Below are 56,260 nucleotides of genomic sequence, written 5' to 3'. Positions count from 1 at the left end.
GGCCGGTCGGGGCGCCGCTGGCGTTGTAGAGCGTCTCCGGGTTGCGGAAGAAGTCCGTCGCCGCCGCCGGGCTGTGCCCCAGCGCCTCCAGCACGCCCGTCATGGGGTTGAAGCCGGTGCCGTTGCCGAGGAAGTTGGTCTTCAGGACGCCGTTCGACATGGGCTGCGGTCCGGCCTGCAGCCACATCTCGGGGTTCTGCCGCGTCAGCTGGGTGACGTGCTCCGCGATCGGGTCCAGGAAGTGCGGGTCGTAGTTCCCCGTCTGCAGGATGCTGGCCAGGAACTGGTAACCGTAGGGCTGCAGGCTCAACGGCCCGGAGCTGACCACCTGGATCCGCTGGGCGCCCGCCGCGCGCAGCTGGGTCTCCCACTGGTCGGAGAGGTGCGGCTGGTTCCGGGTGTTGGTCGCGCTGGCCAGCGCGGTGCCCAGTTGGCCCTGCAGGTCCTTCAGGATGGCGAGGCGGGCCGGATCCGGCGGCTGGGCCCGGCTGGACAGCACGGAGAGCTGGCCCCAGAACTTCAGCGTCTCCTGCGGGCCGAGGTCGTTGTAGAAGGCGGTGGCGAACGACGGGTCGTTGCCGTGCGCCTTCAGCAGCGCGTTCAGCTGGGTGAGCTGGGTGTTGGAGAGGTTGTTGCCCTGGGCGGCGAGGGCTGCCGCCTGGGCCGCCTCCTGCTCCGAGATCCCGCCGACCGGCGTCGCGTTGAACGACTGCTGGTTGGTGCCGGTGTCGGCGGCCAGCGCGGCCGCCGCGGCCTGGTCGGCCTCGGTGGCCTGCTGCAGCACGGAGGTGAGCCGGGCGCTGATCGCTTTCGCCGCCTCATCCATGGACTGCTGGTACTCCTGGCGGATCCCGGCGTTGCGCGGGAGGTTCGCCGGGATGCTCCAGGTGACCTGGCTGCCGTCGGCGGAGATGGTCAGGCCCTGGGTCTGTGCGTCCGTCTGGATCTGGCGCAGCGTGTTCTGGAAGGAGACGAACTGGTCATGGGCGGAGCGCAGCGCCTTGGCGAGCGCGCTGGTCTCCTCGAACGCCGCGTCGATCTGGGTGCGCGCCTGGTTGAGCTGGCCCGCGGCGGCCTGTGAGGCGGGACCGGACCAACCGCTGGCGGCCAGTGGGGTGACCACCCCGCTCTGGAAGTCGGATTCGTACTCCCACCTGCGGACCAGTTGTTCGACGTCGGTGGCGACCGTGTCCAGCGCCGAGAGGTTGGTGTTGGCGAGTTCGTCGTACGTGACCATGGCGGTTTTCCGCTTCCCCGTTCCCCGTTGGTCTTTCGCGTGCTGAGGCCGTGCCGTGCCGTGCTGATGCCGTGCCGTGCTGGTGCCTTGCCGTGTCAGCTTCCCAGGGCCCGGAGGTGACCCCGGTTGGCGTTCTCGGTGCCGGTGTAGCCGTTGGCGTTGTCCTGCAGGCTCTGTCCGATGTTGATCAGGTTCCCGCCGAGGGTGAGGAACTGCAGCTCCCAGGTCTGGTGCGCCGTGGTGATCGCACCGCCGATCGCCCAGCCGGTCATCGCCGTCGCCGCGGCGAACATGGCGTTGCCGGCCGGGTTCTGGCAGTCGGCGGTCATCTTGCTGCCCAGCTGGGAGGCGTTCTGCCCGGCGGTCCGCAACGCGTCGGGGTGCACCACCAGTTGCTGCCCGCTCGCGCCGGCGGGCGCCGTCGCGCTCCCGCCGGTGGTGATCGGGGCCGGCGTGCCGGCGAGGTCCGGGAACTGCTTCAGCGCCTCGGGCGTGAGATTCCCGGAGCTGTCGTACATCCACGGATTCAGCTCGCGGTTGAGATCCCGGTCGGCCATGGTCTCGCTCTCCCCCTGCCCCTGTCGGACACCGGGGTCGTCCTGGGAGTACCTGTCACCGGTGCCCGTCCTGTGGACACGGGACGATACCCCGCCGAAGGGCACGTCCACAGCCCCTGGAAGGTAAGGGAATTCCGGAGGTTCGGGGTGCGACTCCCGACGCCGGCGGCGGTCGTGGTCAGCCGGCCCGTCACCGCCCGGCCGGCGGCAGGGATCCTGGCTCCTGCGCACCCGCCGGTACAGCGCAGGTCGGATGCCGTGGGGACAGACGTACGGGCCCCGCGTCCGATGAACGAGGCTGCGGGGCCCGGTACGGTCCACAGGACCAGGCGGGTCCGGCCGTGGTCAGCAGCCGGACCCGCCGCGGACGACCACAACAACACGCAGATGGTCCTGGAGGAGCGTGAGCGAGAGGTGCAGCGCCTGCAGGCAGGTGTTGCGGAGCGGGAACACCTGCCTGAACAGGCCAAACGCAAACTGCGTGACCCTTCGCCGGAGAGCGACCCAACGGTGAGCTCGTATGCGGCAGAGCCGGTCACGGTGGACAGACCGCAGTCACGATGGTGGCGCCGGAGGTAGAACGTCAGGGGCCCGGCCACCGCCGTTCCCCGGCGAGACGGTCCGCCAGGGCCGTCGGTCCGCCTCCACAGCGCCCGGCGTCTCACCGAAGGTCGACCGCCTCTCCGAAAGGCCGCAGCCTGGTTGACGCTGCCGGTCCGCGACGGCCTGGCGGTGCGGCGATGCTGGTGCGCCAGCGATCCGGGCCGCCGCCTCTGTGTGACCGTACGGTTACCCATCGCTATGATGGCGATCATGTTCATTCTTGAGCTGACCTACACCGCGCCGCTCGACCGCATCGAAGCGGCCCACCCCGAGCACGTTGCCTGGCTCGACTCGCACTACGAATCCGGCGTCTTCATCGCATCGGGCCCCAAGGACCCCCGCGATGGCGCGGTCATCGTGGCGGTCGGTGCCGACCGTGCGCAGATCGAGGACATCGCCAAGGGCGACCCGTACTCGGTGGCGGGGCTGGCCGAGTACACCATCACGAACTTCCGCGCGATGAGGACGTCGCCGGCGCTGGAGGAGTACAGGCACCAACGGCCGGCGTGACGGGACGCTCCGGGTCTCAGCGACTGCTGCTGCCAGGCACGAGCAGGCTGGTGACCTCGGCGATCGCCACGACCTGAACCGGTCACCGCTCCCGGCGGACGGCAAGCAGGGCCGCGTCGTCCGTCAACCCGGAGCCGACGTACGCCCGCACGTCCAGGAGCAGCTCGTCCAGCAGGGCGTCCGGCTCCCCGTGCGGCAGGGCGGCCAGGCGCTGGGCGAGCGGGTAGAACCGGTTCGCGGTGTCACGGGCCTCGGACACGCCATCCGTGTAGAGCAGCAGCAGATCGCGGCGTTCGAAGGCGATCGACCTGGCGTGGTAGTCCCCGCCGACCAGGCCGAGCAGCGCCAGCGGGGGCGCCTCGACGGGCGGCTCCACCGTGCTGACCTGACCGTCATGGCAGAGCAGTGGCGGCGGGTGCCCGCAGTTGACCACGACTGCCGGTCCCGGTGCGTCGGGGATGCTGACCAGAACCGCCGTGACGAACTCCTCGCTCGCCGGACGACGAACGAGCGCCGAGTCCAGCCGTCCGGCCACCTTCGCCAGATCCGGTTCGGCCCGCGCGGCCTCACGGAACACCCCCAGCACGTCGGCCGCGGTCTCCACCGCGGCCAGGCCCTTGCCGCACACGTCGCCGAGGAACAACCGCACCCCGTACGGGGTCGGCATCACCTCGTACAGGTCCCCGCCGATCCGTGCCTCGGCCTCCGCCGCCACATAGCGCACCGCGACCACCAGCGGCCCCATCCGCCGGGGCACCAGGCGCAGCAGGGCGCGCTGCGCGGCCTCGGCGACCGTGCGGACCCTGGCCAGCTCCCGCTCCTGGGCCGTCACCACCGCGACGTTGGCGCAGCTGAAGAAGGTGACCACGACCACTGTGGCCGCTGCGGTCGCCATCACGACCGCGGGCACGTCGGCGTCGTAGGCCGCCAGGCCGACGACGATCGCGCAGGCGACCGCCCCGGCCGCCAGCGGGACCGAGGCCCGGCGGACGCCCACACCGGCCAGTACGGGGAGGGCGGCGAGCATCGGGGCGAAGGTGACATCGGGCCCGCTGGCGAGATCCAGCGCCACCGCGACCGCGACCAGCACATAGCCACCGATCGTGACCCCGTGCGACCACCTGGCCAGGAACCGCGGCGAACGCCACGCCCTCGTTCTCGGGACATCGGCCACCGGACTGCCCTTCTGTCCTGCTCCTCCCCACAGCTGCGTCGGTTCCCCCATTCCACAGTTAAGCGCCTCTCCTCTCCTGGATCGACCGGTAGTGCCACATCGACACCCCGGGCCGCCCGATGCGGCCCGTGCGGAGCTGGACGAGTGCGACGTACGTGGCGCGTGGACGCGGTGCCGGCGCAAGGCCGCGGTCGTCAGCCCTCGGAGGGCAGTGCCTGCTCGGTCCAGATGGTCTTGCCGTCCTCGGTGTAGCGGGTGCCCCAGCGCTCGGTGAGCTGGGCGATGATGTACAGGCCGCGCCCGCCCTCGTCGTCCCGGGCGGCCTGGCGCAGGTGCGGCGAGGTGTGCCCGGTGTCGGAGACCTCGCAGATCAGGCTGCGGTCCCGGATCAGCCGGACCCGGACCGGCCCGGGGGCGTACCGGATCGTGTTGGTGACCAGCTCGCTGACGATCAGCTCGGTGGTGAACACGAGCTCCGCCAGGCCCCATTCGTTCAGCCGCCCGGTGACCAGGCGCCGCGCCTGGGCGACCGCCGCCGGGTCGGGCGCCAGCTCCCAGTCGGTGACCTGCCCCGCGTCGAGCCGGCGGGTGCGCACCAGCAGCAGGACGGCATCGTCGTCCACCGGCCCGGGCAGCAGGGTCGCCAGCGCCTCGTCGCACAGGCTCTCCAGCGGCCGGTGGAACCCGGCCAGCGTCTCGGCGAGCCCGCGCCGACCGTCGACGGCCTCCACCAGGCCGTCCGTGTACAGGGCGATCAGACTGCCGGCCGGCAGGTCCAGCGCGGCGCGCTGGAACGGCGGGCCACCCAGCCCCAGCGGCCGCCCGGCCGGCAGCTCCGCGTAGCGGACGCCGCCCGCCGGGTCGGCCACGACGGGCGGCGCGTGGCCCGCCCGGGCCAGGCTGCACCGGCCGTCGACCGGGTCGTACACCGCGTACAAGCAGGTCACGCCGCCGCGCGGGCTGTCCGGGCCGCCCTCCTCGCGCACCACGTCGTCCAGGCGGGCGAGCAGCTCCTCCGGATCCAGGTCCAGCCGGGCCAGCACCCGGACGCCGACCCGCAGCCGGCCCATCGCGGCGGCGGCCCGCAGGCCGTGGCCGAGCACCTCGCCGACCACCAGGCCGACCCGGCTACCGGACAGCGGGATGACGTCGTACCAGTCCCCGCCCACCCCGGAGCGGGTGTCGGCCGGCAGGTAGCGGCTGGCCGACTCGACCGCGCTCAGCGCCGGCAGCCGATGCGGCAGCAGGCTGCGTTGCAGCCGCAGCGCCGCGGTGTGCTCCCGGGTGACCACCGGCATCAGCGCCACGCCGACCAGCAGCGCGCCCAGCCCCAGTACGGTCACCCCGCCGACCCGGCCGAGCAGCGGCAGCCGCACGGAGGTCGCGCCGTAGTCGGGGGCGGCGTAGACGTTGAAGGCGGCGTAGCAGAACAGGAACAGCATGATCAGCCCGCCGATCCCGGGCAGCACGCCCTTGAACAGCAGGTCCCGGCGACTGCGGGTGAGCACCCGGCGGTAGTACCAGACGCAGGCGAAGCCGGTCAGGCCGTAGTAGAAGGCGATCGCCAGGCCCACCGAGCCGATGGAGTCGGCCAGCACGTTATGGCTGACCGAGGTGAGCACCACCAGGAAGGCGATCGACACCAGCCCCATGCCGACGGTCGACCAGGTCGGGGTCAGGAACCGGCGGTGCAGCCGGGCGAAGCCGGCCGGCACGGTCTTGTGCGCGGCCATCGAGAAGACGGTGCGGGCGGACGGCAGGATGGTGGTCTGGGTGGAGGCGACCGCCGAGATCAGCACCATCAGGATCAGCAGTTTGGTGAGCGCGTGGCCGAGCCCGCCGGTGCCGAACACCGCCCCGCCCAGGCCGGAGAGCACGTCTCCGGAGTTGTCCGGGTTGGCCAGCCCGATGCCCGTGGTACCGACCCCGGCGAAGGCCTGCGCCGAGGTGGCGACCAGACCGTAGATGACCAGCAGCAGCACGGTGGACAGCACGGCGGCCCGCCCGGGGGTGTGCCGGCTGTCCGCGGTCTCCTCGTTGACGGTGAGCGCGGTGTCCCACCCCCAGTAGATGAACACCGCGGCGAGCACCCCGCTGGTCAGCGCCTGAGGAGAGGGGATGTTCAGCGGATTGAACCAGGAGGCGGAGACGTGCGTCGCGGTCGGCGGGCCGCCGGTGTAGACCCTGACCAGGGCGGTGACGGCGAGCAGCAGCAGGACCGCGACCTCGAGGCAGAGCAGCCAGCGCTGCATGGCCGCCGACACCTCGATGCCCACGTAGCAGACCGCCGTCATCAGGGCGATCCAGACCATCCCGGCCACGGTGGTCCACACCCGGCTGGTCGCCAGCGACTCCAGCCCGACCAGCCGGAAGCCGTAGATGCCGGCGATCTCGGCCAGGTTCGCCATCACGATCACGTCGGCGGCGATCAGTCCCCAGCCGCCCATCCAGCCGGCCCGCGGGCCGAACGCGCGGGTGGCCCAGGTGAAGGTCGTCCCGCAGTCGGCGTCGACGGCGTTCAGCTCCCGGTAGGCGTACGCGATCAGCAGCATCGGCACGAACGCCAACATCGTGATGATGGGGGCCTGCAGTCCCACCCCGGCCACGATCACTCCGAGCGTGGCCGCCAGGCTGTACGCCGGCGCGGTCGAGGAGATCCCGATCGCCACCGACGAGAACAGCCCCAGGGCGCCCGACCTGAGCCCCTTCTCACCGGCGCCGGGCCCGGGTGCGAGCGGCGTGGCGAACTCGGTGGGGCTAGGGGAGCTCTTCACACCAGTTACAACTCCGCGTCTCGCGGCTGCAAGCCTTGCGATCACCATTCTCCCCGCCCGCCGGAAGGGCCGCCAGACGGGCCCGCCCCCAGCGACCGGGCGTGATCCGGAAGACCTGCCGGCCGATGAGGAGCAGGGGTGTATCAGCGCTGTTCCTCCGGGCGCCCCTCGACCTCCCAGCGGGTGTGGAAGGTCCCGTCCCGGTCGACCCGGCGGTAGGTGTGTGCGCCGAAGAAGTCCCGCTGTCCCTGCACCAGTGCGGCCGGAAGACGCTCCGCCCGCAGGCTGTCGTAGTAGGCGAGCGCGGTTGCGAAGCCGGGGGCGGGCACCCCCAGTTGGGCCGCCACCGAGACGACCCGTCGCCAAGCCGACTGCGCGGAGCCGAGCGCCTCCAGGAAGTGCGCGTCGGTCAGCAGCGTGGGACGCTCCCGCTCCGCCTCGTACGCAGCCCGGATCCGGTCCAGGAACCGAGCCCTGATGATGCAACCGCCGCGCCAGATCGCGGCCATCTCACCGGGGTCGATATGCCAGGAGTACTCCACGCTGCCCGCCTGGATCTGGTCGAAGCCCTGGGCGTAGGCCACCATCTTGGAGGCGTAGAGGGCCTGCTCGACGTCGTCCGCGAACCGGTCCGCCGCCGCACTGTCGAGCCACGTCTCGGTGGGGCCGGGCAGCCCCCGTCCGGCCTGCCGGAGCGGCACGCTGCCGGACAGCGCCCGGGCGAAGACCGCCTCGGCGATCCCGCTCACGGGCACGCCGAGCTCCAGCGCGCTCTGGACCGTCCAGCGGCCGGTGCCCTTCTGCTCGGCCTGGTCCAGCGCGACGTCGACGAAGGGCTTCCCGGTCGCCGCATCGGTGTGGGCGAGGATCTCGGCGGTGATCTCGATCAGGTAGGACTCCAGGCGCCCGGCGTTCCAGGTCCGGAAGACCTCGGCGATTGCGTCGGGCTGCAGTCCCGCTCCGTGCCGCAGCAGGTCGTACGCCTCGGCGATGAGCTGCATGTCTGCGTATTCGATCCCATTGTGGACCATCTTGACGAAGTGTCCGGCGCCGTCCGGTCCGACATGGGTGCAGCAGGGCTTGCCGTCGACCTTGGCCGCGATGTCCTCCAGCAACGGCCCCAGGAGCCGGTAGGCCTCCGGTGTGCCGCCGGGCATGATGCTCGGCCCCTCCAGCGCGCCCTGCTCGCCACCGGAGATCCCGCTGCCCACGAAGTGCAGTCCGCGTTCCCGCAGGGCCGCCTCCCGCCTCCTGGTGTCGAGGAAGTGCGCGTTCCCGCCGTCCACCAGCACGTCGCCCTCGTCGAGCAGCGGCACCAGCTCGTCGATGACCGCGTCGGTCGGCGCCCCGGCCTTGACCATGATCACGATCAGACGGGGGCGTTCCAGGGCCGCGACGAACTCCTCCGTGGTCCCCGCGGCCACGAACTCGCCCTCGTGCCCGAACTCCTCCAGCAGCGCCGTGGTCCGCGCCTGCGTGCGGTTGTGCACAGCCACGCGGTATCCGTGGCGGGCGAAGTTCCTGGCCAGGTTGCGGCCCATCACGGCTAGTCCGGTGACGCCGATCCGGGCAGGCGACTGCTCGGTCATGGCGGGCATCTCCAAAGGTCTCGGGGGCCTGGGGCTGTCGGGATCGAAGACGTCGGGTGCCGGGTACGCCCGTCGCCCTGTCCCTACTCCGCGGAGAGTGCGAGGACCTCGTCTTCGGGAAGCTCGACGTACGCCTGCCCCTCCACCTCGATATCCGATCCGGCGAAGCTGTTGAAGAGGATCTTCTCGCCGACCTTGACGTCCACCGGGTGCGGCTTGCCGCTCTCGAGCTGTCGGCCGGGCCCTACCGCCACCACCTCACCCTTCCGCCTCGCCGGGTCCTGCGGGGTCGAGCCCCCGATCGGCTTGACGATCAGGTGATCGTGCTTCGGGTGGAAGTCGGGCATGGCATGGTCCTCTCACGTAGGCACCCGCAGCGCAGCCGGGGTGGTCCCCCACACATCGATTCTGCTGAGGTTCGAGGTTTCCGCACCCGGACGGCAGCGGGGCACGGGGGAGCGGGACCCGTCCCGAGCGCGGGCCAGGAGCAGGGCCGGCGCTGCCGATCCGCGTCCGCATCACCGGTCGCTCGGAGTCCGTGCGGTGTGGCGGCCCTGTTGCCTCTCCGCCATCGCGGTCCCGTGCTCCTCGCCCGGCCGCTGCGGATGGCGGGGCGGGGGAGTCGCCGGGCGAGGTGTACTCCGTTCGGGTTTGGCTCGGCGATCCATACGGGCTCTGATCACGCCGACAGGGTGGGCGATTCACGTATCCGAGTGTGACGTGGGACTCAGGTCCAGGAAGATCGTCTGCACTCGGAGCAGCGGCGGCGATGCGGTCCGCGACCGACAAATCGGACAAACCTCGACATATGGAGTGAGCCCACTCACGCCGAAAAAGGTCCACGACGGGCGATAGTGGTCGCTCCCGGCGCCGCCCGCTACCCAGATCGCGACATTTGCCCAGCTCAGCATCGTGGCGACCGCGCAACCCGCCCGTGCGCGTCGAGGTCGGCCAATCCCCGAATACGACGGCGGATCGTAACAAGGGGGTCTTGTCGGCGGCCGATCCCACCTGGCAACAATTGCTGCATCGCCACACCGGCTCCTGTCCCGCCGGTGAACGGCTTACTGCCGAGTCACGCCCCGTGACCGTCATGGCCCCTGTCCGGCCACGGTCCAGGACGGGACGCGACTCGGCCCAACCCGATTGAGGTCTTGCTCTACATGCCCGCTTTCAAGCTCCGTATGCGTACCTCCGCCGCGATCCTGGCCGGCGCCGCCGGTGTGACCGCCCTGGGCGCCGCCGTGGTCCCCGCCGTCGCCTCGGCCGCGGACGCCTCCCCGCAGGCCGTCGCCGCCCGGATCGTCCCCGCGGACCAGCTGGCCTCCTTCAGCCAGGTCGTGTCGCACGAGTCGGGATGGAACGTGACGGCGACGAACCCGAGCTCGGGTTCGTACGGGCTGGGCCAGGCGCTGCCGGCCTCCAAGATGGCCTCGGCGGGCGCGGACTGGAAGACCAACCCCGCCACCCAGATCAAGTGGACGCTGGACTACATGAACACCCGCTACGGCAGCCCCAACGCCGCCTGGGCGTTCTGGCAGACCCACCACTGGTACTGAGCCACCCCTCGGCCGCCGGCACCGCGGCCGAGACCTTGACCACCCTCCCCCTCACCCCGGGGGCCGGACAGGGACCACTGGGATGACCCGAGAGGGCCCGCGCCCGCGCGATCCGCGTGGCACGGGCCCTCTCGTGGTCGTGTAGGCCCTTCGAGTGGATCCTGAGCGGTTGGGGTCGAGCCGGGCCTGGGCGATCTCGGCGACCGATCGGCTTCGATCGCTGGAAGGAAGATCTGCCACTGTAGTAATAGTCCAATGATCCGACTTTGAGGGGTGGGGCATGTCGACCGGCAGAAATAACGCCCGCGCCCCATGTCGTGCGCATACCATTCGACGGTGATCAAGGATACCGATCCTCTGGAGAATTCGCAGGCTGCTGATGTCGCCGAGAGTTCTCTGTCGAGTCGACGCGATCTGCTCAGAACCACGGTTGCGGCAGTCGGTGCCGTAGGTTTCGCCGGCGCACTTGCGGACGGGCATGCCTACGCCGTCAATTCTCCGTCCGGGCCGGGTGCTCTTCGAAACGGTCGGCGCCACCCGCATCCTTCACGGCCGCCGGGAGGCGCGCTCGATCCGTCATCCGTACCCAAGTACAGAACGCCACTCTTTCTTCTCGAGGCAATGCCCAGCGAGGGCCGGGACTCCTACCGCATCGCGATCCGTCAGTTCCGACAGCAAATGCTGCCGCTCGGGATGCCGGCCACCACGGTCTGGGGTTACGGGGCTGTGGGCCACCCGCAATCGTTTCATACGCCGGGCCCGACCATTGAAGCCCGTGTGGATCGGCCGATCTCCGTGACATGGGTCAACGACCTCGTCACCTCGCGCGGCTTCCACCTGCCCCATCTATGCGCTGTGGATCCCACATTGCATTGGGCGAATCCTCCTGGCGGAATGGCCGGACGTGATTCGCGGCCCACCTTCTCGACCACTCCGGGGCCGTACACCGGACCAGTCCCCATCGTGACCCATCTGCACGGTGGGTACAGCCGAGAAGAGAGTGACGGATACCCCGAAGCCTGGTACCTGCCGGCATCTCGTGATATTCCTCGTGACTATGCTCGCGTAGGTACCTATTACGATCGGTTCGCCGAGCAGTTCCGTGACCGTTACGGCGTCCGCTGGCGCCCCGGGTCGGCAACGTTCGCGTACGGCAATGATCAGCGTCCCGCAACTCTCTGGTACCACGATCACACCCTGGGCATGACTCGGGTGAATGTCTACGCGGGCCTTGCCGGTTTCTACCTGTTGCGAGGTGGACCTGCTGATCTCCCCCCGGGAGTGCTTCCTGGGTCGGCATCGGCTCGGGACGGGGCACACGGTGCCCACCCCTACGAAATCCCCCTGGTGGTTCAGGACAAGTCCTTCAACTCGGACGGGTCGGTGTTCTTCCCCAGCAGTCGCGGAGACTTCGGGGACACCCCGCCGGACGGTCCATGGATCCCCTACACCGATATTTCGCCCATCTGGAACCCGGAGTTCTTCGGGACCACGATGGTCGTCAACGGGAACACCTGGCCGGTCCTCAACGTGGAACCGCGGCGGTACCGCCTGCGCATCCTCAACGCGAGCAACGCCCGTACTCTCATCTTGAAGATCGTGGCTGACGCCACTGCCCCCCGCCCGGTCAGCCCTGAATTGCCCATCTGGCAGATCGGGAACGACCAGGGATTCCTGCCAGCCCCGATCCGGTTGGATCAACTCCTCTTGGCCCCCGCAGAGCGTGCCGACGTGGTGGTCGACTTCACCGGCACCCCAGTTGGCACCGGGCTCTACCTGATCAACGAAGGCCCGGACGAGGCGTACAGCGGCGGAACGCCGGTGACCGACTTCACGCCGGCGAATATCACGACCACAGGGCAGGTCATGAAATTCGCTGTCGTTTCCCTCGCCTCCACCGACACCAGTGTCCCGCCGTCGCAGATCGTGCTCCCTCCGGTGCCGGCGCTTCCCGAGAGCCGGACGGTCCGGAAGCTGTCACTCAACGAAGAGGACTCCGCGTACTTCACCGGCGCGCCCACGATGGACACACTCGGCACAGTCGCGCCAAGTGGCTCAGCCACCCCGCTCCTCTGGTCGGACCCGGTTACCGAGACGCCGGTGAAGGGCGACACCGAGATCTGGGAACTGTACAACTTCACCAGCGACGCCCACCCCATCCACATCCATCAGATCGGATTTCAGGTCCTCGGCCGCCGGGCAATCACGGGCGGCGAACTGTCACCCCCACAGCCGGGGGAAGCCGGATACAAGGACACCGTGATCGCATTGCCAAGCTATGTCACCCGAGTCAAGGTTCGGTTTGGCATTGCGGGACGGTACGTCTGGCACTGTCACATTGTGGACCATGAGGACAATGAAATGATGCGGCCGTTGCAAGTACTTGATCAGCGCAGCCCTTGAGGTCTTTTTAGCGGTGATCACTCGGCGGCGGCTCGGTCGCCCCCGCCCCCACTGCTTGGCGATTGCCGGCCGGCATCGACCCGGCCTCGCTCGGCGCCCTTCGCGCGGCCCAGGACGCCGCCCGCGCCTCCGCACGCGAGGCCGCCGTTGGCGGTGGGCTGGCGTCCGTAATCCGGTTACGTTGGTAGAGCACCTGGTCAAAGGGGGGTAACAAGCCGTAACCCACCGGGGACGCTGCATGACTGGCCTGACCGTCATCCTGCTGCTCGTGGTCCTGGCCACGGCAGTGGCGACCGGTGCCCGGCGCTGGCGCCTGCCCGCTCCCTCGCTCCTCGTCATCGCCGGTCTGGTCGCCGGGCTCATACCTTGGGTTCCCGAGGTCCGCCTGCCGCCTCACGTGATCAGCGTGTTGGTGCTGCCGCCACTGCTCTACGCCTCGGCCGGGGAAATCTCTGTCCGCGACCTGCGCAGCGTGTGGCGGCCCGTGACCGGCCTGGTCTTCGGTCTGGTCCTGGCCTCGGCCGTCGCCGTCGGGTACGTCGCCCGAGCGATCACCCCGCTCACCACCGCGACCGCGTTCATCCTCGGCGCCGTCCTGGCCAGCACCGACCCCGTGGCCGTTACCGCACTCGGCCGCCGCCTGTCCCTCCCACCGCGTGTGCAGGCCATGGTGCAGGCGGAAAGCCTGTTCAACGACGCCACGTCGCTGGTCCTGTACAAGGTCGCCGTGGCGACCGCGGTTTCCGGCAGCGCCATCACCGTGTCCGGGACCATCGAGCAGTTCCTGATCCTCGCGGGCGGAGGAGCCCTCATCGGCGCGGCGGTCGCCGCAGTGGTGACCCTCATCCGCAGACGGACCGAGGACCCCGTGCTGGAGACCGTCATCGCTCTGGTCACTCCGTACGCCTCGTACGTCATCGCGGAGGACTCGCACGCCTCCGGCGTGACCGCCGTCATCGTGGCCGGGGTCGTCCTCGGCAGCACCGGCCACAAGCTCAGCAACGCCCCCGTCCGTCTCCAGATCCACGCCGTCTACGACACCGTGACCTTCCTGCTGGAGAGCGTCGTCTTCGCCCTCATCGGTCTCGAGCTCCCCTCCGCCGTCCGTCACCTCACGCACGACGAGCACGGCTGGCCGCTGTGGGTGCCGGTGATCGCCTTCACCGTGCTGGCGATCCGCCTGCTGTGGATCTTCCCGCTGTCCGCCCTGATCCACTACCGGCACAAGGAGGGCGACAGCCGCCTCTCCTGGCGCGTTCCGGCCGTCCTGTCCTGGGCGGGCACCCGAGGCGTCATGCCGCTGGCCGCCGCGCTCTCCATCCCCCTGGTCACCAACACGGGGGCACCGCTGCCGCACCGGGCGCTCATCCTCACGCTCACCACCGGGACCGTCGCGCTCACCGTCATCGTCCAGGGCTTCACCCTCGCTCCTGTCGTCCGCCGCTCGGGCATCGCCCTGGAACCGGAGCACACCGCCCGCGAGGAGGCCCGGACCCGCCGACGCATCGCCCACACCGCTCTCGAAGAGCTCAAACAACTCGGCGATCTGGATGAGCTCGCCGAACTGGGCACCGCCGCCGAGACCGCCCTCAAACAGGCGCGTCGCGATCTGGAAGCGCGCATCCACCAAGCGGAAGACGCCCACTACAGCGACCCGGACGCCCGTCCCGCCGACGCCTACCGCGAGATACGCCGGACACTCATCGGCATCGAGGAGGCCGAGCTCCAGCGCCTCTACGAAGCGAACATGATCAGCAACACCACCCGGCGCCGGATCCAGCGCGAACTCGACCTCGAGGAAGCCAGCCTCCGTGCCCGCGACTGACGGGACTGTGCTGCACAGGCGGTGCCCGCATCCGGATCGGGCGGAGCTTCAACACGCGGCTCCACCCTTTGTGGAGGACGCCACGGATCGGTGGACCGGCGAGACTGGCGCCCAGCCCACGGTCGAGGACGCGCACCCCGCGGACTCGCTGGACCGCGCGCGGGCACCGACGCGGTGATCAACTGCGCAGGAGTAGGAGGGCGGTGTCGTCGCCCTGGTTGCCGGACGGGTGGGCTCGGTCGAGGAGCGCGTCGGCGATGCCGTCGAGGGTGTGGCCGGCGTGTGAGAGGGCCGTCACGAGTTCGGTGATGTTGGTGTCGTGGTCGGTGCCGGGGGTTTCGATGAGTCCGTCGGTGTACAAGGCGAGGACGGTGGCGGGGGGCAGGGCGACTTCGGTGGTGGGGTAGGACGCTGCGGGGTCCACGCCCAGCAGGGGCCCTGGCGGTACGTCGAGGATCTCGGTGTGCAGGTCGGGGCGGCGCAGCAGGGGCGGGTGGTGTCCGGCGGTGGCCAGCCGGGTGCTGTGGTGGGCGAGGTCGAGATGCGCGTACAGGCAGCTGGTGAGCAGGTCGGGGTCGAGGTCGGTCAGTAGTCGGTTGGTGCGGGCGAGGACCTCGCCGGGGGTGGCGCCTGCGATGGCGTAGGCGTGGACCGCGGTGCGGACCTGCCCCATCAGTCCGGCGGCGCTGACGTTGTGGCCTTGGACATCGCCGATGACCGCGGCGGCCTCGGTGGTCGTCAGGCGGATGAGGTCGTAGAAGTCGCCGCCGATGTCCACGCCGTGGCTGGCGGGCAGGTAGCGCGCGGCCACGTCGAGGCCGGGGATCTTCGGCAGGGTGTGGGGCAGCAGGCGCGCCTGGAGTCCGTGGGCGAGCTGGTGTTCGGCGTCGTACTGCCGTGCTCGGCCGAGGGCTTGCGCTATCAGGGCGCCGAGGGAGGTGAGGAGGGTGCGCTCGTCGGAGGTGAAGGGGTGCGGCTGCTGGTAGCCGAGCACGCAGGTCCCGATGGGGTGCCCGGAGACGATCAGCGGCAGGAACGCCCACGCGGCCATGCCGCCGTCGATGGCTGGGCTTGCTGGGTAGGCCGCGTGGAATTCGTCCCGGGTGGGGAAGAAGGACGGGACCCCGGCGGTCAGACCCAGCACGCTTGGGGTGTTCGCCGTCAAGGGCGTGTGGTTGAGGGAGTCCAGCAACTCGGGGGCGAAGCCGCAGTGGCCGACGACGTGGACCCGTCCGGCCTCGGGGACCAGCAGCAGGAAGCCCTGAGCGCGGAAGGGGACCATGAGGTGGTCCGCCACCAGGTCGACGATGTCGCGGACGGTCGCCGCTTCCGCCAGGGTGCCGGCCAGGCGTACCAGATGACGCATCGCGTCCAAACGGTCCGGCCCGGCGCCGCCATCAGTCGGTGCCGTCGCGGGGGGCGCGTTGTCGGTTGCGCTGATGCGCACGCTGAGGCCAGTGCGGTCAGGGTAGAGCTGGAACAGCAGGCGCCTGTCGGGTGGCCGTACCGCTGTGAACGAGGTCGGCAGTTGGCTGATGGCCGCGTCCTGAAGCCGATGCTCGTAGGCCGGATCATCCAGCCACGGCAGCGCCTCCCGCAGCCGGGTGCCGAGCAGGTGCGGGATGCTGGCGCCCAGCAGGTCGGCGGCGGTGGGGTCGACGAAGGTGATCCTCCCATTCGGGTCGAGGGAGCACGCGCCGTCAGGCAGGCGAGAGAGGAACGCGGCCGGGGGGTTGGCCGAGGCGGGGTTTGTCAAGGTGATGAACCGGGGCTCGGGTGCGGGGCGGAGGGGGTGTCCAGCGTCGGCGGCATCGTGCAGCACCTGCGCGATGCGGTCGCTGGCAGCGGTGAGCGTGCGGCGCTCGCAGGCGCTGAGCTCAGGCGACCGCTCAGGGGGCATCAGCACCGCAAGTGCGCCCCAGGCAGTGTGCCCGCTGGCGATCGGGACGATGGCGTGGGCCCGCGGGTACGGTAGGAACAGGGCGACGTGCGGATAGCGGCGTGCCAGGTCTTCGCTGGAGCTGATCCACACCAGGTGGCGTTCGCGCACCGCTTCAAGCACCGGATCCGGTGTCGCGGTGGCCAGCCGCATGTGCCGCAGCGGGCTGAAGAACTCCGGGGGAATCCCGGCCGTCACCTCAAGGCTCAGCACCTCGCCGCCGCGCTCCAGCAGCACGATCGCCCCTGAAGACGCGCCGAGGCTCCCCACCGCCCCGGTGAGCGTCTGGTCCAGTAGATCCTGGACGCCACCTTGTTCCAGGTCCTCGCCATCCGCCATGGCGGTATCCACTTCGCGAAGAAGACCGCGTGCATCTCCATGCTATGAGGAGGGCCGTGGCAGGTGCCCGCTCGGAATCATGACGGTGTAGCCGAGTGGCGCCGGTCTTGTTGTGCCAGTCGGTTCAACGCCGCTTGTCCGGTCTGGTGGATGCCCTCGCCGGGCGGCCTGATGCCCCCGCGATCGGGAAGGACTCAAACAGAGGCAGAGGCAAAGGGAGGTTGCTGCGATGTCCGGAGCGCCGGAACAGCACGAGTCCGTCCGGTATCTGCCGATCGCGGAGCACGGCCTGATCGGGGATCTGCGCACGGTGGCGTTGGTGGGCACCGACGGCACCATCGACTGGTACTGCTGCCCCTCTTTCGACTCCCCGAGTGTCTTCGCGGCCATCCTGGACGCGGATCGGGGCGGGGCGTTCGAGCTGGCTGCCGCCGTTCCGGCCAGTACCAAGCAGTTCTACTTCCCGGACACCAATGTGCTGATCACCCGGTTCTTCACCGAGGACGGGCTGGGGGAGATCCAGGACTTCATGCCCGTGGCGGACCCCGACGAGGCTGATCGCCCCAGGCTGGTCCGGCGGGTGGTGTGCGTGCGCGGAAAGATCCCGTTCCGGGCCCGGGTGGCCCCCCGGTTCGGCTATGGCGCCGACCCGCACACCGTGCGGATGCTGGACCAGGCCGCCGTGTTCGCCTCCGAGGCACTGTCGCTGACGCTGACCGCCACGGTGCCGCTGGAGTGCGACGAGAAGGACGTGTGGACGCAGTTCGAACTCTCCCAGGGCGATACCGCGGTCTTCGCCCTGGAGCAGGCCGGCGGTCAGGCGCTCCCGGGCCGCTGCCCGCACGCCGAGGCCGAGCGGGAGTTCACCGCCACGGTCGCCTTCTGGCGGCGCTGGCTGCACCAGTCCCGCTACCACGGCCGATGGCGGGAGATGGTGCACCGCTCCGCCCTCACCCTCAAGCTGCTCACCTACGCCCCCACCGGCGCGATCGTGGCAGCGCCCACCACCAGCCTGCCCGAGCAGATCGGCGGCGGCCGCAACTGGGACTACCGCTACGTGTGGGTGCGCGACGCCGCGTTCGCCGTCTACGCCCTGCTCAGGCTCGGCTTCGCCGAGGAGGCCGAGGCGTTCATGGGCTTCCTCACCCGGCACATCGAGCGGCGCGGCGGCGGACCCTCCGGGCCGCTGCAGGTCATGTACGGCATCGACGGACGCTCCGAGTTGCCCGAAGGCGAGCTGCCCCACCTGGAGGGCTACCGTGGCTCGGCGCCTGTGCGAGTCGGAAACGGCGCCGCCACGCAGCTGCAGCTCGACATCTACGGCGCCCTGCTCGACTCCGTCTACCTGTACGACAAATGGTGCCGGCCCATCTCCAGCGGCCATTGGCGTGGGGTGTGCGCCCTGGTGGACTGGGTCTGCGAGCACTGGGACCAGCCGGACGAGGGCGTGTGGGAGACCCGTGGCGGACGCAAGAAGTTCCTCTACTCCCACCTGATGTGCTGGGTGGCCATCGACCGGGCCATCCGCATCGCCCGGCGCCGCAGCTTTCCCGCCGAGCTCGGCCGCTGGGGCCCGGTCCGGGACGAGATCTACTGGCGGATCATGGACAAGGGCTGGTCGCCCACCCGGCAGGCGTTCGTCCAGCACGAGGACGGCGACGTACTGGACGCCGCGGTGCTGATGATGCCGCTGACCAAGTTCATCTCCCCCAACGACCCCGTATGGCTGTCCACCCTCGACACCCTCGGCGAGGAACTGGTGTCCGACTCCCTGGTCTGGCGCTACGACCCCAAGGCCAGCCCGGACGGCCTCGAAGGCGAGGAAGGCACCTTCTCGATCTGCTCCTTCTGGTACGTCGAGGCCCTCACCCGCGCCGGACGCCTGAACGATGCCCGCCTGGCCTTCGAGAAGATGCTCACCTACGCCAACCACCTCGGCCTGTACGCCGAAGAGATCAGCCACACCGGAGAGCAGCAAGGCAACTTCCCCCAGGCGTTCACCCACCTCGCCCTCATCAGCGCCGCCTTCAACCTCGACCGCACCCTGGGCTGACCGCCCCGCTCCGCTCCGCACCGAGGCGCCTTGGGCCGGCAGCGGGGGAAGGCTCTCCCAACTCCCTGTCGCCAGGCTCCTGGCCGACGCCAGACGCACCGAGGATGCTGTCGCCGTCCTCGACCGGCACGTGCCGGCCCACCGCCACGACCTGGCCGGCTACCCCATCGACCTGCCTGTTCCACCGGCCCGGTCCACCTGCCAGCGGCCAGCAGAGCCGACCTACCGACCCGAGGTGCCGTCCGCCCACAGGCCAAGATCAAGATTTGCGGTGGGGGTACTGGGTTCACCATGAGACCGGGTACAGGTTTCATGGCACCGTCCTCCTGCGGTGCCCTACCGTCGTGCCATGACGATTCCAGCTGGACTGAGACGCACGGTCCTCCGGGCACGGCGGGACACCGGTTTCCTTGCCGCTGGTGTGCCGCCGCACCTGGCGCTGGTGCCCGTGTGGGCCTGGGCGGCGACGACTACCGCCAGGACGGGGAACTGGCTCCTCACGGTTCCCACGTCGGCCGCCCTCGTCCTGCTCGGCACCCCGGTACTGACGGCCGTTCAGCGGGCCCGCTACCGGGTACTCATCGGTGTGGACGTCCCCCGGCTCACCCCCACCGCGCCGGAGAAACGGACGTGGGCCTCGACCGCCCGGTGGCTCGCGGCGACGCGGCCTTGGCGCAAGATCGGCTACCACCTCGTGCTGGGCCCGCTGCTCGCGATGCTGGAGCTGCTGGTGCTCGTGCTGACGGCGGCGGGCCTGGCAGGCGCCACCGTCTACGCCTGGGCATGGGCGCTGCCAACCGGAATCCGCCAGGACTGGTTCGGCAACCTGACCCAGCGGCCGGTTTACACAGCGGCCGGACTCCTCCTCCTGTGCGCCCTGCCCTGGACCGCGCGGGCAGTAGTCCGGGCAGAGGCGTGGCTGGCGTTGGGCCTGCTCGGGCCCAGCCGGGCGCAGCGGCTCCAGGAGCGGGTCGATCAGCTGGCCGTGAGCCGGACCGACCTGATCGAGGCCGTCGACGCGGAGCGCCGCCGGATCGAGCGCGACCTGCACGACGGAACCCAGCAGCGGTTGGTGTCTCTCGCGGTCAACCTGGGTCTGGCCATTGCCACCCGCCCGGACCTGCCTGACGCCCGCGAGGTGATCGCGAGAGCGCACCTGGAGGCGAAGGAGGCGATCGCCGAACTCAATGACCTGGTGCGGGGCCTGCACCCGGCCGTGCTCGAAGACCGAGGTCTGGACGCGGCGTTGTCCGGGCTGGCCGCCCGCACGCCCCTGCCGGTGCGGCTGCGGGTCGATCTGGAGGAGCGGGTGGCGCCCAGCGTGGAGTCGGTCGCGTACTTCGTGATCTCGGAGGCGCTGACCAATGCGACGAAGCACGCCAGCGCGATGCGTGCAGAGGTCATCGTCCGTCGGGTGGGCGGGGTGCTGCGCGTGCGCGTTACCGACGACGGGCTGGGCGGTGCCGACGCCGCCGGCGGCACGGGGCTGAGCTGGCTGGCCAAGCGGGTCGGCTCCCTCGACGGGGCCTTCCACGTCAGCAGCCCCGTTGGGGGACCCACCACCATCACCGCGGAGCTGCCGTGCGCGCGGTGATCGCCGAGGACTCGGTGCTGTTGCGGGTCGGCCTGACCAAGGTGCTGGAGATGGGCGGGTTCCAGGTCCCCGCCGAAGTCGGCGATGCGGAAGGACTGTTGGCGGCGGTGGCGGAGCACCGGCCCGAACTCGCCCTGATCGACGTCCGGATGCCGCCGGACTTCACCGACGAGGGGGTGCGAGCGGCGATGGAGATCCGCCGGCGCTGGCCGGGGACGGCGGTGGTGCTGCTCTCGCAGTACGTGGAGGAGCGTTACGCGGCTGACCTGCTGTCCGCGAACACCAGCGGTGTGGGCTACCTGCTCAAGCAGCGGGTCGCCGATGTCGCCGACTTCGTGGCGGCGGTGCGGCGGGTGGCGGACGGGGGCACGGCTCTGGACCCGCAGGTCGTCGCCCAGCTGCTGCTGCGCCGCGACAACGACCCGCTCGCACGGCTGACCCCCCGCGAACGGGAGGTGCTCGGCCTGATGGCCGAGGGGCGCTCCAATGCCGGCATCGCGCAGGCGCTGGTGGTCAGTGAGAGCGCCGTGGCCAAGCACATCAACAACATCTTCGCCAAGCTCGACCTGCCCGTGGTCGACGCGGACCACCGCCGTGTCCTGGCCGTGCTGCGGTTCCTCGGAGCGTCCCGGGCCTGACCGGCTGTTCCCGCCGGCCCGGGGCGATCGCCGGTGGTCGGTGCGTTCCGGTATCGAGGGCACCATCAACGAGTGCGTCCACGGACACGGCATGCGCCGCTGCCGCTACCGAGGTCCCCCGAAGGCCCACCTGGTGATCAGTCCGGACGGCCCCTGCGGAGCGCAATCGATCAGCATTCCAACTGGTTCTGGCGGGGGCAGGGTCGGATCTCCCCGCAGTGCCGCCGGATGCGGAAGGTGTACGTAGCACCACCATCAAGTCGGATAGGAGTGCTACTGCCTCGGGCGCGCGTGAACGACATGCTGATGTTGTGCCCGAGGGGCGTGCACGGGAGGGAGTCAGGTGTCATGGCGAGCACTCAGTTGACCGGCGTTCATTCGCTCCGTCCGGTCCGCGTGGACGCCGGTCCGGGCTCCGGCGTCCCGCTGATCCTTCCGAAGGCCGCGGCCGCTTCGACGCTCCCCCTGCTGCTTCGCCGGGCGGCCACGGTCCTCACCGTGCTCGGGATGGCGATGATTCCCTGGCTGGTCTTCCTGCACACCGGGCTGCCGGCCACCGCTCAGGCCTCGCACTGGGCCTGGACGTGGACGGGTCTGGACAGCTCTGAGGCGCTCGGCCTGCTCGCCACCGGACTGCTCCTCAGGCGCGGCGACTGCCGGGCCTGCCTGACCTCCGCCGCGACCTCGGCCCTGCTGCTGGTCGACGCCTGGTTCGACGCCATGACGGCTGCCCCGGGTTCGGACTTCGAGCTGGCGGTGCTGATGGCGGTCTTCGCCGAGTTGCCGCTGGCGATGGCCTGCGCGGTTCTCGCGACCCGGACCTTCCCTCGGCCGGGCCGCTGAGCGGATCGCGGTCCGGTCCGTTTCGGGAAGTCCCCGGTCTGCCGCAACGGCGGTCCACGGGCGGTTCCTTCGGCCCGCTCGGGCCGACTGCCGACGAAGTCGGCGCTGACGCAAGCGGATCGCACGCAAACACAACTGATCGTCCATCAGGAACGCTTCCGTGGCCAAATCCAACGTTAATGGAGGAATGATGATGAATTCGCGGGCATTGATGGGCGCGGGCGCTGCCGCCGCCGTCGCCACTTGGTGGTTCACCGACTCCGCGCCGTACCCGTACTCCCAGCGCTGGCTGCTCGACCTGCCGCTGCCGTTCCTGACTCTGAAGCGTCTGGACCACGTGCTGCAGGCCCGGGAGGGCGAGAGGATCCTGGAGATAGGCCCCGGAACCGGCCTGCAGTCGCTGCACGTCGCACCGCAGCTGGGACCGAACGGCCAGCTGGACATCGTGGACATCCAGCAGGAGATGCTCGACCACGTGGGCCGCCGGGCCAAGGAGCAGGGCGTCGACAACATCGTGCCGAGCTGCGCCGACGCACATGAACTTCTCTTTGCGGACAACTCGTTCGATGCGGCTTACCTGGTGACGGCGCTGGGCGAGATCCCGGATCCGGCGCGTACGCTGGCCGAACTGCGCCGGGTGCTGAAGCCGTTCGGGCGGCTGGTGGTCGGCGAGTTCTTCGACCGGCATCAGATCCGGCCGTCCTCGCTGATCAGCCTGGCGGAGGGGGCCGGGCTGCGGGTCGCCCGGCTGTACGGTCCGCCGTTCGCGTACTACGCGGTGCTGCGGCCGATCGACGCCTGACGCCGCTCGGGCGGTTCCCGCCCGAGCCGAACCGTAGACCGGACGGCCGTAGCCGTAGGCAGTGTCGTCAAAGGGTCAGGCCCGTGTGAGGAGTGAGGCGAGGGTGGCTGCGGCTCGGGAGGAGACGGCGGTTTTGGCGAAGTGGCCGTACCAAGCTCTCGGCGCCCCGAAGGTCAGGAGGGCTGGTGGGCCGGGGAGTCCGGGTGGGGCCGCATCAACAGCAGGTCCTCGCCCCAGGCGTCCAGCACCGCCGCGTGGCCGGCGGCCCGGGCAGCCGCCTCCACCTGGGTGAAGAGCCGCTGCTGCGACGCCACTTCGCCGGTCGCGGTGATCCGGGCGACGGTGTCCAGCAGGGCGGCGCTCTCCCAGCCGGGCAGCGGGAACCGGTCCAGCTCCCAGGCCAGGTACTTGTTGTAGGGGCGCGGGCGGCGCTCCAGGGCGAAGAGCAGGTCGAGCAGGAATCCGACGCTGGCGGCCGCGTCGAGGTGGCCGGCGAGCGGGTTGCCGTCGCGGTGGTTCTTGACCGAGCGGTAGAGCGCGTTGGCGTAGGCGTCCAGCAGGGCGGCGCCCGACTGGAAGGCCTCCTCGGCGCCGAGCCGTCCCATCGCGGCGACGATCCGGGTGACCTCCCCGTCGCGGCGGTCGACCAGCACCTGGGAGCGGGCGATGGCGTACTGCTCCCAGGCGGCGGGCCGGCGGAACCGTTCGAGGGTGGAGACGACCAGGTCGAGCCGCGCGGGTTGCTCTCCTCGACGCCGAGTTCGGCGCGGGTCAGGCCCCGGGCGCCGATCCGCTGCTCGGCGGAGCGGATCAGCAGCGTGCCGATCCCGCAGGACTGCAGGGCCGGATGGACGCCGAGTTGCCAGAGAGTGCCGGCACCGGGCCTGACCGTGTAGTCGATGCCGCCGACCGCCACCGGGAGCCCGACCGGCGTGCACACCGCCAGGTAGTCGATCTCGCCCGCCTCGGCGCGGCGGATCTGGTGGACGAGCTCGCGTACGTGCCTGGGTGAGCCGGCCCAGGTGCAGGCCGGCAGGTCCGCGTCGGTGAGACCGCGCACCGACAGGTGCAGCCTGATCTCGGTCATCGCCGCATCCCTTCGACCCAACAGCGGCCGTTTCCCATTTCAGCAGGCTGGTCCCGGTGCCGTCCAAGGGGTTTCGGACCGGTCCCGATGTCAGCCGGTGATGTCCGTGCGCGGGGCGCCAGCCCGGTTCGACCGTCGGCTCGGGTCAGGTAGGCCGGGGCGCGGAGTCGCTCGGGCGGCCCCCCGCCTCGCTCGGCACCCAGGCCGTCCGTGCCACGAGTCCCGGCATCCCCCCGTGCCGTCTCGGGGTCGGACGGCCTCGGGGCGGCTGGAGTCAGGGCAGAATCCCGGCCGCATCCCCCGATTCCCCTCTCGCGCGGCCCGCACCCGAGAAGGATGCCTTTCAGGGGGACTGTCCCCTGGACGGGGGCGTTTGCGCGGTGACCGTGCGGCGTCGGTGTCGTGGGGCCCGTAGCGTCGGCATCATGGCGATCGAGGACACGACGGCGGTGATGGTGGGGGTGCGGTTGGTGGACGAGGTGTTCGCCGCGTTGGACGCGGTGAGCGCGGCCCGCACCCCTTTCGAACGGGGGCTGCTGGGGGCCTACCGGTGGGCCGTGGGTGCCCAGGTGGGCGCGCCGGTCACCGCGAACGCCGCCGTCGGCGCGTACGGGCCGTGCAGGGCGCAGCTGCTCGCCGAGTGCCAGGCCGCGCAGGTGCACATTCGGCAGGGTACGGGCCCGGCAGGGGAGACGGAACGGGCACTGGGCGTCTACATGGCGCTGGCATGGTTGTGCGGTCATCACGACGACCTGCCCTGAACCGGCCCACCGTCGATCGCCCTGTCGATCTGGGCCGCCCTGCACGGGCTCGTGACGCTGGAACTGGCGGGGGCTCTCGACGCCGCCACGGCCGAGGCCGCGTTCCACTCGACGGTTCACTCCACGCTGCGCGGATGGACGACCCCGGCGGTGTTCCGCGTTCCTCGCGAAGCCGAACTCGCTTCCTGACGGGATCGGGCCCGTGTCCGGGGTCTCTCGTTACCGGACGGGACCCCGGGTGGCGCCGGACACGGTCGGCCTCGACCGACGCCTCCACCGGCCCGAGCGGTCCGTGCGCGGCCGGCGACTCCAGGGTGGTCGCGATGACCGGTGCGGCGTCGTCGTACTCGCGCCGGCCGTCGCCGCCGTTGTCGTGCAGCCGGACGGTCCACCAGCGCATGGTGCCGGTCCCCGGCCGGCGGGGTGGTTGTCACGTCATGGCCCGGGCGAGGCGGAGCAGGCCGGCGCGCATCCGCTGTTCGCCGAGTTCCGGCAGGAGGGCGGCGACGTGCTCGGCTCCCAGGGCGGCGAGCAGGGCGTGGGCGGTGTCGTCGGGGTCGGGTGTGCCGGCGAGCAGGATCGCCACGTGGCGGTGCCGCCGCCGCCTGACCTTCGTCCTCGTGACGGGTGGCGCGGCCCGCCCTGAGGCCCTCCCGGACGCCCGGGAGGGCCGTGGCCGGCTGCCGGGAGCGCGCCGCCCGCCGGCGTCGAAGCGTGGTCGCCGCCGAACGCGGTTTCTGGATATCGGTGAGGCCTCTCCGGAGTGTTGGAGAGGCCTCACCTGGTCATGCAGTCAGATCCGTGCCGGACTCCGTCCGCCGGGTTCGAGGCGGCCGGGGGCGCCGGTCGGAGGTCGGTCAGCGGCAGGCTTCCCGGCCCTGCTTTCCCGAAGCCATTTCGCCGTGTCGCCGTGTCGCCGGTTCTACGGTGCGTTCGCGTCGGTCATGGTGTCGTCGAGGCCGTACGGGACGCGTGGTGCCGCGTGCCGGTGACGATGAGCGAAACGTTCTGCCCACCGAAGCCGAAGGAGTTGCTGAGCACGGCCTCCTGGGGGACGTCTCGTCGCTCTGCGACGACATCGAGATCGATGTCGGGACCGACGCCGGCCTCGGTGAGGTTGCGGGTCGGTGGAATGACACCGTGCTCCACGCTGAGGACGGCGATGAGTGCTTCGATCGCGCCGGCTGCGCCGAAGAGATGACCGAGCGCGGCCTTGGGGGCTGTCACGGTAGCGTGGCCGAAGACCTCCCTGATCGCGCGTGCCTCGGCGGCGTCGCCGACCGGGGTTCCGGTGGCGTGGGCGTTGATGTGGCTGATCCGCTCGGGAGCCAGACCGGCTTGCGCGAGGGCCTTGCGCATGGCGGAGATCTGACCGGAGCCGTCGGGAGCGGGCGCCGTGATGTGGTGGGCGTCGGCGGCGATGCCGGCGCCCGCGAGCACCGCGTGGACGCGCGCGCCTCGGGCGCTGGCATGCTCGGCGCTTTCGAGCACCATGACAGCGGCGCCTTCGCTGAGGACGAATCCGCTGCGGTCCGCGGCGAACGGTCGTGACGCTGAGGCGGGTTCGGCGGTGTGCCTCGACAGTGCTTGTGCCTGGGCGAAGCTGGCGACGGTGATCGGGGTGGTTGCGGCCTCGGCCCCGCCCGCGATGACCACGTCCGCCTCGCCGGCACGGATGAGCCTGGCCCCCAGAGCGATCGCCTCGGCACCGGAGGAGCACGCCGAGACGGGCGTGTAGGCCCCGGCCCGTGCGCCGTATTCGATGCTGATCAGCGCTGCCGCCGCATTGGGCATGAGCATCGGGACCGTGCGTGGCGAGACGCGCCGCGTCCCGGCCGCTTCCAGTACGTCGTCCTCCTTCAGCAGCGTTCCTATCCCGCCGATGCCCGTGCCGATCGCCGAGGCGAGCCGGTCCGGGTCCACCTCTGGGGTGCCGGCGTCGGCCCAGGCTTCGGCCGCCGCGATGAAGGCCGCCTGCTGCGAGCGGTCGAGCCGCCTGGCCTGTACCGGCAGCAGCAACTCGGCGGGGTCGATCGCCATCGTCCCCGCGACGGTGTCGGGAAGACGGACGTCCTCGTGGCCGCGCAGGACGCCCCCGCGGATGCCCGACGCGCCGGCAAGCAGAGCCTCCCAGGTGGACGCCACGTCTGCCCCGAGTGGTGCGATCGCGCCGAGTCCGGTCACGACGACTTCAGTCCGGTGCATGCCCCTCAACCTTTCTTGTATGCGATACAAGCGAACGGCCCTGTTGTATCACATACAATTTCGCTGTGGAGAAGAAGCGAACCGAAGATCGATCAACGTCGGCTCGGTCGCGTGACCGAGGTCGCGCGACGAGGCGTCGCCTGATCGAGGCAACTGCACGGCTCTGCAAGGAACGGCCCGGCGCCGAAGTGAGCGTCGCGGAGATCGCGAACGCGGCAGGCGTCTTCCCCAACCAGGTCACCTACCACTTCGGCTCCAAGGACTCGCTCCTCGTGCACGCCGCCTTTCTCGGCTTGCTGCACGACGCCCGACGGATCGAACGCATCGGTCGCCAAGCCCCCGACGCGGCGGCATTTCGGCGCAACATCGCCCGCGCCGTACTGGCCATGCCCTCGCTCCCGTCGGTCACGCGAGCGCTCGCCGCCGGGATCTCCAGACCCGAACTCGCCTCCGTGGTCGACCAGCACCTCCAGTTGCTGTTCCGGCAATCCGAGCGTTTCGTGAGCCAGCTCATCGACAGTCGCGGCTGGAGGACCCGTCGACCGCTCAACGTGGAAGCCAGGACGTTCTGGAGCACCGCGCTCGGCGCAGTGCTGCTCGTCCGCGCCGGGGCACATGGCACCGCCGACGACCTCGACCTCGCCGGAGCACTGACCATCCACGACGAACCCGATCCCGGTGACGTAGCCGGTACCAGGCGCTCGATGTAGGAGTCCTTGCTCTCGCGGTGGAGCGGAGCGACGGTCCGGGGCAGCGGCCGCAGCCGCGACGGGGGCAGGGCCGCCGTCATGCCGCGTCGTCCTCGGAGCCGTCCACTCCCGGAGTGGGCGGCTCGAACCGGGTGTCGTGGTCGACGGGGATGCTGTCCAGACAAACCGAGGACTTCGCCCACCGCACCCGGCTTCCCGCATCCGCCGTCGAGACCCTCGCCGGCGCAGGCGCGTTCACGAGCCTGGGGTTGACCCGTCGCCAGGCCCCATGGGGCGCCGGGATGGTCTCCCGGACCGCGACGGACATGCTGCCAGGCACCGCCCCGGGCATCGACGCCCCCGACCTGCCCGACATGCCCCCCGTCGAGGAGACCCTTGCCGACCTTTGGGCGACCGGTACCTCGGTCTCGCCCACCCCGCCCAACACGTCCGCGAACAGCTCCGGCACGTCGGCGCCCGGTGTCGCTGCCGATCCACGTCCGCGTCACCGGCAGCCCGCAGCCGCGGATCGCGAACCGCCACCAGACCCAGGTCAGCCGAGTTCCGCCGACCCGGTGAGTCGGAGTTTGCGCTGGGCCCGTTGGTAGAAGGTGGTGTGGCCGAGTCGTACGACGCGTGCCGCGCCGGGCAGCATCGTCACCTCGACGACGTCGCCCGGCGAGACGTGGCCGACCAGGAGGCCGTCGGCCTCGACGGCGAGATCACCGCTCTGCGGCTGCACCTCCAGGGCGAGCACCTCCCCGCTGGAAAGGAAGACGGACCGGTTGAACGCGGCGTGCGGAGCTACGGGCGTGACCAGCAGCCCCTCGGCGTTCGGAGAGACGATCGGGCCGCCGGCGGAGAAGCTGTAGGCAGTGGAACCGGTCGGCGTGGCAACGACGACCGCGTCTGCGGTGTACGCCACGAAGGGCTGGTTCTGGACCATCACCGCGACGGCTGCGGACCTGTGCCCGGGGCTGCGAAGGAGCACCACGTCGTTGAGTGCCGTCTCCCCGGCATCGCCGAACCGGGCGTGGACGCCGGAGCGGGCTTCCACGGTGAACCGGCGGTCGTCGATGGCGTCGAGTGCGGCGGGAAGCTCCGGCATGTCGACCTCGGCGAGGAACCCCAGGCGTCCGACGTTCACCCCCAGCACGGGCGCGTGGCCACCGACCACGAGCCGCATCGCGCGCAGCATCGTGCCGTCTCCGCCGAGGCTGATCACCAGGTCTGCGCTCGCGGCCATCTCGTCGGCCTCGACCGGTACGGCCTCGCAGCCGATCCGTGCCACCTCCGCCGCCAGCCCCAGGACCTTCGCGCCCCGGGCCCGGCTCCACCGGACGACCGCGTCCACGATGGGCGCGCACGTGCGCTCAGGGTGGAGCACCAGCCCCACTGTGCCGATGAAACCCATCCGGAGCACCTCGATGTCGGTCGGCCCGCCGTCACCCTCTCCCAGTCACGCACAGCCGATCACCACCTTCAAGTCACCGCCACCCCCCGGTGAGCCGGCAGCTCGTCCGGACCCCGCCGGAAATCCTCCCGCTCCGGCTCCAACACCCGGGTGCGCACGAACGCCGCGATCACCGCCGGATCTCGCCGCGTGGAGAACTGCAGCGGCCGCGCCGATCGCCGCCGCCAGGGCGGCCGCGGCGGCCACCCGTCACAATCCTCCGCGCGCGACACCGTGACGCAGGTCACGTCAGGCGCAGAACCCGTGCGCAGCATCGGGCGTCTGGCTCATGTGAGATCACGCAGGAGAGCACTGGACGAGTTGGACGAGGAACGCCTCGTCCGGCTGGTGGCCAGAGGTGACCGCGGGGCGTTCGACGAGTTGTACCGGCGCACGTCGCCGTGGCTGGCGGTGCGGTTGCGCCGTCGCTGCGCGGACGAGCAGATCGTCGCCGAGGTCATGCAGGAGACCTATCTGGCGGTGTGGCGCGCGGCCGGCGCGTTCGCCGGGAGCGCGGTCGGCGGGACGGCCGTCGGGTGGCTGTGGACGATCGCGGCGCGCCGCCTGGTCGACGCGTTCCGGCGCCGTGCCCACCACGCCGAACCGCCGGTCGCCGCTGCCGAACGGGCGGTGGTGCCCGCGGCGGAGGACGAGGCGCTCGCCAAGGCCGTCGGCGGCGAGGTCGGCGACGCCCTGCGGCGACTGGCGCCGGAACTCCGAGCGGTACTGCAGGCCACGGTGCTCGACGGACTCTCCGTCCGGGAGACCGCCGTCCTGCTCAGATTGCCCGAAGGCACGGTCAAGACCCGCGCCCGCCGGGCCCGAATCGCGATGCGGGAGGCACTGAGATGAGCGGGGAACACGCGTCGAGGCGGTTGCTCGACGACTACGCACGTGGTGACGCGACGATGGCCGCGGACACGGTATGGGCGCTCGAGGCGCATCTGGAGACGTGCGCGCCGTGCCGGAGCCACCTGGCGGCCGGTGTGGCCACCGGGGCGCCCGGCATCGCCACGCTCCTCGACACCGTCCGGGACGCTCTCGAACCGCAGCTGGACGCGGCCGTCCCGGCGCCCTCGCGGCGACACCGCCCGAGGTGGGTGGCGGCCTGGCTGACGCCGGCCATGGCGCCGTGGCTGGCCATGACCGTCGTCGTCACCCTGATGGCACTGCTGCTGGACGCGGTCGCGCCGCCGACGTTCTCCGGCGACACCTCTCCGGTGTCGGCGATCGCACCCCTGCTACCGCTGTGCGGCGTCGCCGCATCGTGGTCGCGCGGCCTGGACCCGGCGCACGAACTGACGGCCTCGACCGCCCGAGCCGGCCTGCCCCTGCTCCTGCGGCGCACCACGGCGGTTCTCGTGGTGGTCCTGCCCGGGCTCCTGGTGGGGGGATGGCTGACCGGAACCATGACGGCCGCGCAGTGGCTGCTGCCCTCGCTGGCCTTCACCTCCACCGCACTGGCGCTGGGCAGCGTGGTCGGCGTGACCCGCGCCGCCACGGGGCTGGCGCTCGCGTGGGGCGTCGTCGTGGCACCCGCGTGGGTCACCGGCCACCTCCCCGTTGTCCTGCGGCTTGTCCTCCAGCCCGACCGACTGCCCGTGTGGGGGCTGCTCCTCGCGCTCGGCACCGGTGCCGTCATCGCCCGCAGAAACGCGTACTCAACGCTGTGAAACCATCGTCGACCCTCGAAAGGGACCACCGTATGACGCCCACCACGAGCGCGGCCGGCACCGCGCCGAAAACCTACGCCTGGGAGATCCACGCCAGCGGCCTGAGAGTACGCGTCGGACGCAGGAAGACGGCCGTCGACGGACTCGACCTCTCCCTGGGCATCGGCACCCACGGCCTCCTGGGACCCAACGGAGCGGGAAAAACCACCCTGATCCGGACTCTGGCCACCGTGCTGCGCCCCACCGAGGGCGAGCTGGAGATGCTCGGCACCCGCGTGGGCGCGATGGTCGACCACCGGTCTCTGCGACGTCAAATCGGCTACCTGCCACAGGAGTTCGGCTACTACAAGCGCTTCACGGTGCGCGAGTTCGTCGAGTACATGGCCTGGTTGAAGGAGGTCCCGAAGGCGGACGTCCCCGCGGCCGTCCAGCGGGCCGTGGAACGGGTGGGCCTGGCGGACCGTGCCGACCACCGGATGAAGACCCTGTCCGGGGGCATGGTGCGGCGGGCCGGCATCGCCCAGGCCATCGTCAACGATCCCGCGGTGCTGCTGCTGGACGAGCCGACAGTCGGCCTGGACCCGGCGCAGCGGCTGCGCTTTCGCGAGCTGTTGCAGGAACTGGGCCGCGACACCTGTGTGGTCGTTTCCACCCACCTGGTCGAGGACGTCGCGGCCGCCTGCTCCGACGTGGTGCTCCTCGCCGAGGGTCGCCTCGTCTTCCAGGGCACGCCGGACGACCTGGCGGCGGCGGGCGGCCCCGAGCATCCGGGCGACAGCCCCCTGGAGCGCGGCTACTCGGCTCTGCTCCAGGGCTGCGAGCAGCCGGGAGGCACCTGGTGAACGGACTGCGTGTCGAACTGAAGCGCTCCCTCGCCCCGTGGCCAGGCCTCGTCGTCCTGGGAGGCAGTCTGGCGGTCTTCTGCCTGATCGACGGGATCTGGTGGCAGGGCGACGCGGGATGGACGGCCCAGTGGACCTCCATGGCCCTGTGGACCCGGTCCCTGCTGGCCTTCTGGTGGCCGCTCGTGGTGGGCACGGGGGCGGTGTACGGGCTGCGCGACTCCCGCTCGCGGATGACCGAACTGCTGACGACCACGCCGCTGCCGCCCTGGCGCCGTGCGGCGCTGCCGGCCGGCGCGACGGCAATCGTGCTGGCGTCGGGCTTCGGTCTCCTCGTCCTCGTGGGCGCGGTCCAGGTGGCCCTCGGCGCCACCACCTACACGAGTCTCGGCTGGCTGCCGGTCTCGCTGGTGGCGGCGCTGTCCCTCGTCGCGGGGGCTGTGTTCGGCATGGGCGTCGCACGGGCCGTTCCCTCCGTGCTCACCCCGCCGGCCCTGACGGTGTTCCTCTTGCTGGCGACCCTTCTCCTGCGGCCCAGCAACGAGGGGCTACTTCCGTCGAGCAGCGCGCCGAACCGGCTCGCCCTGCTGTCCCCGGCGACCTCGGAGCCGCGGGAGGTGCTGCTGACCCTGTCCGGCTCCGTGCACCTCGGCCAGACGCTCTGGCTGCTCGGCCTGCTCGCCACCGGTTTCGCCCTGCTGTCGGCCGCGACCCGCCGGGCCCGACTCCTCGCGGTGGCCCCCGTCCTGGTCGGCGCGGCGCTCGCCCTGGTGATCCTCCCGGCCACGGCACGCGACACCTACGTGGTCGACAAGGCCGCCGCCACCTCGGTCTGCGACGGACCGGTGTGCGTGACTCAGGCCAACCGCTCACACCTGCCCGAACTCGCGCCGCGCGGCAGGGACGCGCTGCGCGTGCTGCACGACGCCCTGGGCGACCAGGCGCCCACCTCGGTGCGGGAGGACACCCGGCTGCACGCGCTCGGCGACGACCGCCAGCCTTCCGGCGACGCGGTGCTGGTCGACTTCGACGACCCGCTGATCGCCCGTGCGACGGGGGCGGAACTGACCCGACTCCTGGTCGCCCAGGGACTGGCACCGAACTGCGCACCGCGCACCACGTGGGAGGGCCGGGGGCAGCTCGACATCCCCGTCCAGAGCATCGTCGCGAGCTGGGCCCTCGGCGACCGCCGGTTCGAAGCGCTGCAGAGGCCGGACACCTACGCGTACTCGCCACGTACCTGGGCGGACGCCGACGCCGCCTGGAAGCGGCTGACGGCGATGTCACCGGCCGACCAGCGCTCGCGGATCGCCGAGGTGCACACTGCCGCTCTCTCCTGCACGGGGTACCACGAGCTTTCGATGCTGGCGGGGGAGACGCCGCGATGAGGTGGCTGACCTTGTACGCGCGTTCACGGCGGGTGCCCACCTCGGCCGCCGCGGTCACGCTCGTCGCGCTGGCAGCGTGGGCCCTCAACCACAACGGCGCTGGCCCGATGGGCCTCGGGATCGCGGTCCTGATCCTGACCGCGAACGTGACGGCCGCTTCCGTCGGGCTCGGTGGGCCGGACGTCGCACTGGAGCGCACGGCCGCGATCCGGTGGGCGCCCCGGCGGGCGGCGCACGCGCTGCTGGCCGGCGCGGTCGCAGGGGCGGCGCTGCTGGCGACCCAGGCGGCGGGAGCCGAGCTCGCCCCCGCCGCGCTCGTCGTCCGGGACAGTGCGGGCCTGATCGGCCTGGCCGCGCTCGGGGCGGTGCTGTTCGGGGCACACTTCGCATGGACCCTGCCGATCGGCTGGCTCGCCGTCACCCTCCTCGTCCCGGTTCCGCCCGGCATCGCGGGAGAGGTGGGCGGCTGGATGATCATTTCCCCCGCCACGACGGCGTCCGCCACGACCGCGTGGGCCCTGCTGGCGACCGGCACCGTGCTGTACGCCGCAGCAGGACCGAGACGGTAACGGACGTGCCCGGTACTCGGGGGTGGGATTCCCCCGGGCGATCCGGCCGAGAAGCCGGCGTCATGATTTCGCGAATGGACCGGTGGTGACAAAGCGGTGGAGTTGGTGGGCGAAGCTCTGCGCCTCCTCGGGCGGCCAGGAGGCGAGGGACGCTTCGATGATCGTGACGAGGCGCTGCCGGGTGATCTGCACCGCCTGCTGTCCGGTTTCGGTCAGGGCGAGCAGGATGGCGCGGCGGTCGTCGGGGTCGGGTTCGCGGCACAGCAGACCGGCTTCCTCCAGGCGGGTGGCGCGGCGGGTGACGCCGGAGCGGTCGAGGCCGATCTCGCCCGCGAGGTCGGCTGCGCTGCAAGGGCCCGTCCGGGCGAGCCCGCTGAGAACGGGGTAGGTGGTCTCGTCCACCGCCTCGCCCAAGTTGCCCGTCAGGCGCGCGTACAGCCGTGCTCGGGCGCCTCGTCTGAGCAGGGCTCCAAGAGCGTCGGCGATCTCGTGTCCCACATCGTCAGGCATGACCCGAAGAATAGCGTGCGCGACGCACGCAATCTGTAGTACGGTGCATATGCGTGCTCGAAGCACGCACTTCCTGTCGAATCACGAACCCCGAGGGACCGTCATGACCACCGCCAGCACCCGTACTGACGCCCGCTCCGCCCTGACCGACCTGCTCCTCACCCCGGGCCTCGACCTCGACGAGGCCGCCGACCGGCACTTCGCCCCCGACTACCGCCAGCGCACCGACGGGGAGTGGGCGGACCGCACCGAGTTCCTGGCCCACATCGCCCACCTGCGCACGGTCGTGGCCGGTGGCTCGGTCGAGGTGCACGACGAACTCTCGTCCGGTGACCGCTACGCCGACCGCCACACGATGGAGGTCATCAAGACCGACGGCTCCACCGTCCGCATGGAGGTCTACCTCTTCGCCGAGTTCGCCCCCGACGGCCGCTTCCGCCGCATCGAGGAGACCACCCTCATGCTCGAAGGCGCAGACGCCGACCGGAACCTCGGCAGCGCCCGCTGAGCCGCACTGCCCACCTGACGCCACGAGGCGCGCCGCCTGTCCCAGCACATCGGCGCGCCTCCGGCGCCGCGCATCGTCCCAGGAGTGAGAGGAAGTGCTTGTCATGCTCGACGTGCTCATCGCCGGGGCCGGCCCGGTGGGGCTCTGGCTCGCCGCGGAACTGCGCCTGCACGGGGTGGAGGTGACCGTCGTGGAGCGCCGGGCGGCACCGGACGGGCGGTCGCGCGCGGTCGGCATGCAGGCCGGCACGCTGGACACCTTCGCCACCCGCGGCCTCGCGGAGCGGTTCATCGAACGCGGTACGCCGGTGTCGACCGGTCACTTCGGCGCGGCGACCACCCGGCTGGACTTCTCCACGGTCGGGGCGGTGCACCCGTTCATGCTGGCGCTCGGCCAGTCCGTCACCGAACAGCTCCTGGAGGAGCACGCGGTCGCCGTGGGCGCCCGGGTGCTTCGCGGGGAGGAGGTCGTCTCGCTCACCCAGGGGCCGGACGCTGTCGAGGTGGTGATCCGGGCCGGCGGCACCCACCGGACCGTACGGGCCCGCTGGGTGGTGGGCTGCGACGGTACCCGCAGCGCGGTGCGCCAGGCGGCCGGCATCGACTTCCCCGGCCAGGACACCACCATGACCGGGTGGCTCGCCGACGTCGAACTCGACGATCCGCCCTCCGCGCCGCTCGCCGCCACCGGGCCGGCCGGTTCGTTCCTGGTGGCCCCGATCGGCGACGGCGTCCACCGGCTGGCGGGCCTGTCCACGGCCACCGTGCACCACGGCACCGGCGAACCGCTGACGCTGGAGGAGGTGCGCGAGCAGGCCCGCGCGCTACTGGGACGGGACCTGGGCATCCGCAACCCCCGGTGGCTGTCGCGCTACGGCAACGCCACCCGGCAGGCAGCGCGGTACCGGGCCGGACGGGTGCTGCTGGCCGGGGACGCGGCGCACATGTTCTTCCCGGCGGGCGGGCAGGGTATGAACCTCGGCATCCAGGACGCCACCAACCTGGGCTGGAAGCTGGCCGCCACCCTCCAGGGCCGGGCACCCGACGGACTGCTCGACAGCTACGACACGGAGCGCCGGCCGGCCGCCCGCGCCGTCATCGACAACACCCGCGCTCAACTCGCGCTGTTCGCCGCGGCGAGCCCGGAACAGATCGCGCTGCGCGAGGTATGGTCCGCCGCGCTGGCCGAACCGCAGACCAACCGCCAGTGGGCCCGCAGGATCGCCGGCTTCGACGACCCTGTCCCCGCCGACACCGCATCCGCCGCGCACCCGCTGGATGGCACGCGACTGGCCGGCCTCGTCCTGGACGCGGCCGGCGCACCCACCGCCCACCCGCTGATGCGCCACGGCCGACCGCTGCTGCTCGACCTCGACGGGACGCGGACGCCGTGTTCCGCGCCCGGCCTCGACCAACGGACGGTAGCCGTCAATGCCGAGGATTCACATCCGGTCTGGCGGGACGTCACCGCAGTCCTGATCCGACCGGACGCCCGGATCGCCTGGGCCGGCACCGACACCGACCCGCAGCGCCGCGCCTTGGACTGCCGCGCGGCCCTGCGCACCCTGTGCCGCTGAACGCCGCTCGGTGAGCCCACCCGCCGGCTCCGCCCGGCGTCCCCCGGGCACTGATCACGCCGGATCGGCGCCCGGCGCCTGGCCGCGCGGGGTGTCGTTCTGCATGAATGATCACGAGACAGACGCGGGGTGCCGGTTGCTGAGACACGCTCCTGGCCTGGCGGGTGCCACCCGCCACCGGCACTTTCGAGCCACGCTCACCGACGTCCACCCGACGGCCGCCGCCGTACGCGCACCCGTCGCCCGTCCTGGAGGCTTTCATTCACACGGCCCACTCCGAGTGCGGCAGGTACTGGCACTGACGACGATGACACTGGGTGGCAGCGTGCGATGCGTCCTCAGGGCCGGTAAGCGGTTCACGTGCTCGGTGGTTCCTGGTTGAAGAGCGCTTGCGGACGGTTCCCCGGCCCCGAGCCGCCGCAGTCGCCAGTTCTACGGACAGCGCCGGCGTCCCGGCCCCAGCTGTGGGCGGCCCGACGTGCCCAGCACCGCCCGCCGCCGTCCGAGAGACCCGAAGGCCCATGTGTCGACGAGTGCGACGGGGTGAAGGAGGGATTGTGGCAGCTCTGGCCCGGATGCTGTTGGAGGGCGGGGGTTGCGTCCTGATCGAGGCCCCGGCGGGGCTGGGAGGGCCGGTGAAGGCCGGTCGTGTCGGCGATGCCATCCATGAGCTGCCGGAGAGTCTGCAGGGGGCTCTGCAGCCGGTCACCGAGGCGGCGCGGGCCACCCTCGACGAGCTGCGCAAGGCCTGCCCCGACGAGATCACGGTGGCGTTCGGCGTCGACCTCGCGGTCGAGGCCGGGGCCGTGATCACCAAGGCCGGTGCCACCGGTCATCTGATGGTGACCATGACGTGGAACAGGAATGCGGCCGGCCACCCGGGCGCGGGCGAGAGTCCGGGGTGACCGGTGGACATCGCTGGCAACGGGTCGGAGGGCGACCGTGCGCCGGGGCTGCCTTCCGCCGTGGCCCAGGTTCTCGGAGCGGGCGGTGAGGTGGTCGGGGCGGGCTTTCTGGTGGCCGATGGCCTCCTGGTCACCTGCGCGCACGTGGTGGTCGCCGCCGGAAGTGGGCCCGGTGAGCCGGTGCGGCTCGTCTTCCCGCACGCGGACGGTGCGCCGCGGGTGGACGGCCGGGTCCTGGACGAGGCCTGGCGTGCCCCGGGAGGCGACGACGTCGCCGTCGTGCGCCTGAACGGGAGCACTGCGGGTACGGAGCCGTTGCCGTTGGGCTCTGCGGAGGGGTGCCGGAGCCACCGGGTGCGGTCGTTCGGGTTCCCCGCGCAGGCTCCGCCGGGCGGGCACTTCGGCTTCGGGATGGCCGGTGATCTGCTGCCGCCCGGTGCGGGCAGGGGCGCGCTGCTGCAGTTGACCGAGGCCAACGACCTGACCACCGGGTTCAGTGGCGGCCCGGTCCTGGACGAGGTGACCGGCCTGGTCATCGGCATGGTCACCGAGATCACCGCCCCCGACGCCTTCGAGCGGGGGCAGGGCATCGCCTATGCCACCCCGACCCGGACACTGCGGGAGATCCGGCCCGACCTGGCCGAGCGGGACGTGTGCCCCTACCGGGGACTGGAGCCGTTCACCGCGGAGCAGGCCCGGTGGTTCGAGGGCCGCAGGGACGCGGTGCGGCAGGTGCTGGCGAACCTGGCCCGGCACAGGCGGCTGACGCTGCTGCTCGGGCCCTCCGGATCGGGCAAGTCGTCCCTGATCCAGGCCGGCGTCCTACCCGCCCTCGCTGCGGGTGAACTACCGGGCAGCGAACGGTGGTTGTCCGTGCTCGTCAGACCCAGGCAGGATCTGACGGCCGAACTGGAACACGCCGGACTTGTCGGGGCCGCCACCGACGGGATCGCCGCCGCCGTCATCCGCAGACTCGCGGCCGACCCCGGCTGCCAACGCGTCATCCTGATCATCGACCAGTTCGAGGAGTTCCTCGCCCAGCCGACCGACGGCCGACGGCCGGACCACCGCCCGGCCATCGCGGACCAGCTCACCGCGGCGGTCGACTCGATCGCCCGGCTCCAGGTGATCCTGGTCATGCGCGATGACTTCTACCATCAACTCGCCGCCCTGGCACCGAAGTTGCTGCATGCCTCGATGCCCGGGCTCCTCAACGTGCCGGGCAGCCTGAGCCAGGACGACCTGCGCGACATCATCACCCTGCCCGCCCAGGACGTGGGCGCCCGCTTCCAGCCCGGACTGCCCGAGCAGATCGTCACCGACGTCCTGGCTACCACCCCCGACGGGACCGCCACCCGCCAGGCTCCCGTCACCGTCCTGCCCCTGCTGGAGCTGGCCCTCAGCCAGCTCTGGCAAGGCCGCCGGGACGGCTACCTCACCCACGACGCCTACCGGCGCATCGGCGCGGTCACCGGAAGCCTGACCACCTGGTGCGACACCGCCCTCGACCAGCTACCCCCCGGCCACCGGTCCATCGCACGGCGGATCCTGACCTCCCTGGTTCGCCCGGCCGACCCGAGCCACCAGATTCCGGCCATCCGGGCACAGGTGCCCCTGCGGGAGCTGCGCGAGCTGGCAGCCGACCCCGACGCCGTTCCCGGCAGCGAGCGAGCCATCGATGCCGTCCTCGCCGCCCTCACCGGCCACCGGATCATCACCACCTACACGCCTGCGGCCGTAGGATCCGACGCCCCGGCCGGGCAGCCGGTGGCCGAGCTCATCCATGACGCGCTCATCCGCGACTGGGGCACGCTACGCGAGTGGGTCAACCAGGACCACCGCTTCCAGGAGTGGCTCGAACACATCCGGGAACGGCGAGCCCGCTGGGCCCAGCAGAAGGACCCCGGTGACCTGCTCGGCGGGACGGCGCTCGCGGAAGGCCTCGAATGGTCCCGGCACCGCCGCCTACCGAGCGGGATCGCCGCTTTCCTCACCGCCAGCAGGCAGCGCCAGCAGGCCGCCATCCGGCGCAGCAGGCGCCTCAACGCGGTCCTGGCCGGGGTCCTCGTCCTCGCACTCGCCGCTGCGGGATACGCGGTCCGGCAGCAGCGGACGGCCGTCGCCGAACGGCAGACGGCCCTCTCCCGGCAGCTCGCCCTCCAGGCCGGCACCCTCATCAGCACCGACCCCGACCTCGCCTCGCTACTGGCCGTCCAGGCGTACCGCACCGGCCACACTCCCGAATCCGTCGAGAGCCTGGACAACGCCGCGTCCCTCCCACTGCGGCGACGCCTGTCCGGTCACACCGACTCGGTCTACTCGGTGGCGTTCAGCCCCGACGGCCACACCCTGGCAACCGGCAGCGGTGACAGGACCGTTCGGCTGTGGGACGCGGCCACTGGCACTGTCCGAGCCACCCTCACCGGCCACACCGGCGAGGTGCGCTCGGTGGCGTTCAGTCCGGACGGTCACACGCTCGCAACCGCCGGTACGGACAGGTCCGTTCGGCTGTGGGACGCGGCCACCGGCACTGTCCGAGCCACCCTCACCGGCCACACCGGCGAGGTGCGCTCGGTGGCGTTCAGTCCGGACGGTCACACGCTCGCAACCGCCGGCGCCGACGGGACAGTTCGGCTGTGGGACGCGGCCACCGGCGCTGTCCGCACCACCCTCACCGGCCACACCGGAGAGATCAATTCGGTGGTGTTCAGCCCGGACGGCCACACCCTGGCAACCGCCGGCGCCGACGGGACAGTTCGGCTGTGGGGCGCGGCCAGCGGCACTGTCCGAGCCACCCTCACCGGCCACGCCAACGAGGTCTACGCGGTGGCGTTCAGTCCCGACGGCCGCACCCTGGCGACCGGCAGCCGCGACTACACGGCACGGCTGTGGGACGTGGTCACCGGAACGACCCGCTTGACCCTGACCGGCCACAGTGACGCGGTGGTCTCGGCGGCGTTCAGTCCCGATGGCCGCACCCTGGCAACCGGCAGCGCCGACAACACCGTACTGATGTGGGACGTGGCCACCGGCGCCACCCGCACACCTCTGACCGGCCACACCGGAGAGGTGTACTCGGTGGCGTTCAGTCCCGACGGGAAGACCCTCGCGTCCGGCAGCGGCGACAGGACCGCGCGGCTGTGGGATGTGGGTACCCGCTCGATGCTGACGGGCCACACCGGACCGGTCTGGTCGGTGGCGTTCAGCCCCGATGGCCGCACCCTGGCAACCGGCAGCGGCGACAAGACCGCGAAGCTGTGGGACGTGGCCACCGGCAGGAGCCTCACCACCCTGACCGGCCACACTGGCGAGGTGTGGTCGGTGGCGTTCAGTCCTGACGGCCGCACCCTCGCGACCGGCAGCGGCGACCGGACCGTGAAGCTGTGGGACGTGGCCACCGGCAGGAGCCTCACCACCCTGACCGGCCACACCGACATGGTGATGTCGGTGGTGTTCAGCCCGGACGGGAAGACTCTCGCCACCGCCAGCCGCGACCACACCGTGAAGCTGTGGGACGTGGCCACCGGCGCGGCCCGTGCCACCCTGACCGGCCACACCAACACGGTGTTCTCGGTGGCGTTCGGTCCTGACGGCCACACCCTGGCAACCGGCAGCGCGGACCGGACCGTTCGGCTCTGGGAGGCGGCCACCGGCAGGAGCCTCAGGACGCTGACCGGCCACACCGGCGAGGTGTGGTCGGTGGCGTTCAGCCCCGACGGGAAAGCCCTCGCCACCGCCAGCGGCGACAACACCGCACGGCTGTGGGACGTGGCCACCGGCAGGAGCCTCACCACCCTGACCGGCCACACCAACACGGTGTTCTCGGCGGCGTTCAGTCCCGACGGGCAGACCCTCGTCACCGCCAGCCGCGACCACACCGTGAGACTGTGGGACGTGGCCACCGGCGCGGCCCGTGCCACCCTGACCGGCCACACCGACATGGTGTTGTCAGCGGTGTTCAGCCCCGATGGAAGAACCATCGCCACCGGTAGCTACGACGACACCGCTCGGCTGCGGACCATCGTCCTCCCCCGACCCGCCGCAGCGATCGATCGGATCTGCCGGGCCGTCAGCCGAGGTCTGACCCAGGAGGAGCGGGCGGCGTACCTGCCGGGCGAGTCAGCCGGTCCGGTATGTCCGCCCGGCTGAACCCGGGGGTCGGAGCGCGACCGCCGGTGGCCTCCGGGGCCGGCGGCGGGTGGCGGGCAGGGTGTGCAGGGGCCGCAGCCGGTGGAGGGCGTGGGCAGGGCGGACCGAACCGCCCCTGGCCCGAGGGGAAGTCCGTTACGCTCCGTACCTGGCATGGCGGTTCGTTGTCGCACTGTCCTGGGCGCCGGCGCGCGCGGTCCCTGCCGTATCCGCGCCCGTGCGGCGAGGAGGTGACGGACCGTATTCGTCCGCGACTCCTTCCGCCTACCCACGGTGGTCGGCTCCGCCGGTGCTGGTGTCACCGCGAGGCGGAGCGGGCGAACCCGAGGTTCGATGGAAGGGGCGTCCCGGGGTGCCACCGGCCCGCGTTCGGGCGAGCGGCATCCGCAGGGGAAGTCCCGTGCTCAGACAACCGGACGCCATGGGAGGAGCCAGGCCATGGAGAGCCACGAGGACGTCCTGAACGGCGGGCGATGCCTGTACCCGAGCTCGCGACGGCCGGGCCCACCCGCGGCCTCGTCGCCCGCAACGGCGCCGAGCGCCCGGACGCGCCCGGCGCCGGGCCGGCTGCCGAGGAGGAGACGCGGCAGGCTGGTAGCGACCCTCACCGCCGTCCTGACCGGCACTGTCATGGTGATCGGCACGCTTCCGTCGAGTGCCGTCACCACCGCTGTCCCGGCCTACCAGCAGCAGCTGGGCAACGACTGCGAGGCGACCTCCCTGCGCATGGTGCTGGCCGCACGGGGAGTGCAGGTGTCCGACCAGGACGTGCTCGGACACATCGGCATCGACCTGGCACATCCCAAGGCGGGGGTCTCGGGGCCGCTGTCCGGGGACCCGTTCCAGGCCTTCGTGGGGAGCCCCAACGGCTCGGAAGGGGCCGGTACCGGCTTCGGCGTGTACTACCCACCGGTCGCCCGGGCCGCGCAGTCCTACGGCATGTCCGTGGCGGCAGCCGGACAGGGCATCTCCCCCGCCCAGCTGGGCAGTGCGGTCGCCGCGGGGCACCTCGCCATCGTCTGGGTCGACTACAACTGGCGTGACGTCGCGGCGGGCTCGTACACCGCGTACGACGGCCGTGTGGTGCCCTACGCCGGCCCGTCCGAGCACACCGTCGTCGTGACCGCGGTCAGCAACGGGCAGTATCTGATCAACGACCCGGCCCGTGGGCAGCTGCAGATCAGCGCGGCGGCCTTCGCGGCCGGGTACGCCAGTTACGGCGACATGGCGGTCATCATCCAGTGACCGCTCCGCCCCCGCCCGGCTGCTCGAAGCGGGGCCTGATCGAAGCCGACACCACGCCGACGCCTTCTTCGCGTCCAAGAATTACAAGGAGCTGGTGAACCCGGACGAGAGTAAGTTCATCGATATGAATTCGGTGGCGGTAATGGTCACTGAAGAAAAGGTTGTGATGTAGCCCTTCGGGCTACGCGCTCCTGCCGCCGGTTATCACGTGAGTGCAGGTACGCGTGAGAAAGAGCGCGCACCCTGCCGACACCGGCTGGCCGCAGGTGCACTCCCGTCGCCACAGCTCCAGGCCGAGCGGGAGACGGCTGTCGGTGAGGACGGTCAGCAGGGTGTCGTGGCCGGGCCCCGCGTTCAGTTCCAGCGCCCACTGCCACCGGCGGCGTCCGCGCTCGGCGGTGACGGGGGCGAGGCTCAGGCGCGCACCGGAGGCCGCGGCACGACCATGCAGTGCCGCGGCCATCCGCAGCAGCCCGCTGGATCCGCGGCGGCTGGCCGCGATCGACGTCGACGCCCCCCGACGGTGACGTGCCGGCCCTGAGTCCGGTCTGACGAGCTCAGCCCGGCCTTGTGGCGCGTGCACCGCAGGGCGGAGCATCGGCGACCGGCGACACCTGACGCGCCACCCACCGCTGCCCCACAGCGAGCACCACACCGGCACAGGCGCTGCCCAGGAGGGCGCCCGCCAGGACGTCGCCCGGATAGTGGACGCCGGTGTGGACCCGGGAGTAGCCGACAGTACAGGCGAGCAGGGTGAGCGGGGTGGCGGCGGCGGGCAGGAGCGTGCCCACCGCGGTGGCCAGGGCGAAGGCCGAGGCGGTGTGGCCGGAGGGGAAGGAGGCCGAGACCGGCATCGGCACGTGCCGGTTGACCACCACCCGCGCCGCCTCGCGGTCGGGGCGGGGGCGGCGGACCAGGTGCTTGCCGAGGACGTTCGCGGTGAAGGAGGCGACGGCGACGGAGGCCGCGCCGGCCTGTCCGGCGCGGCGCCACCGGCCGGGGCCCAGGGTGAGGGCCGCCGCGATGGAGAAGTTGATCTTCGAGTGGTCGGCGGCCCGGGAGAGCGCCCGCAGGCCCGCGTCGAGGGTGGGCGTGTCGGTCGCCGCGACGGCGGCGTACACCGCGCCGTCGAGCGCGGCGAGGTCGTGCAGGACCGGGCCGGCGACGCGGCCGACGAGACGGCCGGTGACGCGGCCGGTGACGCGGCCGGTCATGAGTGGCCGCCCGTCCGGGACGGGCCCGTACGGCCCAGGGCGAGCCGGGTGACGTCCCGCCAGTCCAACCGGTGGGCACGGGCCTGCTGGGCCGGGTCCGCGCCGGGGCGGTCGCGGGGGACGCGCACCCGCAGGGCGCGGTGCCGCAGCGTGCAGACGACCGGGGTCGGCAGGGTGAGCGCCTCGCCGTCGACGGCGACGGGGATCTCGGGGGCGTCGGCGTGCACGGTGACCTGGCGCGCCGACAGCAGCTTCAGCCCGCCGGCCCGCTCGCCCAGCAGGGCGAGTTCGGCCGCCTGGGCGGCGGTGTCGACGCGGATGCCGAGGACGCCCAGTACGCCGCCGTCCAGGCGTGGGCGGCGGCCGAGGTCGACGGGGTCGGGCGCGGCGTACGGGTTGTTGCTGACCAGCAGGGCCTGCGGCGCCTCGATGCGGTGGCCGTCGGCCTGGGCGGTCAGCCGGGTGCCGCCGTCGCCCACCAGCAGGTCGGGAAGGGTGTCCATGACGGTGGCGGCCTTGGCGTCGCGGTACTGGGGGCTCTGCACGATCTGGGCGTAGGCGCCGAAGGAGACGGTGTTGACGAAGGTCCGGTCGCCCACCCGGCCCAGGTCGACGGCGAGTTCGACGCCGTCGCGCAGGGCGTCCAGGCAGGTGGCGGGGTCGGCACGGTCGAGGCCGAGGTCCATCGCGAAGTGGTTGCGGGTGCCGGCGGAGACGACCAGGAACGGCAGGTCGTGCTCGGCGGCGACGGCCGCGACCAGTGCCTGGGTGCCGTCGCCCCCGGCGACGCCGAGCAGGTCGGCGCCCTCGGCGACGGCCTCCCGGGCGAGCTCGGCGACGTCCTGCCGCAGCGAGGGGTCGGAGGTGTCGAGCAGCACCACCCGGGCGCCCAGTTCCTCGGCTCGGCGGACGAGGTCGAAGCGTTCGACCTTCCCGCCGCCGGACCGCGGGTTCATGATCAGCACCGGTCGGCGCGGCGGCGGGGCCTCCCGCACCGGCATCGGCCGGGCCGGCCGGCCCGCCCGCAGCGCGGCACGGGCACAGCCGAGCCCGACCAGCCACAGGGCCAGGCCGATCACCGCGAGCAGCAGCACCTCGGCGCCGTAGGCCAGCACGACGACACCGATTGGCGCCGCGACGGCCAGCGCCGCGCCGGCGATCCGTGGCAGGGCCCGGCGGGTGATCGCCCACCAGGCTCCGACGGCCATCAGCACCAGCCCGACGAATTCGGCGAGCAGCACCAGCAGCCCGTGCGGGCCGGTGAGGATGAGCACCAGCACCGCCGCCAGTGCGCACAGCAGTGCGAGCCGCGCGAGCAGTCGCGGCCGGCGCCGGTCCACCACTTTGCTCATCAGCGCACCCTCGTCCGCTCATTCCCTCCGGTCAACCCCTCCGGACGACCGGCTGACCCCTCCGGTTCACCCACCGTAACCGGAGGGGCTGTCCGGGGCGCGCCGAACGGGGCGCAGTGGTCAACGGGCGGCTCGGCACGGCCGGTTCGGGAAGTGTGGCGGGGCCGCCCGGTCGGCCAGAATGTCCAAAAACACTTCCGGGGCGAGTGCGCCCCACGGTTCGATCAACGAATCCGGGGCCTCCCCCCAGAAGCCGTAGACATGCACGAAGAATCTGCGTCCCCAATGGTCAGCAGCGCATCGCGTACGACAGCGCCGGGGAGATCGGTGATCCACTGCCGACCACTGGTTGATCACGACATCACACAGGCCCTAGCTCGGTACGCGCGCCATCGATGTGATGGTCAGCGGTCCCAGCGGGGTCCCGCCGAGCGTGGTGAAGTCGAAGTGGCGGTACAGGGGGACGTTCGCCGGGTCCGCCGTGGTCAGGTGGACTGCTCCCGGCGTCGTCAGGACGTGGTCCAGGAGGGTGCGGCCCGCTCCACGGCCGGTGAGGTCCGGGCGGACTCCGATGAACTCCAGGGTCCAGGCCCCCGCGGGGGCCCCGCCCTCGGTGGCGTCCAGATAACGCAGGGTCCGGCCGAGGGCGCGCGGCCCGCTGCTCAGCAGGGTCCGGGCCGCCCAGAGCGCGCGGGCGCCGGCGGACGGGGTCCCGCCCGGCGGGGTCAGGACGGCTGCCGCCAGGAGCCGTCCGTCGGTGTCCACCAGAGCCGTACGGCGGGCCCCGGCGAGGCCGGCGTGGGTGTGCAGGGTGGCGCGGAACCAGCGAGAGCGGGCGGAGTGCGCGCCGCCGCAGATCCAGGAGACGGCCGGCTCCCGGGCGAACGCGGCGGCCAGCAGATCGGCGCAGTCGGCCGGGTCGGGGTCGGTGTCGATCCGGCGGGAGGCCGCGGCAGCGAGGTCCTCAGACATCCCGACCCCGCTCCAGGGGCGCCTCGGGCACGAGGTGGCAGACGAGCAGTTTGAGAAAGAACAGTGGTGCGAACCAGGCAAGCGTGGCCGGCACCGGCAGCCAGAACAGGTTGACCAGGACGGCTGCCATCAACACCGCCATCGCCACGGGCCGTTTGAGGTGGACGGGCGCGAACTCCACCGCCACCGCCCCGCCGAGGAGCAGCGCGGCATTCGCCGAGGTCCAGGCGAGGTCGCCGGAGAGGACGTACAGCCCCATCGCGGCGAGGTGGATCAGGTGCGCCGAGACGAACAGCAGCCGGGCGCGCCGCGCCGCGGGGTCGGCCCGGTGGTACCAACGCTTCGCGGCGTTGGTGGCGTTGGTCAGGACCCCGCCGATCAGGTCGAGCCCGGCCAGGGCGACCACGACGAGTTGCCCTGTCGACCAGTCGCGTGCGGCTCCCGAGCGCCACAGTCCGGCGGCCAGCAGCAGGGCACAGCCGAGGAGGCCAATGGTCTCCACCGCGGACTCGGAGCGGGACTTGCCCGGACCCATGAACCGTTCCAGGCGGCCGGCGAGGCCGGACGGGGTGGCCGGTATCTCCCAGGAGATCCTCAGGTCAGTGCGCATCGTTCGGCTCCTGTCCGGGGGCCGGGGTCGCCGCTGCACCCCACAGGCCGCGCAGGAGGCGCCACAGCTGGTCCGGGGGGGCACCCTCCGGGAGGCCTTCGAGGGATCCGCTCGTCATCAGGGCCACGGCCCAGGCGTCCGCGGCCCGGACCACGGCGGCGGTCACCGACACCATCAGAGCGTGGTCCACATCGGTACGGATCATCCCGAGCCGACGGCCGTCCGTGACCAGGGCGCCGAACCAGTCGAGCCACAGGCTTCCGTCGCTGCGCCCAATGGCAGCGTCGGCGAGGGCCAGGTCCTCGGGGTGGTCCCTCAGGTGGGCGGCGAGGGCGGCGCATCCAGCGGTGAACCGGGCGCCGAAGTCCTCCTCGTCGCGAGCAGGGTCCCAGGGTCCGAGGGCGTCCAGCAGCCGGTCGAGGACTCCGTCGAGGACCGCGGTGAGCAGGTCCTCCCGGCCGTCGAAGTAGTGGTACGCGGCGGTCTTGGAGACTTCTGCCGCCTCGATGATCTTGTTGTAGGAGGCGCCTTCGGCGCCGTGCTCGGCGAAGTGCCGACGCGCGACTCCCAGGATGTGCTCCCGGCGTTCGGCGGGCAGGCGGTCGAAACGGGGAAGAGGCATGAACGCATGATACGCTCCAGCAGGGTGTACCGCCAGTGCACCCCACTGGTTTATGGAGGCGGCCGCAGTTCCGCGCGCTCTCCCTGCCTGGTCATGGCCGGGGTGGGGCGCCGCTTGGAGCCGGCGTAGCGGGGGTGGTGCGGGGGAGTCGTGTGGCGTTGGCGAGGCCGATGAGGGCGGCAAGGGCGAGAGTGGCCATGGCCGCGGCGTAGGCGTGTTGGGTGAGGTTGGCGACCAGGATCGTGCCGGCAACGGCGGTGCCGAACGAAGAGCCGAGGTTGGAGATGCTCCGGGACAGGCCCGAGATCTCGCCCTGCTGGTCCTCGGGGAAGGCGGACTGCACGACGTTCACGGACGGGGTGAGCATGACGCCGAGGCCCAACCCGATCAGGAGCAGGCCGGGGGCGAACGCCCAGGCGGTGGGGTTTCCGCGACCAGGCCGATCAGCACACCGATGCCGGCGATGGCAAGGACGAACCCGGTGATGATCAGGTGCGCTGCGGGAGGCGTTTGGCGGGGCGTTCGGCGGCGAGCGAGGAGGCGAGTATGCCGAGGGTGGCGGCGGTGAAGATGACGCCGGTCTGGATGGCGTCGTAGCCGCGCACGACCTGCAGGTAGGTGGCGACGGTGAACGAGGTGCCCATGAGGAGCAGCCATTGGGCGTTCTGGGTGACCAGGCCGAGGTTGGACGTGCGGGTGCGGAAGACGGTGGTGGACAGCAGGGGTTCGGTGCCGGCGCGCTCTTCTCGGCGGATCCAGTGCAGGAACCAGGCGAGGACGAGGGCGCCGGCGGCGATCAGGCCGAGGGTGAGCCACAGGTTGTTGTCGGCGGCGAGGATGCCCATGACGATCAGGATCAGTCCGCCGGCGCCGGTCCAGGCGCCTTTGGATACGGCGGGTGTTGTACCAGCCGTCGATGTAGGCGAACAGTGCGAGGTCGGCGTCTACTGTTGTACGTCGCCGACCGGATCGCGAAGGGTCGGCCGGCGCTCCTACGAGTGGCTGTGTCGGGTCAGGCGCACTGCCGGATCCGGCACTGGGTGCAGGTCCAGCATCATGTCAAGGGACAGAGAGCCGTCCGCCTCAGTGAAGAAGCCAACCGGTTGGAAGCCGTTCTTCTCGTAGTAGCGGATGGCACGAGGATTGTCGGCGCGGACGCCGCCCCACAGGATGATCCTCGTCCTGCCGAGCAGTCGTGCAACTTCCGTGATGAGCGGGGAGACGAGCGTCCCGACGCCTCGGCCCTGGTAGTCGTCAGCCAGAGTGGGGCCGAAGCGGCAGTCGGTCGTCCTGGCGAGGTGGATGCCCGCGTCCTGGTAGCGCGCGATGTCCTCGGGAGTCAGATCGAGGCTGAATTCGAGCAGGCCGACGATCCTGCTGGACGGTGCTTCCTCGAGCACCAGCCTGAGCTTGTCGTAGCGTGCGATCGCGTCACACAGCTCCTGGGCGGTCGCGACGTCATACCCGTCGAACGTGCTGAACCGCCTCGATTCGGAGGACAGGGCCTCGAGGAACCCGGCCAAGCGCCCTGTGTCGGCGTGTGCCAGGGGCCGGAAGATGATATCCGGACCGCCATGAGCCTTCAGACGGCGCGTCAGGCATTGGGGATTCTCAGCAATCTCCGTCAGCGTAAGCACCCCAGCAGCCTCTCTCCGTACCAGCTCCGGTGAGACGAACCTACCGGCTGCCGAGGGTCAGGAGGAACGGTTAATGCTTGCTGGGAAGGCACCGTGATCCACAACTCTTGACAATTACTCGTCCTGGTCGGCCGCCGGGCCGTCCCGCGGCGCCCGGCTCGGCGGCCCTAACCGTCGTGCCGCGGTCGCCCTTGCTCCCAGCCGCCCGCCCGCGCCCTCCCGGGCGGGCACGCTACCGGCCGCTACCCGTCCCACTCCCGCCGCTGCGCCCTGTTCGCCGTCCCGGTCGGTCTTCAGACCGGCCCCGCAGCGCCCTGGCCGGCTGTCCTCCCGCCGGGGTGGTTCGGGTGGCGGGCCGATATGACCGGAGCGGGGCCCGAGGAGTCGACCGTCCTGTCACGGCCCACACCTGCCATGATCGCCGTCATGACGATACGCATCGCACCGGCCGCGGTGGCCGATTTCCATCAGGTCCTGACCGATCACGCCCGCTACTGGGGCGAACGCGACCTTCGGTCGCTGCATCTCCTGGCGCTGGTGCAGGAGTTCGGCTCCACCTGCTTGGTCGCCCGCGCCGAGGACGGAATCCGCGGGTACGTCTTCGGGTTCGTCACCCCGGAGGGCACCGGCTACGTGCATCTGATCGCCACCCGGGACGATGCCCGTGGTACGGGTCTGGGGCGTCGTCTGTACGTGGCTTTCGCCGAAGCAGCGGAACGTCGCGGTGCACGGAAGTTGAAGGCGATCACGTCGGTCGGGAACACCGGCTCGGTCGCCTTCCACCGCAGTCTCGGCTTCGATGCGGAGATCATCGACGACTACGACGGCCTCGGCCGGGCCATGGTCGTCTTCCACCGGGATCTGCCGCTCGACACCTCGCGGCCCTGACCGACCGGCCGTGACCGGTCATCGCCGCGGCGGGGCCGCGTCTCAGAGCGGCCCGAGTGGCCGGTCGGCCTCGGGGATGCCGCCTGGCGGCAGGTGCGGGTGGCACGGAGGCGTCAGGCCGGTCGGGCGCTCCGGTCGGGGCGCCCGGTCGAGGAGATGCCGGACCTGGTCCGCGACGATCCCCGGTTGTTCGGCCTGGATGAAGTGACCCGAGTCGACCGTTTCGAACCAGCTGTCCGGCAGCGCCTCGGCCCAACGCCGCTGGTGCTCGACGAGGGCGGCGTGGTGCTGTTCCCGGTCCCTGACGGGGCGGGATGCCGAGAGCGGGACGGTCCGGCACGCCGGCAGCCCGCGCAGCCGTGGCCCCAGCCGCTCGACGGCGCGGCGCGCGACCAAGCCGCCCATGCTGTGCGCGACGAGCACGACCTGGCCGGGGACGACGCCTCGACCAGCGCGACCAGGTCCGCGGCCATGTCGTCGACGCTCGGGTGCACCGTTGTCCGCCCGCTGCGGCCGAAGCCGGCGCGTTCGTAGGCCACCAGTCGCCTTCGTGTGCCCCCTCGAGGGGCCTTGTCAGGTGCGCGGTGTACGGAGGGCGAGGATCGCTATGTCGTCGTGGCCGTTGCTGGGGTGATGGTCGGCCAGGGCGTCGACGAAGTCGTGAAGGGGCAGAGCGGCGTGTTCGGTGACGAGGGCGGCGAGGCGCTCCAGTCCCGTCTCGACTGGGTGTTTCGGGTGTTCGATGAGCCCGTCGGTGTAGAAGATCACCGTGGCGCCCGCCGGCATGGTGTGGGTGTGGTCGTTGCGGGGCTGGGTGACGTCGACGCCGAGGGGGAGGTCGGGGTCGGCGTGCAGGTAGCGGGCTTGATGGTCGGGGGTGAGCAGCAGGGGTGGGGGGTGGCCTGCGGTGCTCCAGCGCAGTGTCCAGGTGCCTTGCTGGGCGGGTTCGATGCGGGCCAGGCAGGCGGTGGTGACGTGCTGGTCGGTGATCGCTTCGAGGGCCTGGTCGAGGTGGGCGAGGACGGTGCTGGGTGGGGTGCGCTGGTCGTAGAGCAGGGCGCGCTGCATGTTGCGGATCTGGGCTGGCGGCGGCGGCTTGGAGGTCGTGGCCGACGACGTCGCCGATGACGGTTCACGGTCTCGACCACGGGCCGCAGTGCGTCCCGGTCGGCCAGATGCTGAGGGTCGTGGCACTGCTCGGCCGTGCCTTCAGCGCGGTGGAGATGATGGCCGTCCTCCAGCGCCCAGCCACCGAGCTGCTGACGCCGGTGGCAGAGGCGATCGCGGCGGGCGTGTTGGAGGAGCGCGGTGATCTGCTGGCGTTCCGGCACGACCTGATCCGCCGAGTCGTGGTGCAGAGCTACTCACAGGCCGTCCGCACCGCTCTGTACCGGCAGATCGGCGTCGCACTGGCTGCGATGAACGCTCCCGTCGAGCGTGTCGCCGAGCATCTGCTGGAGGCTGCGCAACTCGGTGAGAGCGATCAGCTGCCCCCACGGAGGCCCTGCATGACGACAACCGATCACTCTCACGCTCTGCACCACAACTTCGTGGTCGCGCTGCTCAACGACCTGTTCGGCATCCAGGCCCGCGGCGGCTGCTCGTGCGCAGGTCCGTACGGGCACCGTCTGCTGGGGATCGGCGAAGAGCATTCGGGGGCACTGCGCGACGAGGTCGTCATGCGCGGCCGCGAAGGCATCAAGCCCGGCTGGACGCGAGTCAGTTTCCCGTACTTCATGTCCGACACCGTCCGGGACTTCATCATCGAGGCAGTCGATCTCATAGCCACGGAGGGCCACCGCCTGCTCCCCGACTACCGCTTCACCCCCGGCTCCGGCCTCTGGCGCCACCGACTCGCCCGACGGAACTCTCGTTGAGCCTGGCCGACCTCCACTTCGACGCCCCGGACGGCCCCTGCTGGAAGCGCGCCAACTCACAGATCCACCATGGCGAGGAGTCTCTGGCGGGCTACCTCGCCCACGCACGTCGCCTCGTCGCCGAACGTCCCGAACGCATTGCCGAAGGCCGTATCGACCTGCCCGAGGACTTCGAGGCCCTCCGCCACTTCACCATTGCCGAGGCCTGCTTGCGGGCACACCCCGGCGGCACCGATTCGTGAACCGGCGCCCGGCTGAGGCGTCGCCGGCCGCTCATCCGGGCCGGTGGACGGCACGTCAGGCCACGCACCGCTCGATGCCCCAGAGCGCCCCAGAGCGCGCCCAGCCGGCACCGCCCATCTGCGCGCCCTCCTCACCAGCGTGAGCTCCGACGAGCACGAGCTGTGGTGGAGCCCCCTGTGGGGCCGCCGCAAGCGGTTCGCCTGGGTGGACATCACGAACGTGGAGGTGGTGAAGAAGAACGAGCGCGCCAACGCCCCGGACATCGTACGGATCACGCGCCGGGTCCACGGCGTGTGCGTCCTGCCGGTGCTGATCGGCCTTCCGGGCAGTCGGCGGGACCCCGATGTCGAGGCCAAGGCCGCCGACCTGGCCACCGCCTGGCGCACCGCCACGGAAGCGGCCACGAAGTAGGAGCGCACTCCCGGACGCGAGCGGGCGCCGGCCACCACCGCGTGGCCGGCGCCCGCCGATCGACGTGGTGCCGGCCGACCGCCTTGTCCGGACCGCCGCGCGGAGTTCAGGCGACGGTGCCGCGCCGGCGGCGGCGGAAGGCGAAGGCGCCGCCCGCGAGCGCCAGGGCTGCGCCCGAACCGGCGACGAGCACGGGTGTCGAGGAGGGGGCGTTCTCCGTCTTCTTCGCGGCGCCGTAGCCGCTGGACATGCCCGTGGTGTCGTACGCCGAGCCGGGCAGCTTGTCGGCGTAGCGGGCCTCGAGCAGCTTCTGGTAGGCGCTCAGCGAGACCGACGACTGGCCGTTCAGGCCTTGCCGCGCCTGGTCGTTGAGCGGTTCGACCGTGGTGAGTCTCAGCTGGTACCAGCCGCGGATCTGCGGCTCGGCGAACACCAGGGTCCCGACCGTGGCCCTGCCCGCGTACGTGGCGTCGCTGTCGCCCTCGCGCACGGCCGCCAGGTGCCATCCGCCGCCCTGGGTGGGGGCGAGCATGACGGTGGCGTTCCGGCCGTTGACCGGGGCGCTCAGCGCGGAGACCAGATGAGTCAGCCTGACCGCCTCGGTGGGGATCGGCGGGGACGTCCCCGCGGCGAAGCCGGGGGTGATCTCGTTCAGCGCCAACGGGTCCTTGACGGTGAACGCCGGCATGCCCTCGCAGGGGTCGGCCTTGTCGGGGATCGGCTGCGGTGTCCCGACCCCGTCGCCCTGGGGCACCGGAACGCTGAGGAAGCGGCAGACGGTGTTGTGGACGTCGGCCGACCTCACCAGGTCGAGGGCGGCCTGGTAGTCCGGAATGTCAGCCGGGAGCGGGTCCATGGGCGCGGCCGCGTGGGCGGGGCCGTTGGCGGACAGCAGCGCGGATGCGCTCAGCACCAGGGCGGTGGTCAGGCGGGAGAGGCGGGAGGCCGCCCGCTTGCTGGACGTTCTTTCGTGCATGCCGCCTGCCTTAACGGGAGATGCCGATCCGGGAGTGGGTCCACTTGAACGAGCTGTTGCTGACGTAGTCGCTGTAGTTCCACCACGTGTAGGTGGCGGTGTCCGGCCACGGGTCGGCGACGGCGATGGTGTTGTTCGACGTGTCGAAGCCGTAGACGACGTTCATGTGGCCCCCGCCGGACGTCCACCCGATGCGGGCGGCGACCGGCCGGGCCGCCTTGACTTCGGTGTAGACCTGGTTGAACGTGGCCGCGCTGTTCAGGCCCGAGCCGGGGTGGGTCATGCCGAGGCTGCTCCAGCCCCTGGCCATGTCGTCGAGCGTGGCGGGCTGGTTGTTGCAGCCGTAGTAGGGGTTGGCCCGGGCGCAGAAGTCCGTCTGCGTGCTGCCGTAGCCCTGGAACTTGGCGATCGTCAGCCCGGAGGCCACCCAGCACCACTGGGTCTTCTCCTGCTTGTACATGCCGATGGTGTCCTGCCCCGCCTCGGCGTGGGCCGGGCTCCCTGCGGCGGCGAACAACCCCGAAACCGTCAGCGCGACGGCCATCGTCGTGGCCGCGAACGTGGATCTGCCCATCTTTTTCCTGCCTTCCCGCGCGAGTGCGATGCGTGCCGGGGATTTGGCAGAGCTATGACAGCACGAATTGGCAGTGTCACACATGGTGTGTATGGAAACTGCACCTACACGGGTGAATCGTCCATCGTCATATTTACAGGGGTCGGCGCCGTCATGGACCTCGTCGAGGAGAACAGGCGCGCTGCCGGAGCTGATGGGCCGCAAGAAGGTGGGACAGGCCGAGATCGACACCGGGCTGCTGTCCGGCTCGTGGAGGCGGCTGGTGCTCTCCGCGCCGCACCTGGAGCCGGGCGAGGTGGACTGGAAGGCGTACACGTTCTGCGTGCTGGAGCAGGCCCACCGGCTGTTGCGGCGCAAGGAGGTGTTCGCCAAGAACTCCTCGAAGTGGGGCGACCCGCGGGCCAGCTGCTGGCCGGCCAGGCGTGGGAGGCGGCGAAGCCGACCGTGCTGGCCTTGCTCGGCCTGCCCGAGGATGCGGGCTGAGCTGCCCCGAGTTTCGTGGGGTCCGCGATCGTGTGATCAAGCGGTCTGCGGGACTTCCTCCAGGCTCGCCCAGTACGCCTGCTCGTATTCGTCGGGCGGCGTGTAGTCCAGGGCGGAGTGAAGTCGTTCACCGTTGTACCACGTGACCCACTGGAATACGGCTCGCTCGACCTCGTCGAAGTCCCGCCACGTCACCTGACGTTCGATCAGTTCAGCGTTGAACGTGCCGTTCAGGGACCAGGCCCAGGCCCGCATCGCCCCGGCCCCGAGGCCGGCCGACATCGACGGTCAGACCGACCAGGTCGGGGAACAGCGCCTGGCGCACTGCGACCGGCACGTGCGGACCGTGCGGCCTGTGCGTGCCGCTGCTGGACCAGCCCGCCCTGCCCGAGGCCCCCAAGCGATCGAGGCCTGGATGATCGTGGACCACTCCGAGGGCACCCGAGCTCGCTGAACGCCGAGCTCACCACGACAGGCTGCACCGCCCGCACCCCAACGACCGGGTCCGGCCCCGCCGTGGGTGAAGAATGCGACGGCGGAGCCGCTGCTCCCGGACATCGCGCCGTGCAGTCCTGCTGGCGGCCACCACGAACTCGTCCTGTTTACGGGTGGTACTTCTCGGCGACGGTCTGGGCGAGGCCCAACGAGGAGTCCAAGGTGACGCGGACGGTGACGGCGCCGGTCTTCGCGGCCGTCTCCAGCTGGTCGGTGGTGCAGTTCGTGGTGCCGTAGCCCTGGCTGTCCATGGTCACGGTGCTGCCGTCGCGGGAGCAGATCGCGGCCGCGCCGAGGACCTTGGTGGCGTTGCTGAGCATGAACGCCTGATCGACGCCGCCGTTGTCGGGCTTGACCATCAGCTTGCCGGGCGCGAGGTAGCTCAACTTGCCCACGAGCGTCCGCTGGTGGCCCGTGTCGGACCCGCCGCTCCCACCAGAGGTCGAGGAGGAACCCTGACCGTTCGCCGCGGACGCGGTGGCGGTGGGCCGGCCGCCGGAGTGCGCGGAACTCGTGGCAACCGGCACGCTGGAGGCGGAGGCGGAGGGGGTGTCGGAGGAGGTCGCGTCTTCGGGTCCGCACGCTGTCAGCGCCAACCCCGCGACGACGAGCACCGCAGCCGACAGTCCCCAACGAGCGTTCTTGATAAGCATGTTGTCCCTCTTTCACTCTCGACGCTGACCCACCGGAACGGTGGCGGTGCGGGTGGCCCCGCCCCTTCCCGAGGCGGCCTCCCCGCTGACACGGCGATCCTCACACGGGCCGTCCACACACGTCAGCGCCTGTTACAGGCCCGTGGCGCAACCCGCACGCGTCACAACAATCGCCACAAGAGCATCGCCGCTGAGCCGACCCACACCGCCCGGCAGCCCCAGGGCAGTCTCGTGCATCGCCACGGCACGTTGGCTTCCACCTTCGCCGGCACGGCTGACCGTCGTCCGCGCCGGCGGCTTGCCTGTGGCCAAGGCGGTGTGCAGCTCACGGTGGCCCGTCGACCCCGACCGCATCGCCGGCCGGCCGCCGGTGCGGGTCGTCAGAGGCTCTTCGCGCTGGAGTCGTTCAGTACGACATGCGGTTGGTCGTCGCCGGCGCGCTGGGTGGCGTCACCGGTGACGCCACCCAGCGCCGTTCGACATGCCGCGGCTGGGCGTGGTCGGGCGTGGCGCTGGCCGCGGCTCAGGCGGTTCGCTGAGGGCGTTGGTCGATGGCGATGCGCAGCCGGGGCCGGTCGGGTTCCGGGGCTTCGGCGGTGGCGGTGACCAGCTGGGTCTTGCGGACCTGGTGGGCGATGGCCGTGTAGTGGGCCAGGGCCAAGGCCCGGCCTTGGTCCTGAAGCCGCCCCGTGACCGGCCCAGCCCCGTGGTCCGCAGGCTCGTCACCGACGCCGCCCGGCGGCTCCTTCTGGGCGGCCCCGTCACGCCGCGCTCCCGCGGAGTGCTGGTGGGGCCGGCAGATGGTGGAGTCGACGTTCACCTCCCCAGACGATCATTCCCGCCGCATCCGCCCGCGCCTGCAGACCGGCCAGGCCTGCTGCCAGACACCTTGCCGTTGCCAGCGGCGGAACAGCCCGTAGATCGTCTGCCAGGGGCCGCACTCCGGCGGAACGTCCCGCCACGGGGCGCCCGTCCGCACCCGCCACCGAATGCCGTCGATCAGCCTGCGGCGAGACCTTGCCGGCCGCCCCACACCACCGGCCGGCAACAACGGCTCCAGCCCGGCCCACTGCTCATCAGCGGGATCCCCAAGCCCCACAGCGAAGATCATCGAGGCTGTGAGGCCCGAGGACCATCAGTTCCAGAACACGGCCTAGCCGGCCGGCTTCCAGAGGGTGAGAAGGAAGCCGTACGCCGGAGGGTCGAACGGCTGACCGGTCGGCTTCACGTCGGTGATCTTGAGCATCGCGAGAT

At 71.3% G+C, this 56,260-nt stretch carries 55 protein-coding genes and 3 pseudogenes (2 of these 58 running past the window's edge); 27 read left to right on the top strand and 31 right to left on the bottom strand.

All coding sequences use genetic code 11. From position 1 onward, the window contains the following. On the bottom strand, window positions 1-1,237 hold the 5' portion of the coding sequence (locus HS99_RS27745) for a hypothetical protein (protein WP_030557765.1). The gene continues 998 nt to the left of window position 1, outside the view; the window shows 1,237 of its 2,235 coding nt (coding positions 1-1,237); the start codon lies at window positions 1,235-1,237; the stop codon falls past the left edge of the window. 95 nt (window positions 1,238-1,332) lie between these two features. Then, on the bottom strand, window positions 1,333-1,794 hold the full coding sequence (locus HS99_RS27740) for a hypothetical protein (protein WP_030557767.1): 462 nt from the start codon (window positions 1,792-1,794) through the stop codon (window positions 1,333-1,335). A gap of 813 nt (window positions 1,795-2,607) precedes the next feature. Between HS99_RS27740 and HS99_RS27735 the strand changes: the two genes are divergently transcribed. Continuing rightward, the gene (locus tag HS99_RS27735; protein WP_030557768.1) at window positions 2,608-2,907 is read left to right on the top strand and encodes a YciI family protein; all 300 of its coding nucleotides are present in this window, start codon (window positions 2,608-2,610) and stop codon (window positions 2,905-2,907) included. 82 nt (window positions 2,908-2,989) lie between these two features. Here the strand turns inward: HS99_RS27735 and HS99_RS27730 are convergent, their stop codons facing one another. The 4 genes from HS99_RS27730 to HS99_RS27715 form a co-directional block, all read right to left on the bottom strand. Next, window positions 2,990-3,997 carry a PP2C family protein-serine/threonine phosphatase gene (locus HS99_RS27730; RefSeq protein ID WP_043388957.1) on the bottom strand — a complete coding sequence of 336 codons (1,008 nt, stop codon included), beginning with the start codon at window positions 3,995-3,997 and terminating at the stop codon, window positions 2,990-2,992. A gap of 278 nt (window positions 3,998-4,275) precedes the next feature. Beyond that, entirely contained in the window at window positions 4,276-6,855 is a 2,580-nt protein-coding gene (locus HS99_RS27725) for a SpoIIE family protein phosphatase (protein ID WP_063737941.1), read from the bottom strand. 143 nt (window positions 6,856-6,998) lie between these two features. After that, on the bottom strand, window positions 6,999-8,444 hold the full coding sequence (gene gnd, locus HS99_RS27720) for an NADP-dependent phosphogluconate dehydrogenase (protein ID WP_030557771.1): 1,446 nt from the start codon (window positions 8,442-8,444) through the stop codon (window positions 6,999-7,001). Between the two features lie 83 nt (window positions 8,445-8,527). Next, a complete protein-coding gene (locus HS99_RS27715; protein ID WP_030557773.1) occupies window positions 8,528-8,791 on the bottom strand; it encodes a co-chaperone GroES in 264 nt (87 codons plus the stop codon). 837 nt (window positions 8,792-9,628) lie between these two features. Between HS99_RS27715 and HS99_RS27710 the strand changes: the two genes are divergently transcribed. The 3 genes from HS99_RS27710 to HS99_RS27700 all read left to right on the top strand — a co-directional run bounded on the left by HS99_RS27710 (window position 9,629) and on the right by HS99_RS27700 (window position 14,231). Then, the gene (locus HS99_RS27710) at window positions 9,629-10,003 is read left to right on the top strand and encodes an aggregation-promoting factor C-terminal-like domain-containing protein (protein ID WP_050366318.1); all 375 of its coding nucleotides are present in this window, start codon (window positions 9,629-9,631) and stop codon (window positions 10,001-10,003) included. A gap of 336 nt (window positions 10,004-10,339) precedes the next feature. Further along, the gene (locus HS99_RS27705; protein ID WP_198429384.1) at window positions 10,340-12,406 is read left to right on the top strand and encodes a multicopper oxidase family protein; all 2,067 of its coding nucleotides are present in this window, start codon (window positions 10,340-10,342) and stop codon (window positions 12,404-12,406) included. Between the two features lie 238 nt (window positions 12,407-12,644). Beyond that, on the top strand, window positions 12,645-14,231 hold the full coding sequence (locus HS99_RS27700) for a Na+/H+ antiporter (protein WP_030556933.1): 1,587 nt from the start codon (window positions 12,645-12,647) through the stop codon (window positions 14,229-14,231). 178 nt (window positions 14,232-14,409) lie between these two features. Here the strand turns inward: HS99_RS27700 and HS99_RS27690 are convergent, their stop codons facing one another. Beyond that, window positions 14,410-16,509: a SpoIIE family protein phosphatase gene (locus HS99_RS27690; RefSeq protein ID WP_030556937.1), complete on the bottom strand. Its 2,100-nt coding sequence runs from the start codon at window positions 16,507-16,509 to the stop codon at window positions 14,410-14,412. Between the two features lie 229 nt (window positions 16,510-16,738). Here HS99_RS27690 and HS99_RS27685 point away from each other — a divergent pair, with 229 nt between their 5' ends. From HS99_RS27685 to HS99_RS27665, 5 genes are all read left to right on the top strand, one after another. Next, window positions 16,739-18,562, top strand: a complete 1,824-nt coding sequence (locus HS99_RS27685; protein WP_030556939.1) for a glycoside hydrolase family 15 protein — start codon at window positions 16,739-16,741, stop codon at window positions 18,560-18,562. A 349-nt stretch (window positions 18,563-18,911) separates the two neighbouring features. Continuing rightward, complete coding sequence (locus tag HS99_RS27680; RefSeq protein WP_030556941.1) at window positions 18,912-20,156, top strand: sensor histidine kinase; 1,245 nt, start codon at window positions 18,912-18,914, stop codon at window positions 20,154-20,156. Then, window positions 20,144-20,794 (top strand): response regulator, encoded by a 651-nt coding sequence (locus tag HS99_RS27675; protein ID WP_030556943.1) that lies wholly within the window; start codon window positions 20,144-20,146, stop codon window positions 20,792-20,794. The genes HS99_RS27680 and HS99_RS27675 overlap by 13 nt, the downstream gene beginning before the upstream one ends. A gap of 348 nt (window positions 20,795-21,142) precedes the next feature. Next, window positions 21,143-21,637, top strand: coding sequence for a hypothetical protein (locus HS99_RS27670; RefSeq protein WP_232543195.1), 495 nt, complete (start codon window positions 21,143-21,145; stop codon window positions 21,635-21,637). Between the two features lie 160 nt (window positions 21,638-21,797). Then, window positions 21,798-22,439 carry a class I SAM-dependent methyltransferase gene (locus tag HS99_RS27665; RefSeq protein WP_078938513.1) on the top strand — a complete coding sequence of 214 codons (642 nt, stop codon included), beginning with the start codon at window positions 21,798-21,800 and terminating at the stop codon, window positions 22,437-22,439. Window positions 22,440-22,612: 173 nt separating this feature from the next. On the opposite strand, the gene HS99_RS27660 is transcribed toward HS99_RS27665, so the two are convergent. Both HS99_RS27660 and HS99_RS41705 read right to left on the bottom strand, forming a co-directional pair. Then, entirely contained in the window at window positions 22,613-23,092 is a 480-nt protein-coding gene (locus HS99_RS27660; RefSeq protein WP_050366284.1) for a hypothetical protein, read from the bottom strand. An 80-nt stretch (window positions 23,093-23,172) separates the two neighbouring features. After that, a pseudogene (locus tag HS99_RS41705) lies at window positions 23,173-23,526 on the bottom strand (GNAT family N-acetyltransferase); the annotation flags it as partial. Between the two features lie 425 nt (window positions 23,527-23,951). On the opposite strand from HS99_RS41705, the gene HS99_RS27655 reads away from it, so the two are divergent. Further along, complete coding sequence (locus HS99_RS27655) at window positions 23,952-24,287, top strand: hypothetical protein (protein WP_043388960.1); 336 nt, start codon at window positions 23,952-23,954, stop codon at window positions 24,285-24,287. A gap of 12 nt (window positions 24,288-24,299) precedes the next feature. Further along, a pseudogene (locus HS99_RS41700) lies at window positions 24,300-24,476 on the top strand (TetR/AcrR family transcriptional regulator); the annotation flags it as partial. Between the two features lie 241 nt (window positions 24,477-24,717). Here HS99_RS41700 and HS99_RS41695 read toward each other — a convergent pair. Then, complete coding sequence (locus tag HS99_RS41695) at window positions 24,718-24,873, bottom strand: hypothetical protein (protein ID WP_232543194.1); 156 nt, start codon at window positions 24,871-24,873, stop codon at window positions 24,718-24,720. A 356-nt stretch (window positions 24,874-25,229) separates the two neighbouring features. After that, entirely contained in the window at window positions 25,230-26,492 is a 1,263-nt protein-coding gene (locus HS99_RS27650; RefSeq protein WP_043388963.1) for a beta-ketoacyl-[acyl-carrier-protein] synthase family protein, read from the bottom strand. Between the two features lie 65 nt (window positions 26,493-26,557). Between HS99_RS27650 and HS99_RS27645 the strand changes: the two genes are divergently transcribed. Further along, window positions 26,558-27,202, top strand: coding sequence for a TetR/AcrR family transcriptional regulator (locus HS99_RS27645; protein WP_046385564.1), 645 nt, complete (start codon window positions 26,558-26,560; stop codon window positions 27,200-27,202). 532 nt (window positions 27,203-27,734) lie between these two features. Here the strand turns inward: HS99_RS27645 and HS99_RS27635 are convergent. Beyond that, window positions 27,735-28,568 (bottom strand): NAD(+)/NADH kinase, encoded by an 834-nt coding sequence (locus HS99_RS27635; RefSeq protein ID WP_232543193.1) that lies wholly within the window; start codon window positions 28,566-28,568, stop codon window positions 27,735-27,737. Window positions 28,569-28,982: 414 nt separating this feature from the next. Between HS99_RS27635 and HS99_RS27625 the strand changes: the two genes are divergently transcribed. Genes HS99_RS27625 through HS99_RS27605 form a run of 5 tightly spaced genes read left to right on the top strand, consistent with a single transcriptional unit; the run spans window position 28,983 to window position 33,106 of the window. Beyond that, a complete protein-coding gene (locus HS99_RS27625) occupies window positions 28,983-29,486 on the top strand; it encodes an RNA polymerase sigma factor (RefSeq protein WP_078938526.1) in 504 nt (167 codons plus the stop codon). After that, window positions 29,483-30,307 (top strand): zf-HC2 domain-containing protein, encoded by an 825-nt coding sequence (locus HS99_RS27620; RefSeq protein WP_030556962.1) that lies wholly within the window; start codon window positions 29,483-29,485, stop codon window positions 30,305-30,307. Before HS99_RS27625 ends, HS99_RS27620 begins: the two co-directional genes overlap by 4 nt. A 32-nt stretch (window positions 30,308-30,339) precedes the next feature. Next, window positions 30,340-31,149: an ABC transporter ATP-binding protein gene (locus HS99_RS27615; RefSeq protein WP_030556964.1), complete on the top strand. Its 810-nt coding sequence runs from the start codon at window positions 30,340-30,342 to the stop codon at window positions 31,147-31,149. Continuing rightward, window positions 31,146-32,537, top strand: coding sequence for a hypothetical protein (locus HS99_RS27610; protein WP_030556966.1), 1,392 nt, complete (start codon window positions 31,146-31,148; stop codon window positions 32,535-32,537). Before HS99_RS27615 ends, HS99_RS27610 begins: the two co-directional genes overlap by 4 nt. After that, entirely contained in the window at window positions 32,534-33,106 is a 573-nt protein-coding gene (locus tag HS99_RS27605; RefSeq protein WP_030556968.1) for a hypothetical protein, read from the top strand. Before HS99_RS27610 ends, HS99_RS27605 begins: the two co-directional genes overlap by 4 nt. 60 nt (window positions 33,107-33,166) lie before the next feature. Here the strand turns inward: HS99_RS27605 and HS99_RS27600 are convergent, their stop codons facing one another. Next, window positions 33,167-33,616 (bottom strand): MarR family winged helix-turn-helix transcriptional regulator, encoded by a 450-nt coding sequence (locus tag HS99_RS27600; RefSeq protein WP_030556969.1) that lies wholly within the window; start codon window positions 33,614-33,616, stop codon window positions 33,167-33,169. Window positions 33,617-33,719: 103 nt separating this feature from the next. Here HS99_RS27600 and HS99_RS27595 point away from each other — a divergent pair, with 103 nt between their 5' ends. The 5 genes from HS99_RS27595 to HS99_RS27570 all read left to right on the top strand — a co-directional run bounded on the left by HS99_RS27595 (window position 33,720) and on the right by HS99_RS27570 (window position 41,999). Next, a complete protein-coding gene (locus tag HS99_RS27595; RefSeq protein WP_030556971.1) occupies window positions 33,720-34,124 on the top strand; it encodes a nuclear transport factor 2 family protein in 405 nt (134 codons plus the stop codon). A 103-nt stretch (window positions 34,125-34,227) separates the two neighbouring features. Continuing rightward, window positions 34,228-35,700 (top strand): FAD-dependent monooxygenase, encoded by a 1,473-nt coding sequence (locus tag HS99_RS27590; RefSeq protein WP_030556972.1) that lies wholly within the window; start codon window positions 34,228-34,230, stop codon window positions 35,698-35,700. Between the two features lie 557 nt (window positions 35,701-36,257). Then, window positions 36,258-36,605, top strand: coding sequence for a CU044_2847 family protein (locus HS99_RS27585; RefSeq protein WP_043388966.1), 348 nt, complete (start codon window positions 36,258-36,260; stop codon window positions 36,603-36,605). Window positions 36,606-36,665: 60 nt separating this feature from the next. Further along, complete coding sequence (locus HS99_RS27580; RefSeq protein WP_078938524.1) at window positions 36,666-40,754, top strand: nSTAND1 domain-containing NTPase; 4,089 nt, start codon at window positions 36,666-36,668, stop codon at window positions 40,752-40,754. A 630-nt stretch (window positions 40,755-41,384) separates the two neighbouring features. Further along, a complete protein-coding gene (locus HS99_RS27570) occupies window positions 41,385-41,999 on the top strand; it encodes a C39 family peptidase (RefSeq protein ID WP_030556980.1) in 615 nt (204 codons plus the stop codon). A gap of 181 nt (window positions 42,000-42,180) precedes the next feature. Here HS99_RS27570 and HS99_RS27565 read toward each other — a convergent pair whose 3' ends face one another. The 9 genes from HS99_RS27565 to HS99_RS27530 form a co-directional block, all read right to left on the bottom strand. Beyond that, on the bottom strand, window positions 42,181-42,462 hold the full coding sequence (locus HS99_RS27565; RefSeq protein WP_030556982.1) for a hypothetical protein: 282 nt from the start codon (window positions 42,460-42,462) through the stop codon (window positions 42,181-42,183). A 94-nt stretch (window positions 42,463-42,556) separates the two neighbouring features. Next, entirely contained in the window at window positions 42,557-43,213 is a 657-nt protein-coding gene (locus HS99_RS27560; RefSeq protein WP_078938508.1) for a phosphatase PAP2 family protein, read from the bottom strand. Further along, window positions 43,210-44,565 carry a diacylglycerol/lipid kinase family protein gene (locus HS99_RS27555; RefSeq protein ID WP_030556986.1) on the bottom strand — a complete coding sequence of 452 codons (1,356 nt, stop codon included), beginning with the start codon at window positions 44,563-44,565 and terminating at the stop codon, window positions 43,210-43,212. Before HS99_RS27555 ends, HS99_RS27560 begins: the two co-directional genes overlap by 4 nt. A gap of 372 nt (window positions 44,566-44,937) precedes the next feature. Then, complete coding sequence (locus HS99_RS27550) at window positions 44,938-45,537, bottom strand: GNAT family N-acetyltransferase (protein ID WP_030556987.1); 600 nt, start codon at window positions 45,535-45,537, stop codon at window positions 44,938-44,940. Then, complete coding sequence (locus tag HS99_RS27545; RefSeq protein ID WP_030556988.1) at window positions 45,530-46,147, bottom strand: hypothetical protein; 618 nt, start codon at window positions 46,145-46,147, stop codon at window positions 45,530-45,532. Before HS99_RS27545 ends, HS99_RS27550 begins: the two co-directional genes overlap by 8 nt. Then, on the bottom strand, window positions 46,137-46,769 hold the full coding sequence (locus tag HS99_RS27540; protein WP_046385563.1) for a TetR/AcrR family transcriptional regulator: 633 nt from the start codon (window positions 46,767-46,769) through the stop codon (window positions 46,137-46,139). The genes HS99_RS27545 and HS99_RS27540 overlap by 11 nt, the downstream gene beginning before the upstream one ends. A gap of 91 nt (window positions 46,770-46,860) precedes the next feature. Then, entirely contained in the window at window positions 46,861-47,136 is a 276-nt protein-coding gene (locus HS99_RS48200; RefSeq protein WP_305953127.1) for a hypothetical protein, read from the bottom strand. A 121-nt stretch (window positions 47,137-47,257) separates the two neighbouring features. Then, window positions 47,258-47,614 (bottom strand): MFS transporter, encoded by a 357-nt coding sequence (locus tag HS99_RS48195; RefSeq protein WP_305953126.1) that lies wholly within the window; start codon window positions 47,612-47,614, stop codon window positions 47,258-47,260. A gap of 147 nt (window positions 47,615-47,761) precedes the next feature. Continuing rightward, on the bottom strand, window positions 47,762-48,406 hold the full coding sequence (locus tag HS99_RS27530; protein WP_046385562.1) for a GNAT family N-acetyltransferase: 645 nt from the start codon (window positions 48,404-48,406) through the stop codon (window positions 47,762-47,764). A 414-nt stretch (window positions 48,407-48,820) separates the two neighbouring features. Between HS99_RS27530 and HS99_RS27525 the strand changes: the two genes are divergently transcribed. Continuing rightward, window positions 48,821-49,294 carry a GNAT family N-acetyltransferase gene (locus HS99_RS27525; RefSeq protein ID WP_094743047.1) on the top strand — a complete coding sequence of 158 codons (474 nt, stop codon included), beginning with the start codon at window positions 48,821-48,823 and terminating at the stop codon, window positions 49,292-49,294. A gap of 42 nt (window positions 49,295-49,336) precedes the next feature. Here HS99_RS27525 and HS99_RS48555 read toward each other — a convergent pair whose 3' ends face one another. Next, window positions 49,337-49,699 carry an alpha/beta fold hydrolase gene (locus tag HS99_RS48555; RefSeq protein ID WP_141763835.1) on the bottom strand — a complete coding sequence of 121 codons (363 nt, stop codon included), beginning with the start codon at window positions 49,697-49,699 and terminating at the stop codon, window positions 49,337-49,339. A 168-nt stretch (window positions 49,700-49,867) separates the two neighbouring features. After that, the gene (locus tag HS99_RS27515; protein ID WP_050366308.1) at window positions 49,868-50,362 is read right to left on the bottom strand and encodes a PP2C family protein-serine/threonine phosphatase; all 495 of its coding nucleotides are present in this window, start codon (window positions 50,360-50,362) and stop codon (window positions 49,868-49,870) included. 119 nt (window positions 50,363-50,481) lie between these two features. Between HS99_RS27515 and HS99_RS45950 the strand changes: the two genes are divergently transcribed. From HS99_RS45950 to HS99_RS27500, 3 genes are all read left to right on the top strand, one after another. Next, complete coding sequence (locus HS99_RS45950) at window positions 50,482-51,171, top strand: hypothetical protein (RefSeq protein ID WP_198429383.1); 690 nt, start codon at window positions 50,482-50,484, stop codon at window positions 51,169-51,171. After that, window positions 51,168-51,413 (top strand): hypothetical protein, encoded by a 246-nt coding sequence (locus tag HS99_RS27505; RefSeq protein ID WP_030556996.1) that lies wholly within the window; start codon window positions 51,168-51,170, stop codon window positions 51,411-51,413. Before HS99_RS45950 ends, HS99_RS27505 begins: the two co-directional genes overlap by 4 nt. A 139-nt stretch (window positions 51,414-51,552) precedes the next feature. Further along, complete coding sequence (locus tag HS99_RS27500) at window positions 51,553-51,825, top strand: hypothetical protein (RefSeq protein ID WP_030556998.1); 273 nt, start codon at window positions 51,553-51,555, stop codon at window positions 51,823-51,825. A gap of 106 nt (window positions 51,826-51,931) precedes the next feature. Here the strand turns inward: HS99_RS27500 and HS99_RS27495 are convergent, their stop codons facing one another. After that, window positions 51,932-52,801 (bottom strand): hypothetical protein, encoded by an 870-nt coding sequence (locus HS99_RS27495; protein WP_030557000.1) that lies wholly within the window; start codon window positions 52,799-52,801, stop codon window positions 51,932-51,934. A gap of 10 nt (window positions 52,802-52,811) precedes the next feature. Then, window positions 52,812-53,375, bottom strand: coding sequence for a C39 family peptidase (locus HS99_RS27490; protein WP_046386973.1), 564 nt, complete (start codon window positions 53,373-53,375; stop codon window positions 52,812-52,814). Between the two features lie 178 nt (window positions 53,376-53,553). On the opposite strand from HS99_RS27490, the pseudogene HS99_RS48550 reads away from it, so the two are divergent. Then, window positions 53,554-53,855: pseudogene (locus HS99_RS48550) on the top strand (hypothetical protein); the annotation flags it as partial. A 39-nt stretch (window positions 53,856-53,894) separates the two neighbouring features. On the opposite strand, the gene HS99_RS27485 reads toward HS99_RS48550, so the two are convergent. The 5 genes from HS99_RS27485 to HS99_RS27470 form a co-directional block, all read right to left on the bottom strand. Beyond that, complete coding sequence (locus HS99_RS27485) at window positions 53,895-54,140, bottom strand: integrase core domain-containing protein (protein ID WP_030557003.1); 246 nt, start codon at window positions 54,138-54,140, stop codon at window positions 53,895-53,897. Window positions 54,141-54,460: 320 nt separating this feature from the next. Next, window positions 54,461-54,748: a hypothetical protein gene (locus tag HS99_RS47100; protein WP_244915997.1), complete on the bottom strand. Its 288-nt coding sequence runs from the start codon at window positions 54,746-54,748 to the stop codon at window positions 54,461-54,463. A 781-nt stretch (window positions 54,749-55,529) separates the two neighbouring features. Beyond that, window positions 55,530-55,826 (bottom strand): hypothetical protein, encoded by a 297-nt coding sequence (locus tag HS99_RS47095; protein WP_232543191.1) that lies wholly within the window; start codon window positions 55,824-55,826, stop codon window positions 55,530-55,532. Between the two features lie 12 nt (window positions 55,827-55,838). Next, entirely contained in the window at window positions 55,839-56,117 is a 279-nt protein-coding gene (locus HS99_RS47090; protein ID WP_232543190.1) for a transposase, read from the bottom strand. Window positions 56,118-56,159: 42 nt separating this feature from the next. Then, window positions 56,160-56,260, bottom strand: the 3' end of a protein-coding gene (locus tag HS99_RS27470) for a serine/threonine-protein kinase (RefSeq protein WP_050366286.1). It continues 1,645 nt past the right edge of the window; only the last 101 of its 1,746 coding nucleotides appear in the window; its start codon lies off the right edge, out of view; it ends in the stop codon at window positions 56,160-56,162.

This window comes from Kitasatospora aureofaciens, from assembly GCF_001188955.3.
Classification (GTDB): domain Bacteria; phylum Actinomycetota; class Actinomycetes; order Streptomycetales; family Streptomycetaceae; genus Kitasatospora; species Kitasatospora aureofaciens.
Note: the sequence above shows the minus strand (reverse complement) of the source record. Positions and strands in the feature narration are given on the sequence as shown.

Bases quoted from the DNA above. Each gene is read 5' to 3' on its own strand.
- HS99_RS27740 (WP_030557767.1), bottom strand. From the start codon at position 1,794: ATGGCCGACCGGGATCTCAACCGCGAGCTGAATCCGTGGATGTACGAC.
- HS99_RS27735 (WP_030557768.1), top strand. From the start codon at position 2,608: ATGTTCATTCTTGAGCTGACCTACACCGCGCCGCTCGACCGCATCGAA.
- gnd (WP_030557771.1), bottom strand. From the start codon at position 8,444: ATGACCGAGCAGTCGCCTGCCCGGATCGGCGTCACCGGACTAGCCGTG.
- HS99_RS27715 (WP_030557773.1), bottom strand. From the start codon at position 8,791: ATGCCCGACTTCCACCCGAAGCACGATCACCTGATCGTCAAGCCGATC.
- HS99_RS27710 (WP_050366318.1), top strand. From the start codon at position 9,629: ATGCGTACCTCCGCCGCGATCCTGGCCGGCGCCGCCGGTGTGACCGCC.
- HS99_RS27700 (WP_030556933.1), top strand. From the start codon at position 12,645: ATGACTGGCCTGACCGTCATCCTGCTGCTCGTGGTCCTGGCCACGGCA.
- HS99_RS27690 (WP_030556937.1), bottom strand. From the start codon at position 16,509: ATGGCGGATGGCGAGGACCTGGAACAAGGTGGCGTCCAGGATCTACTG.
- HS99_RS27685 (WP_030556939.1), top strand. From the start codon at position 16,739: ATGTCCGGAGCGCCGGAACAGCACGAGTCCGTCCGGTATCTGCCGATC.
- HS99_RS27680 (WP_030556941.1), top strand. From the start codon at position 18,912: ATGACGATTCCAGCTGGACTGAGACGCACGGTCCTCCGGGCACGGCGG.
- HS99_RS27670 (WP_232543195.1), top strand. From the start codon at position 21,143: ATGGCGAGCACTCAGTTGACCGGCGTTCATTCGCTCCGTCCGGTCCGC.
- HS99_RS27655 (WP_043388960.1), top strand. From the start codon at position 23,952: ATGGCGATCGAGGACACGACGGCGGTGATGGTGGGGGTGCGGTTGGTG.
- HS99_RS27650 (WP_043388963.1), bottom strand. From the start codon at position 26,492: ATGCACCGGACTGAAGTCGTCGTGACCGGACTCGGCGCGATCGCACCA.
- HS99_RS27620 (WP_030556962.1), top strand. From the start codon at position 29,483: ATGAGCGGGGAACACGCGTCGAGGCGGTTGCTCGACGACTACGCACGT.
- HS99_RS27615 (WP_030556964.1), top strand. From the start codon at position 30,340: ATGACGCCCACCACGAGCGCGGCCGGCACCGCGCCGAAAACCTACGCC.
- HS99_RS27605 (WP_030556968.1), top strand. From the start codon at position 32,534: ATGAGGTGGCTGACCTTGTACGCGCGTTCACGGCGGGTGCCCACCTCG.
- HS99_RS27600 (WP_030556969.1), bottom strand. From the start codon at position 33,616: ATGCCTGACGATGTGGGACACGAGATCGCCGACGCTCTTGGAGCCCTG.
- HS99_RS27595 (WP_030556971.1), top strand. From the start codon at position 33,720: ATGACCACCGCCAGCACCCGTACTGACGCCCGCTCCGCCCTGACCGAC.
- HS99_RS27590 (WP_030556972.1), top strand. From the start codon at position 34,228: ATGCTCGACGTGCTCATCGCCGGGGCCGGCCCGGTGGGGCTCTGGCTC.
- HS99_RS27570 (WP_030556980.1), top strand. From the start codon at position 41,385: ATGGTGATCGGCACGCTTCCGTCGAGTGCCGTCACCACCGCTGTCCCG.
- HS99_RS27565 (WP_030556982.1), bottom strand. From the start codon at position 42,462: ATGGCCGCGGCACTGCATGGTCGTGCCGCGGCCTCCGGTGCGCGCCTG.
- HS99_RS27560 (WP_078938508.1), bottom strand. From the start codon at position 43,213: ATGACCGGCCGCGTCACCGGCCGCGTCACCGGCCGTCTCGTCGGCCGC.
- HS99_RS27555 (WP_030556986.1), bottom strand. From the start codon at position 44,565: ATGAGCAAAGTGGTGGACCGGCGCCGGCCGCGACTGCTCGCGCGGCTC.
- HS99_RS27550 (WP_030556987.1), bottom strand. From the start codon at position 45,537: ATGTCTGAGGACCTCGCTGCCGCGGCCTCCCGCCGGATCGACACCGAC.
- HS99_RS27545 (WP_030556988.1), bottom strand. From the start codon at position 46,147: ATGCGCACTGACCTGAGGATCTCCTGGGAGATACCGGCCACCCCGTCC.
- HS99_RS27540 (WP_046385563.1), bottom strand. From the start codon at position 46,769: ATGCCTCTTCCCCGTTTCGACCGCCTGCCCGCCGAACGCCGGGAGCAC.
- HS99_RS48200 (WP_305953127.1), bottom strand. From the start codon at position 47,136: ATGCTCACCCCGTCCGTGAACGTCGTGCAGTCCGCCTTCCCCGAGGAC.
- HS99_RS48195 (WP_305953126.1), bottom strand. From the start codon at position 47,614: ATGGGCATCCTCGCCGCCGACAACAACCTGTGGCTCACCCTCGGCCTG.
- HS99_RS27525 (WP_094743047.1), top strand. From the start codon at position 48,821: ATGATCGCCGTCATGACGATACGCATCGCACCGGCCGCGGTGGCCGAT.
- HS99_RS48555 (WP_141763835.1), bottom strand. From the start codon at position 49,699: ATGGGCGGCTTGGTCGCGCGCCGCGCCGTCGAGCGGCTGGGGCCACGG.
- HS99_RS27515 (WP_050366308.1), bottom strand. From the start codon at position 50,362: ATGCAGCGCGCCCTGCTCTACGACCAGCGCACCCCACCCAGCACCGTC.
- HS99_RS27495 (WP_030557000.1), bottom strand. From the start codon at position 52,801: ATGCACGAAAGAACGTCCAGCAAGCGGGCGGCCTCCCGCCTCTCCCGC.
- HS99_RS27490 (WP_046386973.1), bottom strand. From the start codon at position 53,375: ATGGGCAGATCCACGTTCGCGGCCACGACGATGGCCGTCGCGCTGACG.
- HS99_RS27485 (WP_030557003.1), bottom strand. From the start codon at position 54,140: ATGTCGGCCGGCCTCGGGGCCGGGGCGATGCGGGCCTGGGCCTGGTCC.
- HS99_RS47090 (WP_232543190.1), bottom strand. From the start codon at position 56,117: ATGATCTTCGCTGTGGGGCTTGGGGATCCCGCTGATGAGCAGTGGGCC.